The sequence below is a fragment of the Rhodococcus sp. FG69 genome (assembly GCF_057808915.1).
The window spans coordinates 1-55,602 of the sequence record NZ_JBMDIX010000023.1; the positions used below are offsets into that span (position 1 = coordinate 1).

59 protein-coding genes (1 of these 59 only partly in view) are annotated in these 55,602 nt (G+C 63.6%); 32 read left to right on the plus strand and 27 right to left on the minus strand.

Annotated elements, in window-relative coordinates:
• Window positions 1–163 precede the first annotated feature (163 nt).
• Both ACODSO_RS18040 and ACODSO_RS18045 read right to left on the minus strand, forming a co-directional pair.
• On the minus strand, window positions 164–1,195 hold the full coding sequence (locus ACODSO_RS18040; protein ID WP_489038154.1) for a DICT sensory domain-containing protein: 1,032 nt from the start codon (window positions 1,193–1,195) through the stop codon (window positions 164–166).
• Between the two features lie 50 nt (window positions 1,196–1,245).
• Window positions 1,246–1,449 (minus strand): hypothetical protein, encoded by a 204-nt coding sequence (locus ACODSO_RS18045; RefSeq protein ID WP_489038155.1) that lies wholly within the window; start codon window positions 1,447–1,449, stop codon window positions 1,246–1,248.
• A gap of 216 nt (window positions 1,450–1,665) precedes the next feature.
• On the opposite strand from ACODSO_RS18045, the gene ACODSO_RS18050 reads away from it, so the two are divergent.
• Together ACODSO_RS18050 and ACODSO_RS18055 are read left to right on the plus strand one after the other, a co-directional pair.
• Window positions 1,666–2,250, plus strand: a complete 585-nt coding sequence (locus tag ACODSO_RS18050; protein ID WP_489038156.1) for a DinB family protein — start codon at window positions 1,666–1,668, stop codon at window positions 2,248–2,250.
• A gap of 39 nt (window positions 2,251–2,289) precedes the next feature.
• The gene (locus ACODSO_RS18055; RefSeq protein ID WP_489038157.1) at window positions 2,290–3,045 is read left to right on the plus strand and encodes an SIR2 family NAD-dependent protein deacylase; all 756 of its coding nucleotides are present in this window, start codon (window positions 2,290–2,292) and stop codon (window positions 3,043–3,045) included.
• Window positions 3,046–3,058: 13 nt separating this feature from the next.
• Here ACODSO_RS18055 and ACODSO_RS18060 read toward each other — a convergent pair whose 3' ends face one another.
• The 4 genes from ACODSO_RS18060 to ACODSO_RS18075 form a co-directional block, all read right to left on the minus strand.
• Window positions 3,059–4,195 carry an NAD(P)/FAD-dependent oxidoreductase gene (locus ACODSO_RS18060; protein ID WP_489038158.1) on the minus strand — a complete coding sequence of 379 codons (1,137 nt, stop codon included), beginning with the start codon at window positions 4,193–4,195 and terminating at the stop codon, window positions 3,059–3,061.
• Window positions 4,192–4,776: a giguanylate cyclase gene (locus ACODSO_RS18065; RefSeq protein WP_068373204.1), complete on the minus strand. Its 585-nt coding sequence runs from the start codon at window positions 4,774–4,776 to the stop codon at window positions 4,192–4,194. The genes ACODSO_RS18060 and ACODSO_RS18065 overlap by 4 nt, the downstream gene beginning before the upstream one ends.
• Before the next feature lie 192 nt (window positions 4,777–4,968).
• On the minus strand, window positions 4,969–5,868 hold the full coding sequence (locus tag ACODSO_RS18070) for an alpha/beta hydrolase fold domain-containing protein (protein WP_489038159.1): 900 nt from the start codon (window positions 5,866–5,868) through the stop codon (window positions 4,969–4,971).
• Between the two features lie 86 nt (window positions 5,869–5,954).
• Window positions 5,955–6,110: a DUF6131 family protein gene (locus tag ACODSO_RS18075; RefSeq protein WP_338885946.1), complete on the minus strand. Its 156-nt coding sequence runs from the start codon at window positions 6,108–6,110 to the stop codon at window positions 5,955–5,957.
• Between the two features lie 333 nt (window positions 6,111–6,443).
• On the opposite strand from ACODSO_RS18075, the gene ACODSO_RS18080 reads away from it, so the two are divergent.
• Window positions 6,444–7,085 (plus strand): PAS and ANTAR domain-containing protein, encoded by a 642-nt coding sequence (locus ACODSO_RS18080; RefSeq protein ID WP_489038160.1) that lies wholly within the window; start codon window positions 6,444–6,446, stop codon window positions 7,083–7,085.
• An 11-nt stretch (window positions 7,086–7,096) separates the two neighbouring features.
• On the opposite strand, the gene ACODSO_RS18085 is transcribed toward ACODSO_RS18080, so the two are convergent.
• From ACODSO_RS18085 to speB, 5 genes are all read right to left on the minus strand, one after another.
• A complete protein-coding gene (locus tag ACODSO_RS18085; protein WP_068373211.1) occupies window positions 7,097–7,645 on the minus strand; it encodes a Dps family protein in 549 nt (182 codons plus the stop codon).
• Window positions 7,646–7,703: 58 nt separating this feature from the next.
• Window positions 7,704–8,753 carry a TerC family protein gene (locus ACODSO_RS18090; RefSeq protein WP_489038161.1) on the minus strand — a complete coding sequence of 350 codons (1,050 nt, stop codon included), beginning with the start codon at window positions 8,751–8,753 and terminating at the stop codon, window positions 7,704–7,706.
• On the minus strand, window positions 8,750–8,905 hold the full coding sequence (locus ACODSO_RS18095) for a hypothetical protein (RefSeq protein WP_489038162.1): 156 nt from the start codon (window positions 8,903–8,905) through the stop codon (window positions 8,750–8,752). The genes ACODSO_RS18090 and ACODSO_RS18095 overlap by 4 nt, the downstream gene beginning before the upstream one ends.
• Window positions 8,906–9,059: 154 nt before the next feature.
• Window positions 9,060–10,244 (minus strand): PucR family transcriptional regulator, encoded by a 1,185-nt coding sequence (locus ACODSO_RS18100; protein ID WP_489038163.1) that lies wholly within the window; start codon window positions 10,242–10,244, stop codon window positions 9,060–9,062.
• Between the two features lie 19 nt (window positions 10,245–10,263).
• Entirely contained in the window at window positions 10,264–11,268 is a 1,005-nt protein-coding gene (speB, locus tag ACODSO_RS18105) for an agmatinase (RefSeq protein ID WP_489038164.1), read from the minus strand.
• Window positions 11,269–11,389: 121 nt separating this feature from the next.
• On the opposite strand from speB, the gene ACODSO_RS18110 reads away from it, so the two are divergent.
• Genes ACODSO_RS18110 through ACODSO_RS18120 form a run of 3 tightly spaced genes read left to right on the plus strand, consistent with a single transcriptional unit; the run spans window position 11,390 to window position 14,509 of the window.
• On the plus strand, window positions 11,390–11,998 hold the full coding sequence (locus tag ACODSO_RS18110) for a helix-turn-helix domain-containing protein (RefSeq protein ID WP_489038165.1): 609 nt from the start codon (window positions 11,390–11,392) through the stop codon (window positions 11,996–11,998).
• 1 nt (window position 11,999) lies between these two features.
• Window positions 12,000–12,827, plus strand: coding sequence for a carbon-nitrogen hydrolase family protein (locus ACODSO_RS18115; RefSeq protein ID WP_489038166.1), 828 nt, complete (start codon window positions 12,000–12,002; stop codon window positions 12,825–12,827).
• Window positions 12,824–14,509 (plus strand): flavin monoamine oxidase family protein, encoded by a 1,686-nt coding sequence (locus tag ACODSO_RS18120; protein ID WP_489038167.1) that lies wholly within the window; start codon window positions 12,824–12,826, stop codon window positions 14,507–14,509. The genes ACODSO_RS18115 and ACODSO_RS18120 overlap by 4 nt, the downstream gene beginning before the upstream one ends.
• A gap of 87 nt (window positions 14,510–14,596) precedes the next feature.
• On the opposite strand, the gene ACODSO_RS18125 is transcribed toward ACODSO_RS18120, so the two are convergent.
• Window positions 14,597–15,076, minus strand: a complete 480-nt coding sequence (locus tag ACODSO_RS18125; protein ID WP_489038168.1) for an Lrp/AsnC family transcriptional regulator — start codon at window positions 15,074–15,076, stop codon at window positions 14,597–14,599.
• Window positions 15,077–15,080: 4 nt separating this feature from the next.
• Window positions 15,081–16,241 carry an NAD(P)/FAD-dependent oxidoreductase gene (locus ACODSO_RS18130; RefSeq protein WP_489038169.1) on the minus strand — a complete coding sequence of 387 codons (1,161 nt, stop codon included), beginning with the start codon at window positions 16,239–16,241 and terminating at the stop codon, window positions 15,081–15,083.
• A gap of 45 nt (window positions 16,242–16,286) precedes the next feature.
• On the opposite strand from ACODSO_RS18130, the gene ACODSO_RS18135 reads away from it, so the two are divergent.
• Window positions 16,287–17,069, plus strand: a complete 783-nt coding sequence (locus ACODSO_RS18135; protein WP_489038170.1) for a tyrosine-protein phosphatase — start codon at window positions 16,287–16,289, stop codon at window positions 17,067–17,069.
• Window positions 17,070–17,091: 22 nt separating this feature from the next.
• Window positions 17,092–17,616 (plus strand): peroxiredoxin, encoded by a 525-nt coding sequence (locus ACODSO_RS18140; protein ID WP_489038171.1) that lies wholly within the window; start codon window positions 17,092–17,094, stop codon window positions 17,614–17,616.
• Here the strand turns inward: ACODSO_RS18140 and ACODSO_RS18145 are convergent.
• On the minus strand, window positions 17,599–17,736 hold the full coding sequence (locus ACODSO_RS18145) for a hypothetical protein (protein ID WP_489038173.1): 138 nt from the start codon (window positions 17,734–17,736) through the stop codon (window positions 17,599–17,601). The two genes, ACODSO_RS18140 and ACODSO_RS18145, sit on opposite strands and share 18 nt — an antisense overlap.
• Before the next feature lie 115 nt (window positions 17,737–17,851).
• Between ACODSO_RS18145 and ACODSO_RS18150 the strand changes: the two genes are divergently transcribed.
• On the plus strand, window positions 17,852–18,973 hold the full coding sequence (locus ACODSO_RS18150; RefSeq protein ID WP_489038174.1) for a class I SAM-dependent methyltransferase: 1,122 nt from the start codon (window positions 17,852–17,854) through the stop codon (window positions 18,971–18,973).
• 15 nt (window positions 18,974–18,988) lie between these two features.
• Here the strand turns inward: ACODSO_RS18150 and ACODSO_RS18155 are convergent, their stop codons facing one another.
• A complete protein-coding gene (locus ACODSO_RS18155; protein ID WP_068373255.1) occupies window positions 18,989–19,411 on the minus strand; it encodes a hypothetical protein in 423 nt (140 codons plus the stop codon).
• A gap of 221 nt (window positions 19,412–19,632) precedes the next feature.
• On the opposite strand from ACODSO_RS18155, the gene ACODSO_RS18160 reads away from it, so the two are divergent.
• Window positions 19,633–20,478, plus strand: coding sequence for a Bax inhibitor-1/YccA family protein (locus tag ACODSO_RS18160; protein WP_068373244.1), 846 nt, complete (start codon window positions 19,633–19,635; stop codon window positions 20,476–20,478).
• A 77-nt stretch (window positions 20,479–20,555) separates the two neighbouring features.
• On the opposite strand, the gene ACODSO_RS18165 is transcribed toward ACODSO_RS18160, so the two are convergent.
• Window positions 20,556–21,776 (minus strand): acetyl-CoA C-acetyltransferase, encoded by a 1,221-nt coding sequence (locus ACODSO_RS18165; protein ID WP_489038175.1) that lies wholly within the window; start codon window positions 21,774–21,776, stop codon window positions 20,556–20,558.
• A 56-nt stretch (window positions 21,777–21,832) separates the two neighbouring features.
• Entirely contained in the window at window positions 21,833–22,795 is a 963-nt protein-coding gene (locus ACODSO_RS18170; RefSeq protein ID WP_489038176.1) for an SGNH/GDSL hydrolase family protein, read from the minus strand.
• A gap of 107 nt (window positions 22,796–22,902) precedes the next feature.
• Between ACODSO_RS18170 and ACODSO_RS18175 the strand changes: the two genes are divergently transcribed.
• Entirely contained in the window at window positions 22,903–24,288 is a 1,386-nt protein-coding gene (locus tag ACODSO_RS18175; protein ID WP_068373289.1) for a cystathionine beta-synthase, read from the plus strand.
• A gap of 130 nt (window positions 24,289–24,418) precedes the next feature.
• Here the strand turns inward: ACODSO_RS18175 and ACODSO_RS18180 are convergent, their stop codons facing one another.
• A complete protein-coding gene (locus tag ACODSO_RS18180; RefSeq protein ID WP_489038177.1) occupies window positions 24,419–25,600 on the minus strand; it encodes an acyl-CoA dehydrogenase family protein in 1,182 nt (393 codons plus the stop codon).
• A gap of 73 nt (window positions 25,601–25,673) precedes the next feature.
• On the opposite strand from ACODSO_RS18180, the gene ACODSO_RS18185 reads away from it, so the two are divergent.
• The 9 genes from ACODSO_RS18185 to ACODSO_RS18225 all read left to right on the plus strand — a co-directional run bounded on the left by ACODSO_RS18185 (window position 25,674) and on the right by ACODSO_RS18225 (window position 34,562).
• Complete coding sequence (locus ACODSO_RS18185; protein WP_489038178.1) at window positions 25,674–26,882, plus strand: cystathionine gamma-synthase; 1,209 nt, start codon at window positions 25,674–25,676, stop codon at window positions 26,880–26,882.
• A gap of 4 nt (window positions 26,883–26,886) precedes the next feature.
• Window positions 26,887–27,660 carry a glutamate racemase gene (locus ACODSO_RS18190; RefSeq protein ID WP_489038179.1) on the plus strand — a complete coding sequence of 258 codons (774 nt, stop codon included), beginning with the start codon at window positions 26,887–26,889 and terminating at the stop codon, window positions 27,658–27,660.
• A gap of 108 nt (window positions 27,661–27,768) precedes the next feature.
• Window positions 27,769–29,037, plus strand: coding sequence for an MFS transporter (locus ACODSO_RS18195; protein ID WP_489038180.1), 1,269 nt, complete (start codon window positions 27,769–27,771; stop codon window positions 29,035–29,037).
• A 95-nt stretch (window positions 29,038–29,132) separates the two neighbouring features.
• Window positions 29,133–30,767, plus strand: a complete 1,635-nt coding sequence (locus ACODSO_RS18200; protein ID WP_489038181.1) for an ABC transporter substrate-binding protein — start codon at window positions 29,133–29,135, stop codon at window positions 30,765–30,767.
• Window positions 30,722–31,798, plus strand: coding sequence for an ABC transporter permease (locus ACODSO_RS18205; RefSeq protein WP_489038182.1), 1,077 nt, complete (start codon window positions 30,722–30,724; stop codon window positions 31,796–31,798). The genes ACODSO_RS18200 and ACODSO_RS18205 overlap by 46 nt, the downstream gene beginning before the upstream one ends.
• Entirely contained in the window at window positions 31,791–32,612 is an 822-nt protein-coding gene (locus ACODSO_RS18210) for an ABC transporter permease (RefSeq protein ID WP_489038183.1), read from the plus strand. The genes ACODSO_RS18205 and ACODSO_RS18210 overlap by 8 nt, the downstream gene beginning before the upstream one ends.
• Window positions 32,609–33,520 (plus strand): ATP-binding cassette domain-containing protein, encoded by a 912-nt coding sequence (locus ACODSO_RS18215; protein WP_489038184.1) that lies wholly within the window; start codon window positions 32,609–32,611, stop codon window positions 33,518–33,520. Before ACODSO_RS18210 ends, ACODSO_RS18215 begins: the two co-directional genes overlap by 4 nt.
• Window positions 33,517–34,176, plus strand: a complete 660-nt coding sequence (locus ACODSO_RS18220) for an ABC transporter ATP-binding protein (RefSeq protein WP_489038185.1) — start codon at window positions 33,517–33,519, stop codon at window positions 34,174–34,176. The genes ACODSO_RS18215 and ACODSO_RS18220 overlap by 4 nt, the downstream gene beginning before the upstream one ends.
• Before the next feature lie 92 nt (window positions 34,177–34,268).
• Window positions 34,269–34,562: a PASTA domain-containing protein gene (locus ACODSO_RS18225; protein ID WP_489038186.1), complete on the plus strand. Its 294-nt coding sequence runs from the start codon at window positions 34,269–34,271 to the stop codon at window positions 34,560–34,562.
• A gap of 5 nt (window positions 34,563–34,567) precedes the next feature.
• Here ACODSO_RS18225 and ACODSO_RS18230 read toward each other — a convergent pair whose 3' ends face one another.
• Complete coding sequence (locus ACODSO_RS18230) at window positions 34,568–35,611, minus strand: 2Fe-2S iron-sulfur cluster-binding protein (protein ID WP_489038187.1); 1,044 nt, start codon at window positions 35,609–35,611, stop codon at window positions 34,568–34,570.
• Window positions 35,612–35,900: 289 nt separating this feature from the next.
• Here ACODSO_RS18230 and ACODSO_RS18235 point away from each other — a divergent pair, with 289 nt between their 5' ends.
• From ACODSO_RS18235 to ACODSO_RS18245, 3 genes are read left to right on the plus strand one after another with little or no spacing between them, the layout of a single operon-like run.
• Complete coding sequence (locus ACODSO_RS18235; RefSeq protein WP_068373314.1) at window positions 35,901–37,088, plus strand: iron-containing alcohol dehydrogenase; 1,188 nt, start codon at window positions 35,901–35,903, stop codon at window positions 37,086–37,088.
• On the plus strand, window positions 37,085–38,431 hold the full coding sequence (locus ACODSO_RS18240; RefSeq protein ID WP_489038188.1) for a MadS family sensor histidine kinase: 1,347 nt from the start codon (window positions 37,085–37,087) through the stop codon (window positions 38,429–38,431). Before ACODSO_RS18235 ends, ACODSO_RS18240 begins: the two co-directional genes overlap by 4 nt.
• A complete protein-coding gene (locus ACODSO_RS18245) occupies window positions 38,428–39,078 on the plus strand; it encodes a MadR family response regulator transcription factor (protein ID WP_489038189.1) in 651 nt (216 codons plus the stop codon). The genes ACODSO_RS18240 and ACODSO_RS18245 overlap by 4 nt, the downstream gene beginning before the upstream one ends.
• Here ACODSO_RS18245 and mftM read toward each other — a convergent pair.
• Window positions 39,071–39,922: a mycofactocin oligosaccharide methyltransferase MftM gene (mftM, locus tag ACODSO_RS18250; protein ID WP_489038190.1), complete on the minus strand. Its 852-nt coding sequence runs from the start codon at window positions 39,920–39,922 to the stop codon at window positions 39,071–39,073. The two genes, ACODSO_RS18245 and mftM, sit on opposite strands and share 8 nt — an antisense overlap.
• Complete coding sequence (gene mftR / locus ACODSO_RS18255; RefSeq protein ID WP_489038218.1) at window positions 39,919–40,539, minus strand: mycofactocin system transcriptional regulator MftR; 621 nt, start codon at window positions 40,537–40,539, stop codon at window positions 39,919–39,921. The genes mftM and mftR overlap by 4 nt, the downstream gene beginning before the upstream one ends.
• Window positions 40,540–40,653: 114 nt before the next feature.
• Here mftR and mftA point away from each other — a divergent pair, with 114 nt between their 5' ends.
• From mftA to mftD (ACODSO_RS18280), 5 genes are read left to right on the plus strand one after another with little or no spacing between them, the layout of a single operon-like run.
• Window positions 40,654–40,767 carry a mycofactocin precursor MftA gene (mftA, locus tag ACODSO_RS18260; protein ID WP_068373330.1) on the plus strand — a complete coding sequence of 38 codons (114 nt, stop codon included), beginning with the start codon at window positions 40,654–40,656 and terminating at the stop codon, window positions 40,765–40,767.
• A gap of 1 nt (window position 40,768) precedes the next feature.
• Complete coding sequence (gene mftB / locus ACODSO_RS18265; RefSeq protein ID WP_068373334.1) at window positions 40,769–41,056, plus strand: mycofactocin biosynthesis chaperone MftB; 288 nt, start codon at window positions 40,769–40,771, stop codon at window positions 41,054–41,056.
• 52 nt (window positions 41,057–41,108) lie between these two features.
• Entirely contained in the window at window positions 41,109–42,359 is a 1,251-nt protein-coding gene (gene mftC, locus ACODSO_RS18270; protein WP_489038191.1) for a mycofactocin radical SAM maturase, read from the plus strand.
• An 11-nt stretch (window positions 42,360–42,370) separates the two neighbouring features.
• Window positions 42,371–43,549 (plus strand): pre-mycofactocin synthase MftD, encoded by a 1,179-nt coding sequence (gene mftD, locus ACODSO_RS18275; protein ID WP_489038192.1) that lies wholly within the window; start codon window positions 42,371–42,373, stop codon window positions 43,547–43,549.
• Entirely contained in the window at window positions 43,546–44,730 is a 1,185-nt protein-coding gene (gene mftD / locus ACODSO_RS18280; RefSeq protein WP_489038194.1) for a pre-mycofactocin synthase MftD, read from the plus strand. The genes mftD (ACODSO_RS18275) and mftD (ACODSO_RS18280) overlap by 4 nt, the downstream gene beginning before the upstream one ends.
• On the opposite strand, the gene ACODSO_RS18285 is transcribed toward mftD (ACODSO_RS18280), so the two are convergent.
• Entirely contained in the window at window positions 44,684–45,448 is a 765-nt protein-coding gene (locus tag ACODSO_RS18285) for an IclR family transcriptional regulator (protein ID WP_489038196.1), read from the minus strand. The genes mftD (ACODSO_RS18280) and ACODSO_RS18285 overlap by 47 nt on opposite strands.
• Entirely contained in the window at window positions 45,448–46,953 is a 1,506-nt protein-coding gene (locus tag ACODSO_RS18290; RefSeq protein ID WP_489038197.1) for an APC family permease, read from the minus strand. Before ACODSO_RS18290 ends, ACODSO_RS18285 begins: the two co-directional genes overlap by 1 nt.
• A gap of 261 nt (window positions 46,954–47,214) precedes the next feature.
• Between ACODSO_RS18290 and ACODSO_RS18295 the strand changes: the two genes are divergently transcribed.
• Together ACODSO_RS18295 and ACODSO_RS18300 are read left to right on the plus strand one after the other, a co-directional pair.
• Window positions 47,215–48,792 (plus strand): flavin monoamine oxidase family protein, encoded by a 1,578-nt coding sequence (locus tag ACODSO_RS18295; RefSeq protein WP_489038219.1) that lies wholly within the window; start codon window positions 47,215–47,217, stop codon window positions 48,790–48,792.
• Between the two features lie 30 nt (window positions 48,793–48,822).
• A complete protein-coding gene (locus ACODSO_RS18300) occupies window positions 48,823–49,473 on the plus strand; it encodes a Rid family hydrolase (RefSeq protein ID WP_489038198.1) in 651 nt (216 codons plus the stop codon).
• 113 nt (window positions 49,474–49,586) lie between these two features.
• Here ACODSO_RS18300 and ACODSO_RS18305 read toward each other — a convergent pair whose 3' ends face one another.
• From ACODSO_RS18305 to ACODSO_RS18320, 4 genes are all read right to left on the minus strand, one after another.
• Complete coding sequence (locus ACODSO_RS18305) at window positions 49,587–50,249, minus strand: nucleoside/nucleotide kinase family protein (RefSeq protein ID WP_489038220.1); 663 nt, start codon at window positions 50,247–50,249, stop codon at window positions 49,587–49,589.
• Window positions 50,250–50,288: 39 nt separating this feature from the next.
• Window positions 50,289–51,020: an aspartate/glutamate racemase family protein gene (locus ACODSO_RS18310; RefSeq protein WP_489038199.1), complete on the minus strand. Its 732-nt coding sequence runs from the start codon at window positions 51,018–51,020 to the stop codon at window positions 50,289–50,291.
• Window positions 51,021–51,030: 10 nt separating this feature from the next.
• Complete coding sequence (locus ACODSO_RS18315; protein WP_489038200.1) at window positions 51,031–52,602, minus strand: NCS1 family nucleobase:cation symporter-1; 1,572 nt, start codon at window positions 52,600–52,602, stop codon at window positions 51,031–51,033.
• 195 nt (window positions 52,603–52,797) lie between these two features.
• Window positions 52,798–53,514 (minus strand): GntR family transcriptional regulator, encoded by a 717-nt coding sequence (locus tag ACODSO_RS18320; protein WP_489038201.1) that lies wholly within the window; start codon window positions 53,512–53,514, stop codon window positions 52,798–52,800.
• Between the two features lie 94 nt (window positions 53,515–53,608).
• Here ACODSO_RS18320 and mftE point away from each other — a divergent pair, with 94 nt between their 5' ends.
• Both mftE and mftF read left to right on the plus strand, forming a co-directional pair.
• Window positions 53,609–54,319 (plus strand): mycofactocin biosynthesis peptidyl-dipeptidase MftE, encoded by a 711-nt coding sequence (gene mftE / locus ACODSO_RS18325; RefSeq protein WP_489038203.1) that lies wholly within the window; start codon window positions 53,609–53,611, stop codon window positions 54,317–54,319.
• A gap of 103 nt (window positions 54,320–54,422) precedes the next feature.
• On the plus strand, window positions 54,423–55,602 hold the 5' portion of the coding sequence (gene mftF, locus ACODSO_RS18330) for a mycofactocin biosynthesis glycosyltransferase MftF (protein ID WP_489038221.1). It continues 218 nt past the right edge of the window; only the first 1,180 of its 1,398 coding nucleotides appear in the window; its start codon is at window positions 54,423–54,425; its stop codon lies beyond the right edge, outside the window.

Sequence of the window (55,602 nt, forward strand, 5' to 3'; positions counted from 1 at the left end):
TTCACTGCTGGAACTGTAACCCACCCCACCGACAAAGTCACCAATCCTGCACAGAGGCACCCCTATTCGCGGAAATCAATTCACATCCGAACCTCTTCTGTTGATGAGATGCCCGAGGCGAATGATGTAGCCGCATGAACAGTGGCTCGTCAGGGAATCGTGGCTAGGGCGCCGCGGTCGAGGGCTGTGTCGCGTTGTCGAATCGCGACAGCACTGCTCGTGCACAACGGACAACGGCTCCTCTGTCGTGGGAGACCACGTATTCGAATGTCCGGCCGAGTTCGCTTTCTCCCCAGCGCAAATCACGCGCGGACAATACGCAGCAGAAGAACTGACCCAGAACGACGACGTTCCATTCCTCGACCAACTCGTCGGAGGGATCTATGGACGAGCTGACGATGCCCGGAACCGTCACGCCGGCCATGTCGATGCCGTAAATGCCGGTGTATGCAACGTTTCCGGCCATGCGCTGCCAGCGACGTTGCGTCGGAGATGCGAATTGGCGGGCGTGTTGAAAAGTGCCGAGAACCATCGTGTCGGGCCCTGCGTCCGACGCCTGCGACTCGATCTGGCAACTCATCTCGACGAGCAGCCTCTTCGTGCTGACCGCGCTCGGCTGACCGGTCGACGCGATATCGAACGGCGATCGAGAATTGCCCGACGGCGTACTCCATGTCGGGGAAATCAGCGCATCTCGTGGACCTGCCCCGTCGACGGTGGCGGGTGGAAACAGCGCTCCGATGCCGAAGGATGCGCCCAGGGCCAGTGCCCTGGTCCGGTGCCGCTCCGAGTCGACTCCGCTGGCAACGATGACGGCGCCCGTCCTCTCCGCTTGCGCGGCGAGAACGTGCAGGGTTCGGGCGGCAGCAGTGTCCGGAGCTGCACATGTCAGCTCGGGCGCAAGAACGATGATGTCAGGTTCGATGAGGGGAAGCAGCGTCAGTGACTCGGGCCGAGTTCCTACGTCGTCGACAGCGATTCGACGGTATTGGTCCCTGGCTGTCTCCACCTGGCTGAGGATGGTCGCCGGATTGTCCACGAGAGACCGGTCGTGGACCACGTACGTTTCGGACAGTAGGTCGATTCGGCGGGGACTCGGGCACGAGGTGGTGAGTTCGGCGGCCGGAGAATGGATCGGCGCGGGTATGTCCACGGGTGCGATGCATCGGAAGGGGGACTCAGGTGTGGAGGCCATGCTGCATTTCGAATCTCGCAGTCATTTGTCCGCCTCTCTCGCGGTCGGAGCTACAGTGCAGCGGCGGCGAGACCGGCGATGCCTAGAAGCAGAGCGCCGAACATGAGGACGAGGACGTTTCCGCCTGCATCGAGAGCGACTATCGCGGCAAGAACAGTGCCGGAGACAGCTCCTACGGCCACCCGGTGATCGAGTTGGTCGACAAGGGAACGACTTCGGCCTGCATTGACGGGTGCTAGTGTCGCGTCTTCCATTGTCCTCTTCCTGCAGGCGTTGATCTATCGTGACGGATCCAGATTTCTGTCCAGCCATCCTAAGTGTCACGACTTCATAACAAGAGTAACGAATCGATAACGCCGCATGATTGCAGATGTCTTGAATGTGTTGTGATTCAACAGTAATACGCGTGTGGTCACCGTGGGCTTTCGACCCAACGGAATCGAATCGGCACCCTCTGCCAAGGTATGTGCATGACCGACTCCATGAAGACGGATCTGCACAGGTACCTGCAGCTCGGGCGGGACGCGATTCTGTGGAAGCTGGAGGGGCTCTCGGAATACGACATGCGTAGACCGATGACGCCGACCGCCACCAACCTCCTCGGCATCGTCAAACATCTCACGGCAGTCGAACTCGGCTATTTCGCGTGGACCTTCGACAGACCGTTTCCCGGCGTCGTGCCGTGGGCCGAGGACGGCGCCGAACTCAACTCGGACATGTGGGCGACGGCGGACGAGTCGTCCGACTACGTCATCGACCTGTACCGGCAAATATGCGCGCACTCCGACGCGACGATTGCCGAGCTCCCTCTCGACGCGCAAGGCCACGTCCCGCACTGGCCCGAAGATCGTGCCACCGTCACGCTTCATCGGATCATCGTTCACGTGATCGCGGACATGGACCGCCATGCGGGGCACGCAGACATCGTTCGTGAGCTGATCGACGGTTCGGTAGGACTGACCGTCGGGAACGAGAACATGGCACCCGGTGGCGAGAAGGAGTGGCTCGACTTTCGGCGAAGGGTGGAGGACGCAGCTCGTCGCTGTGCGAAGTGATTACGTGAGAAGTCCGGGGGCCGTGGCACACTGGCGTCCATGAGCGGAATCGAGGTACCAAGCGCCGTAGTCGAACTGGCACGTTCGGCACAGAGGGTTGCCGTTCTCACCGGTGCGGGTGTGTCTGCGGAGTCCGGAATTCCCACATTTCGTGACGCTCAGACCGGTCTGTGGTCCAATTTCGATCCGGCCGATCTGGCGAGTCCCGAGGGCTGGGCGCGCGACAGCGATCTGGTGTGGGGCTGGTACCAATGGCGAGCCCAGTTGGTTCGACGGGCGGATCCCAACGCAGGTCATCTCGCGCTCACTGCGTGGCAGCAGCGCGTCCACCTCGACATTGCCACGCAGAACGTCGACGACTTGCACGAACGGGCCGGGTCGACGGTAATCGCGCACGTGCACGGCAGCCTGTTCGATCCGAGGTGTTCGGAGTGCGGACTCCATTCTCGACTGGAGCTGGAGCCGCTCGACGAGCTCACTGACCGGGTGCCACCGCCGCCGTGTCCCGACTGCGGTGGACCGATGCGTCCCGGTGCAGTCTGGTTCGGTGAGCCGCTTCCGGAAACCGAATGGACTGCGGCGGTCGATGCTGTCGAATCCGCCGACCTCGTGTTGGTGGTCGGCACGTCTGGCGTCGTCTTTCCGTTTGCTGGACTTCCCGCGATGGCTCGGAGTACCGGCGCCACAGTGGTCGAGATCAACCCGGTGGAAACAGAGATCTCCGACATGGCCGACTACCGCTGGCGCACCACTGCGGCGATCGGACTTCCAGCGCTCGTCGATTCAATCAGGTAGACAGTGTTCGCAGTCATGCGCTGAGGTACCCGGGCACCGGAGCGCCGTCGAGAAGATGCTCGACGGCTGCGCGTGCGGCCACTGGGCCGACCAGGTTTCCTGTTCCGTTGTATCCGCCGAGGGCGATGACGCCGTCGTCCACGGTGGTGCAGAGTGGGCGGCCGTCCTCGGTGAAGCCGACCGACGCCGCCCACCTCGTGGTCACCTTCACCGGGTGCCCTGCCATCGACTGCGCCACCGATTCGATGTGCCGTTGCACTGCAGCTGTCGGTTCGTCCGAGTCGGTCCATTCGTCGTCGGCGAACAGGTCGCGACCGCCGCCGACGTAGAGCCGCCCCTCGCTGTCCTGTTGCGCGTAGTCGTATCCCCAGCGGCCGTACACCGGGCACGGAAGGCGGCGCGAACGAACGGGCTCGGTCGCGAGCATCTGCAGTCTCGCCGTTCGTATTCGACCTTGTAGCTGAGGGAAAATTCTGTCGAGCTTTCCATCCACTGCGACTATCACGAACGCCGCACTCACAGAGCCGTTTCGGGTCTCGACGCAACCGGATCGAATGGACGTGACAGGGGAATGTTCGAACAGTTGGGCGCGTAGGCGGAGCTGCGAAGCAAGTCCGAGTGCGCGGCGGGCAGGGTTCATGACCGCATCGTCGGGAAGGAATATGCCCTGACCCAGTTCGTCGGCGTAGTTCTCTGCCGCGATGCCGTGCTCGCCCAGAACCCGAGCCAAGGTGCGGCAGTCGGACAACTCCGCATCGTCGGTGTTTCCGGGGAGTCCGGCGAGTCTGATGGACCCGGTCCGCCGGATGACGCTCGAACCGAGCTTGGCTTCCAGTGAATCGATCTCCTCGAGCGTCTTGCGGTACAGCTCGACAGCAACCCCGCCCCAGGACTCGAGTGCGGAATGGAGAAAGGTCGCAGGGCCACCGAGCAAGAAACCGCCGTTTCGGCCGGCGGCCCCCGCTGCGGTGCGTCCGGCGTCTATCGCGACCACGTCGAGACCACGGCAGACGAGTGCATCCACCGCTGCAAGCCCGGAACCGCCTAGTCCGACGACGCACGCGTCGGCCGTCACTGCGTCGTCCAGTACAGGTAGCCCGGCCCACGAGGACACGATCGGGTCGTCATCCCACGCCGGTCTGTTGCTCACTCGAACTCGAGCCTCATCGACCTGGCGGCGAAGTGCAGCAGGAGCACGAATCCACCGATCGACACCACTACCGGCAACCAGACCACGAAGGACATCAGCACGGCCACATCCTCGTACGCCACAACGTATATCGCGATGAAGCTCGTGGCGAGAATGCAGAACAGGACGTGAAACGCCAGCATCCACCGCTCGAAGAAGAAACCGACGAACATTCCGATCTCGATGAAGAATGCAGTCTTACCCAGGGTGATCTCGGGTGGGAAGTCGGCCACGATCGTCGCCGCGAAGATGGCGATGTTCGCGATCACCACGAACGCGAATGCCTGGTTGAGCGTCGGCCATGGTCCGACCAGCCAGAACAGTCCCATGATGTACGCCGCGATCATCGACGTCCACTGGACAGCCGTGGGGATGGGGGTCGTGGCTCCATAGCCAAATCCAATTTCCAGGGTGACGACCAGTGCCATGCTGAGAGTTGCAAGCGCGACGACCTTCTTGACGATCCCCTGCACAGCCAGGGAGGACATCAAGTCCACTCCCCATTGGTAGTGCTCTTCGGAGGACGCGACTGCACTGCTCATGTTTCACCCCTTGTCGATGTCCTGACCGATTCAAGCACAGTGATCCCGGCGCTGACCGGGTATTGCTTGGATGCGACCAGCCTCGAACTGCTCGCCCCAGCTGGAAGTGGATACTCGTAACACGTTGTGCGGGTCCAGAATTCATGGACAGAAGGCTGGTTCTCGACCCCGAGAGCAGGCCAGCTCCGACGATCAGTCGCGGGTCAGGGCGTCGGCGATCACTGCCAGTGCCCGACGGCCTTCTGGAATCGGCAGCAACGGATAGACGTGCAACATCTCCGATGCTTCGTGATAGTGCAACGGGGCACCGATCGACCGGCAGGCGTTCACAAGCGATCGGGCATCCGCGTTGGCAATATCCCGGGTACCGCTGAAGAGCAACATCGGCGCGAGACCGTGCAGATCGCCGCGAAGCGGACTGACCCGAGGGTCGTCGACCGGGAGGTCACCTCGATAGAGTTCACCGGCAAGCTTGGTTCCCGGCACCGCGAGCCATGGATCACGGGGTGCGATCTTCTCGATCTCGGGGTCGGTCATCGCGACGTCCAACCACGGCGAGATCAACACGATGTGTCCAACCGACGCGACACCAGCGTCGCGAAGTTGCTGCGCCACAGCGAGCGCCATGCCGCCGCCGGCCGAATCGCCCATGAGTACGACGTGCTCGGATCCGTACTCGATTGTCACGGACTCGGCGATCTCCGCGGCGCGTGCGACGGTCGTCGCCGCTGTCTTTGTCGGGGCCAAGGGATAGATCGGTACCACGAACGTCGTGTCCGTGGAAGCTGCGAGTTTCGCGATCGTTCGCCAATGGGTTGCGGTTATCTCGGCGATGTACGCGCCGCCGTGGAAGTACACACTCGCGCGAGTAGGCGTCGAATCACGAGGGGAGACGCGGTACACCGGCCATCCAGAGGTGTCGTCACGTGTCACCGCGACCTTGCTCGTGACCGAACGCGGCGGGTCGTACGACGCAGGCGCTGCGAGGGTCTTGTCGATCCGTGCCGATGTGCGGTCGACCGAACCGAATCGGCGTTTGGATCCTCGCAACAGTATGGCGAGGGGCATCAGACGGGCGGCAAGACTGGTCACGCCGTCACTCTTTCACGAGTTGGACGACACGAACGAGGCCCCGCACTCGAAGTGCGGGGCCTCGCCGAATGTCCACTACCTGTGGATCAATAGAAAGTCTTACGTCCGCCCACCGCGCGACCGGTTGCGCCGAGGATGGTCAGGACTGCGCCGACGACGACGAGAATGATGCCGATCGTGGTCAAGATGCTGATCGATGCAAAATAGCCGATCAGGGCGAGGATGATTCCCAGGACGATCACTGTCTTACCTTCTTTCGATTTTGGGTGTCGCTGTCGCGACATCCGCCGACCTACGTTCGTTGATCGCCGAACTCTCACTGCGTACCCGGGGCGTTCCTCGAATGGACGAAAACGCCACGACACTCCGAGTGTGGAGCGCCGGGCAATTGGAACTACCCCGACAATCCGGGTTCGAAACGTTCGCCACTACCGACATTCATGGATCGAGTAGGTATAAGTGATGCGAGCTGGTATTCCTTACTCATGCAGCGAGGGGCGCCAGGGTTGACCACGCGGCTGGACCTCCCGCCGGAGAGCCCTTTTCCGTGCACCGTGGGAACTTTCGGATTCGACATGGTGAACGGCGTGCTGTCCTGGTCGGACGCGCTGTTCGGCATCTACGGCTACGAGGTGGACGAGGTCACGCCGACGAAGGACCTGATGTTGAATGCGTGCCACTCCGACGATCGCGCCCAGGCAGCGGCCGTGATCGCGGCGACGCTCGAGTCCGGCATCGGGTGCGTCAATGCTCTCCGCATCATCACTCCGTCGAACGACGTCAGGCATATCGTCGTCGTGGGCAGTGGAACCAAGGACTCTAGCGGGGTAACGGTCGAGATATCCGGCTATGTCGTCGATGTCAGTCGAAACACGAAGACCGTCGTGGCGGAGAGCGTGAACGGCGCGGTGGAGTCGGTCGTCGCCTCGCGCGCGGTGATCGAGCAGGCGAAGGGCGCGTTGATGTTGGCATTCTGCGTCGACGCCGACACTGCGTTCGGTGTTCTGTCGTGGCAATCTCAGATGCACAACGTCAAACTGCGGTCGCTCGCGGAACAAGTGATGCTCGACCTGCACGCGTCCGATCCACTCGACGGCGACCTCCGCGCCAATGTCAGTCATCTCGTTCTCACTGCGCACGAGCGGTTACCCGGCGCCTGTACGCAGCGACAAGCGCCCCCGCCCGAGGGTGGAGGCGCTTGTCGCGATGTGTACTGAGGCTGAGTGTTTCAGCCCGCGTTGTTCGCAGCTTCGTTCTCGCTTTTCGCTCCCGACGTGGAGAGTTGACCGCCCGAGTTCTCCAGGTGCGCGCGGACGAACCAATGGAATAGCTCCAGTTGACCGCTCTGACCGATCAACAGATCCTCGGTGACCGGGTCGATGTCGCCGATCTCTTCGATCGCCTTGCGGGTATCACCGATTACGCCGACGTAGACGAGGTCCAGCGCGCCGAGGTGCTCGATGGCGGTCGCACGGCCGATCGAGTAATCGTCCCAGGTGCGTCCGTCGACGATGGTTCCTGGGGTTCCGTGGGCGGAGGAACCGAGGGTGGCGATCCGCTCTGCAATCTCGTCGGCGAATCCGCGCACTGCCTCGACCTGTGGGTCCAGCATCTCGTGGACCGAGATGAAGTTTGGCCCCACGACGTTCCAGTGAATGTGCTTGAGAGTCAGGTGCAGGTCGTTGTACGCGTTCAACCGATCTTGCAGGCGCGCGGCGATGCGTGCGCCCTCGTCGGTGCTCAATCCGGGCACGGTGTAGGAATTCGAATTGCTCATGACACACGGCTACCCGGGGTGGCTTCGTGTGAAACACCCCGGGTAGCGGACGTACGTCTTACTTCTGTTCCGAGTCCTTCGTCAGGCTCGGAGTCGCTGCGTCGACGGCACCGGCATCTGCATCTGCATCGGTACCTGTGTGCTCGGCGACAGTGGCGTCGCCTGCGTCGGATTCTTCCTTCTGCGGCTTCTTCAGGCTCAGGATGATCGAGCCTGCAAGAACTCCGATGATCACCACCAAGCTGACCACCGACGGGATTTCCGGGATGGACGTGCTGATCACCTTGTGGCTGGCCTGCAGAATCAGCTTGACGCCGATGAATCCCAGGATGATCGCAAGACCCTTGGACAGGTAGTGGAACTTGTCGAGCAGCCCGGAGAGCAGGAAGTACAGGGCGCGCAGTCCGAGGATCGCGAATGCGTTCGAGGAGTACACGATGAACGGGTCATCACTGACCGCGAGAACGGCGGGAACGCTGTCCACGGCGAAGACGAGGTCGGCTGCTTCGATGGCAACGACGACGGCGAGCAACGGAGTCGCGACACGCTTGCCGGCCTCCTTGACGAAGAACTTGGTGCCGTCGTACTCGTCGCGAACCGGGATGACCTTGCGGAGCAGTCGCACGGCGATCGACTGGCTCGGATCGTACGAGTCCTCCTCGTCCTTCATCAGCTTCCACGCGCTGTAGAGAAGAATCGCGGCGAAGACGAACAGAACGACGGTGAACTTGCTGACGATCGCCACGCCGGCCGCGAGGAAGATGCCGCGGAAGACGAGAGCGCCGATGACGCCGAAGAACAGCACTCGGTGCTGGTATTCGCGGGGGACCTTGAAGTACCCGAAGATCAGCGCGAACACGAAAAGGTTGTCGACGGACAAACTCTTCTCGAGCAGCCAGGCGGTGGTGTATTCGACGCCCGCCGTGGTGCCGAGGGTGGCGAAGACGACTCCGCCGAAGATCAGTGCGACGCCGACCCACAGTGCGCTCCACCAAGCGGCTTCCTTGAAACCGATGATGTGAGCGCCGCGGTGGGCGAGAAGGTCGATGGCCAGGAGGATGATGACGACAGCGGCAAAAGCCGCCCATGCCCATACCGGGACGTTCATCGGCGAGTGTCCTTACTCGTCAGGCGAGACCCGAGGCTCTTCAACTTGGCCTGGTTCTCGGGTTTGGTGGCGTACGCACGTGCTTGCGTAATCAGCTTCTTACCCTGTGGGCTGCGGGAGAACACCTGCAGCTTCTGTATCAATGACGCCATGAAACGGTGCTCCTTTCGAACGGCGATGTGGAGCGGCGGTCGAGCGGCCGCGATTACTCCAGTGTGCCTGTCATGAATGCGGCAGTCATCGTCGGATGTCGGACATGTATGCCCGTTTTCGATTGCCCGATCCCGGCAACCAACGGGCCGATCTTCAGTCGGCGGTCGGCCAGCCCAGAAGTCGAGCACCGTAGACAGCCGTTTGCAGCGCGAACCGCTCGCTCGGTTCGTTCACATCGTGGCCGGTCAGCTCCGCTACTCGCGCGAGGCGGTAGGTGACGGCCCGAACCGACAGGTGCATCGACCGCGCGGTCATCGCTGAGTTACCGCCGCTGCCGAAGTACGTGAACAAGGTGTCCAGTAGGGGTTCGGCTCCCCCTCTCGCCGACAGCAGCGGTGTCAACACCGTCTGCACGAGATCCGTGATCGCCGGTCGATCGTCCAACAACACTCGGTAGACAAGTAGCTCACGTGCGTCGACCACCGGCGTATCGAGCCCGAGCTTGGCTGCGAGATCGAGCGCATCGAGGGCTTCCCGATACGACGACGCAACGCCGGTCACACTGGGGCCGGTCCGTCCGACGCCGATTCTTCGGACCCACCCGGTCGAATCGTTCCGCCTTTCGGTCGCGCTGCGAACTCGATCGACAACGTATTCGACGGCGGTGCGATCAGGCGCCGCGAACACGACGACCAACCGACCTTCCTTGCTGGCGACCAGGGTTTCCGAATCGGCCTTCCGGCCTTCGACCGCCCGCTCGACGTCGGTGATCACGGCACCGCCGTCGGTGAACGGTGTCGATGCGGCCACCACGACCACGGCATGTGGGCCGCTCAGATCCAGCCCGAAGTTCTCGGCACGCCCCATCACCCCTGCGATGTCGGCACTGCCGGAGAGCAAATCGTCGACGAACTCCCGCCGCGCAGACACCTCCGCTCGAACGAGGGTCCGGCGCGCGAGCTGAAAACCCTCGGTGAGTTCGGCTACCGCATCGTCGACGGCATGCAACATGACCTCGCCCGCGGTGACGACGGCGTTCGGGTTTCGTTCCGCATCGACGACCGCCGGGAGCGTCCTCCACAACCGCCACGCCGAGGAAAGATACAGATCGAGAAGTGCGCGAAGAGCGACGCCCTGGAGCGCGGCTGCGTCGCCATGCGTACGCAGAGTGCGAAGTTGCCGCCTCGACAGTGGCCGGCCGTCGGCTACCGCAGACGTCAACACGTCGAGGAAGTCGCCCAGGAGATCGGTGGACAGTCCGCCCGCGTCCTCGGCGGCGAGATCGGCCACGCGACCTCGAGTTTCGTCGCCCGCAGTCGCAGCGGAATCAGGTGTCATCGAGCACCATGATAGGTGTTCAGCGGTTCAAGGCCAGGACCGACAGAAGTTCGTACGCGACGTGCGCCGCAGCGATACCGGTGATTTCGGCGTGGTCGTAGGCAGGAGCAACTTCGACGATGTCGGCGCCCACCACATTCAGCCCGACGAGTCCGCGCAGCGTGTTCAGCAGTTCTCGAGATGTCATGCCGCCGGCCTCTGGGGTTCCGGTACCGGGTGCATGGGCAGGGTCGAGCACGTCGATGTCGACCGAGACGTAGACGGGTCCTGTGTCCAGACGGGCCCGCATTCGATCGACGATGCTCGCAACGCCGTCGTATTCGTAGTCGTCGGACCTGATCACCTGGAAGCCGAGCACTCGGTCGTCCTCGAGGTCCTTCTCGCTGTAGAGCGGCCCGCGAATGCCGATGTGCTGTGAGCGTTCCATGTCGATCAGGCCTTCTTCGCTCGCGCGCCGGAACGGGGTCCCGTGCGTGTACGGGGCGCCGAAGTAGGTGTCCCAGGTGTCGAGATGCGCGTCGAAATGCAGCACGGCCACGGGGCCGTGATCGCGAGCCAGCGATCGGAGGATGGGGAGCGCGATCGTATGGTCACCACCGAGAGTGAGGACGGACGAGCCATCGGCGCGGAGGCCGGTGATCGCGGATTCGACGGTCGCGAGGGTTTCGGTGATGTCGAAGGGGTTGACGCCGATGTCGCCGAAATCTGCCACCTGTTGGTTGGCGAACGGTGACACCTTCAGCGCGGGGTTGTACGGACGTAGCAATTTCGACGACGCGCGAATGTGGCTCGGACCGAACCGAGCTCCCGGTCGGTAGCTGACACCGGAATCGAAAGGTACACCGAGAATGGTGACGTCGGCCCGCGACACCTCGTCGAGACGCGGAAGGCGCCCGAACGTGGTTGGCTCGGCGTAGCGCGGCACCTTGGTGGCGTCAACAGGACCAACAGGGCTGACAGGACCAACAGGGCTGGCAGAACCAACAGGGCCGGCAGGACCGGCGGGTGAATCCGGGGTGCTCATCTTCCGCTTCTTTCGTCGAAGGTGACTCGCATTCGATTGTGAGCGTCGTCGCGGTCGACCGACTTGTCAACTACTGTTTCCTCACGCGATACTCGTGGTGCACGGCGGAAGGAGGACGACGATGTCGACACCCACGGCAGCGACACCCAGAATTGGAATGCGACTCAAAGATGCGCGACGAGCGCGTTGCCTCACGCTCGACGATGTCGCAGACACGTGCGGTGTCACCAAGGGGTATCTCTCGAAACTCGAACGTGACCACGTCAACCCGTCGGTGGCGACGCTGGTACGGGTGTGCGCTGCCCTCGATCTCGAGGTCGGATCCTTGTTCGACACTGCACCTGCCGGTGAACTGGTGCGGGCAGGAGCGCTTCCTCGGGTCGCGTTCGGCGGCGAGAAGATGACCGAGTATCTGCTCACGCCGGTGGGGGAGCGCAGAATTCAGGTTCTTCTCGGAGAACTGGAGGCGGGCGGAGGTAGCGGTGCGGAAAGCTATTCCTTGCCGGTGGACGTCAATTTCGTGCATGTGCTCAGCGGTGGGTTGACCGTACGTTTCGACGGCGATGTGCCCGGCGACGTCGTAGCCGAGGAGGTAGTACTCGAATGCGGCGACGCCTTCACCTTCTCCCCGCGTCGACACCACAGCTTCGAAGCCGGTGACGCCGGTGCGCGCGTGCTCTGGGTGCTGAATCCCGCTCTACCCGAAAAGTCTTGGTCGGTCAGGGGATGACATGGCTGCCCACCTGAGAGCATCGCTGTTCCAAGGTCCGGAGTTCTCCGGCGAGACGTCAGACAACCTCGATGTGATCGCCGGCGCTGCCGAAGTTGCGTCTTCGGCCGGCGCGGACATTCTGGTCACCCCTGAGATGTCGGCCACCGGTTACGACATCGGTGAGCGCGTCCGGGTCCGTGCGGAACCTGCCGACGGTCCTATCTTCGACGCAGTGGCAGCGCTCGCGCGGCGAACGGGGGTCGCAATCGTCTACGGCTATCCGGAACTGGCCGATCGGACGAACGACAAGCCGGGCGTCTACAACTCTGTTCAGGTCGTCGGCGCCGACGGCTCCGTGTTGGCCAGGTATCGCAAGACCCACCTGTTCGGCGATCTGGACCGCACGCACTTTCTGCCCGGAGCCGAACTCGTCGTTCAGTTCCAGATGAACGGAGTAACCTGCGGCCTCCTCACGTGCTACGACGTCGAGTTTCCTGAAGCTGTTCGCGCGCACTCGGATTCCGGAACCGACTGGCTCATCGTCCCTACCGGACTCATGGTTCCCTTCGACATCGTGGCAACACACGTCGTACCGGCACGGGCGTACGAAAGCCAGCTGTTCATCGCCTACGTCAACAGGTGCGGTAGCGAGACCGATCTGCAGTATTGCGGACTCACCTGTGCCATCGGGCCCGACGGGGCCGAACTCGGTCGCGCTGGACGCAGCCAGGAGTCCATCACCGTCGACATCGACACCGCTGTGTTGGCACGGTCGAGAGCGGTCAACACCCATTTGGCCGACCGGCGGTCGGACTTGTACTCAGCAGACGGAAGAGGAAGTTCATGACCACACCGGTAACTCCGGACAGCACGTCCGCCGACGAGGACGAGCGCCCGCTGACGATGTTCGGGCCCGACTTCCCGTTCGCATACGACGACTACTTGGCTCACCCCGGCGGACTCGGCCACGTGCCGGATTCCGCGGTCGGATCGGAAGTGGCGATCATCGGCGGCGGATTGGCGGGCATGGTCACCGCCTTCGAGCTCATGAAGCTCGGCCTGAAACCGGTTGTCTACGAATCGGATCAGATCGGCGGACGCATGCGGTCGATTCCGTTCCCGGGGCACCCCGGCGTTGTCGCCGAGATGGGTGCGATGCGTTTTCCTCCGTCGTCGACGGCGCTGTTTCGCTACCTCGACATGCTCGGGCTGAGCACCGAGCCGTTCCCGAACCCACTTGCGGAGGCAACCCCCAGTACGGTCATCGACTTGAAGGGCGAAAGCCACTACGCACACGTTCTCGACGATCTCCCCGAGGTTTTCGCAGAGGTTGCCCGCGCATGGCAACGCACCTTGGAAGACCATGCCGATCTCGTTCCGCTGCAGCGGGCCATCCGTGCGCGGGACGCCGCGGCGATCAAGCGACTGTGGAACGAACTCGTCGTCCGCTTCGACGACCAGACGTTCTACGGCTTCCTTGCTGCGTCCGAGCACTTTCGGTCGTTCCGACTGCGGGAAGTCTTCGGTCAGGTCGGTTTCGGAACCGGTGGGTGGGACACCGACTATCCCAACTCGATACTGGAGATACTCCGCGTCGTGGTCACCGCGGCCGACGATCACCACCGTGGCATCGTGGGCGGGGCGCAGCAGTTGCCCGTCGGACTGTGGAACGCGGAAGTGGAATCGAAGCACTGGCCCGCCGGCACGTCGGTGGCGTCGCTGAACGGCGGGACTCCGTCGCCTCGGGTCGTGGGACTGCGGCGGACCGCCGCGGGAATCGTCGTGCGCGACAGCAGCGGCGATGAACGAACGTTCCCTTCGGCAGTGGTCACAGCTCAGAGTTGGATGCTGCTCAGCACCATCGCGTGCGACGACGACCTACTCCCGATCGATCATTGGACTGCAATCGAACGTACCCACTACATGGGGTCGACCAAGGTCTTCGTCCTCGTGGACCGACCGTTCTGGAAGGACAAGGATCCCGCGACCGGACGCGATATCGTCAGCATGACGCTGACCGATCGTATGAGCCGGGGGACGTACCTTCTCGACCAGGGTGAAGGGCAACCAGGATTGATCTGCCTGTCCTACACATGGTCCGACGATTCCTTGAAATTGCTGGCACTCGACGCGGCGGAGCGGACCGACATCGTCTTGCGTTCGCTCGAAGGAATCTACCCAGGAGTCGACTTTCGATCCCACATCGTCGGTGAACCGGTCAGCCTGTCCTGGGAGACCGAACGGGACTTCATGGGCGCCTTCAAGGCCAATCTGCCCGGCCACTACCGGTACCAGGAGCGGCTGTTCGGCCACTTCGTGCAGGACTCTTTCGAAGATCGCCACCGCGGAATCTTCCTTGCAGGTGACGACATCTCCTGGACTGCCGGATGGGCCGAGGGCGCCATCCAGACCGCGCTGAATGCGGTCTGGGGCGTCATACACCACTTCGGTGGTGCATCTGTCCCCGGCAACCCCGGGCCCGGAGACGTTTTCGGCGAGATCGCGCCTCTACGGCTCGGCGACCTCTAGCGAGTCTCGATCGACGAAACCCGTCGGTGGGTTACCGTCGAAGTAGATCGGCGCCGCGTCGGGGGCGGCGCCGGTTCGCGAGTCGAATCAGCTGGATTGCCGTCCCGAGGCCCGGTCGAGCAGGGGTTTTGTCCGATACGGGATGAGTTCGCTCATCGCTATGGACATGTTGGTCCGTTCCACTCCGGGAATCTTCAGTATCAACCCGGCGACCCTGTACAGGTCGTCTGCATCGACTGCTGCGATTCGAATGTGCATGTCCGAGGCGCCGGAGAGGCCGAAGACCTCGAGCACCTCCGGAATGGTCTCGAGGTGGTCGGTGACCTCCGAGAGCTTGTGCTGATCGACCCGAGTCGTCACGAATGCTTGCAGTGCATAGCCGAGACTTCGCGGTCGGACACGATGATCGATCGGCGTGAGAGCTTCCTTGTCCTCCCACCGGGTGAGCCGCGCCTGAACGGTGTTGCGGGACAGGCCGAGGCTGGTCGCCAGCTCTACACCGGTCGCGCGTGGCTTGTCGCACAGAGCGAGCAGCAGGCGGGCGTCGGTTCGGTCGAAATCGGTCATCGGTTCACGGTAGTGGGCCTGCGCTCGCGGCACCCGATCGGCCTGGGGCCAGGTCAGCTACTCGTAGACCACGAGCCAGCACGTCGTCGGGCACACTGTCACCGCGCACGAGGGCAGCACCGACGCGAGCGAGCGCGGCGCACGTCTGGATCCCATATCCACCCTGGCCCGCGCACCAGAAGAAGCCGTCGAGTGTGGGATCGAACCCCACCACGGGAGTTCGGTCTCCGACGAAGCTGCGCAGACCTGCCCACGAGGATTTGACGTGACGAGCCGTCAGAGTCGTTGCCTCGGCGATTGCGTCGAGCGCACGCGCGATTTCCACGTCGTCGGGTCGCGCATCGCTCGGCTCGCTCGGTGTTTCGTCGGCGGGTGAGCACAGCATCTGGTGCCCTTCCGGTTTCAGGTAGAAAGATTCGTCGAAGTCGCTCAGCGTCGGCAACGTCGTGGTGTCGAGGTGCTCGGGTGCGGCGACCATGAAGATCGTTCGACGCAAGGGGCGGAGCCCGACGCGGCAGGCACCGGCTGACTCTGCGAGCGAATCTGCCCAGGCGCCTGCGGCATCGACCACGACAGGTGCTCGACGGACGGTCCCGTCTGCGGACTCCACATGCCATAGGCCGTTCCGACGCTGGAGACTCGCGACGTTGCTCGAGGTGGCGATCACACCACCGCGGGCGCGGATGCCGCGCACGAAACCCTGGTGTAGCGCATGAACGTCGACTTCCATCGAACCTGGTTCGTACAGAGCCACATCGACATGCTCGGGACGAAGGAGAGGGAAGAGGTCTTCGGCTTCCTTCGGGGTGAGAAGCTGTGCGTCTGGCGTGAAATCGCGTACCCGAGCGAACATCGACTTCAGCGCGTCACCGCGGCCTCGTGCCGCGAATTGGAGCAGTGACCGAGGCGAGAGTAGTGCGGAGTCCCAGTGATTCGGTGGGTCGGTGAGAAAGTTCCGGCTTGCTGTGGTGAGGGCGCGAATGGCGTCGTTGCCGTACGTCTCGAGGAACAGAGCGGCCGAACGTCCGGTCGTATGGAATGCCAACGTGGATTCGCGTTCGAGCAGACACACCGACCGATCGGCGGCGAGCTCGTATCCGATCGACACGCCGGCAATTCCACCGCCGACAACGATCACGTCGAACGTAATATCTCGGTCGTCCATGTGCCTGAACACTACCGGCACCATGAGTCTGGATAGTGTGCTCACATGCGAGGAATCGAATCGACCGACCAGTTTCGGCTGTCGGGCGCGTGGAACTTTCGGGACGTCGGAGGCGCGCGTACCGCAGACGGGCAGGTCGTGCGCAGCGGGTTGCTGTTCCGGTCGTCCGAACTCAGCCGGCTCGACCCGAGAGGTGTCACGGAATTGGAGACACTCGGCGTCCGACACGTATTCGATCTGCGTGGGGAGTCGGAGATCCGACGCAGCGGCACCGACCGGGTACCTGCGAGTGTGACGGTGCACAACGTGCCCTACGAGAACCGCAAGGGTAAGAAAGCCCCGCACGAGGTCGGGGCTGCGATGGACCCGAATGCCCAACGGGAGTACATGATCCGCGCGTACACGTCCTACCCGTCGCTCGACGGTGCCCGGGCAGCCATCTATACGGTGGCGGGCGCACTGATACAGGGCGACGGTGGAGTTCTGGTCCACTGCGCTGCGGGCAAAGACCGCGCCGGATGGACTATTGCAACCGTCCTGCGGGCTGTGGGCGTCCACGAGCAAGACGTCCTCGCCGACTACATGACCAGCAACACTGCCATCGAGCCGCTCAGAGCTCATCTGCGATCGGTGTGGCCGGCCGGGCTCGACGGTTCGCCGGTCGAACTGTCCGATGCGGTCGTCGGAGTCACCGAGGCGTACTACCTGCGCGGGCTCGAGACCGTTCGGGAACTGTACGGGTCGTTCGACGGGTATCTCGAGGCGCTCGCGCTCGACCGCGTATACGTCGACAAGTTGAAGTCTGCACTGCTCGACTCGACCGATTGAATCGACACGTACCCTGACCACCATGCGCACTGGCCAAACGGCGCCGGACTTTCGGCTACCGGATCACGAAGGGACCACGCGGTCCCTCAGTGAACTGTTGGCCAAGGGTCCGGTGGTCCTGTTCTTCTATCCAGCTGCCAACAGCCCGATCTGCACTGCGGAAGCATGCCATTTTCGTGACCTGGGCCGTTCGTTCGAGATGCTCGGCGCTCAACGGGTCGGCATCAGCACCGACGCGACCGACAAGCAGTCGCATTTCGCGTTGCAGCGATCCTTCGATTTTCCCCTGCTGGCCGACTCGGATGCTTCGGTCGCGGAGCAGTTCGGGGTGCGTCGCGGCAGCTGGTTTGCCAGGCGCAGACGCAAGAAGGAAATCAAAAGCCGTTCGTCTCACGCAGCACAGCGAGGGATTATCCGGCAGCTGCTGTCAGTGAAAAGGACGACGTTCGTGATCGATCGAAATAGGGTGGTGCGACTGGTTGTGACCAGTGAGCGTGCCCATGTGCACGCTGATCGAGCGTTGGACTACTTACGCTACCTGTCCTGAATTGTTGTCCCCGCTGAAGAGCGTCGTGTAGACGGCAGGCTTCGTGTTCTCGGCAGGGGCGTCGACTGAAGAGTTGTCGACGTGGCTGAACAAAGCCTCGGTCTTCTTCGATGGTTCCATTCCACGAGCATGCTCTCGATTCCCGTAAAACGCCACTCGGACTCGCGGGGACGTACAGCATTGGAATTCGACACGTGTTTGGAATGCGGTCGAACGGAGTGGGAGACTCACTCGCGTGCCTGACCTCGAATCGGTCCTTGCTGGACTGCGCCGCCGCCCCGACGCCGAGGCCGCGAATCTCTTTGCCGTCGACGCTGCAGATCGACTGATCCTCGATGCGGTGAGCGAGGCTGTTCCGGACCTCGACAAACGGACGATCGCGGTGATCGGGGACCGGTACGGCGCGCTGACGCTCGGGCTCGCGGCTCGACACGGGGTGACCGGCGTACGCGTCCACCAGGATTCGTATACGGGAGAGATCGCCCTCTCGCGCAACGCAGTCGACGCCGAGCTGTCGGGTGTCTTCGAGCATCACGGTCTGGACGAGACGCTGCTGGACGGGGTGAACGTCGTTCTGATGCAGTTGCCTCGAAGCCTCGCCGAGCTCACCGACATCGCCGAGACCATCGCACGGTTCGCAGATCCCGACGTCCAGGTGTTCGCCGGAGGACGTGACAAGCACATGACGCCCGCGATGAATTCGGTCCTGCGTGCGTCTTTCGAATCGGTCTCCGCAGGCAGAGGTCGCCAGAAAGCCCGCGTTCTCACTGCCGCGACACCGATTCGTCCGCAGTCCCCGACGTATCCGGTCACCGCCGTTCTCGGTGACATAGGTCTCACTGTGGTTGCGTACGGGGCAGTGTTCGCCGGGGCGAAACTGGACATCGGCACTCGGTACCTCGTCGGCTTCGAAAAGAAGATGAAGCCCGACGCCGGGCAGATCGTCGATCTCGGCTGCGGGACCGGCATCCTCGCCTGTTTGTTGGCGCGTGCCCGTCCCGACGCCACAGTGCACGCCACGGATCGTTCTGCGGCTGCAGTGGCGTCGGTTCGCGCAACGGCGGCGGCCAACGGACTCGACGTCGACGTGTCCCGAGACGACGCCATGTCGACCTACCCGCAATCCTCGGTGGACCTGATCGTCTGCAATCCGCCCTTCCACGAGGGCGCTTCACTGCATACGGGCAGTGCCGAGAAACTGTTCGAGGCAGCGCGCAGGGTGCTGAAACCCGGCGGCGAGATGTGGACGGTCTACAACTCGCACCTGAACTATCGGCGGGCGCTGGCAGATGCCGTCGGACCGACCACGGTGGCGGGGAAGAACACGAAGTTCACCGTCACCCGGTCGGTCGTCTGACACCACCCTGCGGAACTATTCGACCGGCCCGCCGTCCTCGGGGGTGCCGCTGATCTGTCCGCGATCGCGCCCGCGGTCCTCCACGAGTGTTCCTTCGACGATTTCCGCTTTGCGCTGCCCGTCGGCGTAGTCGATGTCGGGGTCCTCGTCGGAGGCGAGGATTTCGTGATCGACGAGTTCCTCGGTCAACTCCTCGTCGGGAGTCTCGGCGACCGAAGGTCCGTCGTCTTCGAGTGCGGTGTCGGGCTCTTCCTCGCTCAGCTTCTCGTCCAGGCTTTCGCCTTCGAGAGCCTCGTTCGCGGTGGTGCCGAACCTGTCCGATTCGCTGTAGTGATCGGGGGGATCGACCACAGTGTCGCCGTCGTCGTTGCGAAGCTCGTCCGAGTCGAGGCTTTCGCTCTGGTCCAATGTGTCGCCGGGTCCGTCTTCGATGCTCATCACGCCATTGTCCATGCCCGCAACCGAACAGGAGGAAACTCGGTCGTCGAACGCTCTTTGGGCGCGCCGACACGGTAAAGTCCGAATTGTCGGATGTTGGGGCCAGTCCGACTGGGAACTTTTGTCCGTATGTGGCACGTTCTACGTACAACAGCTGGGGAACGCCCCGGCGAAGGCCTGAAACATAGAAGGGCTCGCGCTCTTAGAAGGGAAGTGACACGGTGCGCACCTCCAGTAATCCGGTCTTCCGCAACCTGCCGAAACAGCAGGGCGGCGGATACGCCACGTTCGGCACTGCCACAGCAGGCGCCTCACAAGCCGCCCAGTTCGGCCAGCCACAGACGCAGGCCGATCCGTACCAGACCGGACCTACCTCGCGGGCCATGACGATCGACGACGTCGTCACCAAGACCGGCATCACGCTCGGTGTTCTCTCGATCACCGCGATCGTGGCGTACCTCCTCGTCGACAACAACACCAACCTCGCCGCGCCCTTCGTCATCGGCGGCGGTCTCGTCGGACTCGGTCTCGTGTTGTTCGCGACGTTCGGTCGCAAGATGGACAACAAGGCCGTCGTGCTGGCCTACGCGGTCGCCGAGGGATTCTTCCTCGGTGCGCTGTCGTTCATGTTCACCGACGTCGAGTTCGGCGGCGTCGGCGGTAGCGCACTCATCGCACAAGCAATCCTCGGTACGTTCGGTGTGTTCTTCGGCATGCTCGTCGTCTACAAGACCGGTGCAATCCGTGTCACACCACGCTTGACGCGCATGATCATCGGCGCCCTCATCGGCGTCGTGGTTCTGGCTCTCGGCAACCTCGTCGCCAGTTTCTTCATGGACGGCGGCTTCGGCCTCCGCGACGGCGGCCCGATCGCGATCATCTTCAGCCTCGTCTGCATCGGTATCGCAGCGTTCAGCTTCCTGCTGGACTTCGACCAGGCAGATCAGCTGATCCGCGGCCAGGCTCCGGAGAAGGCAGCGTGGGGCGTCGCACTCGGACTGACCATCACCCTGGTGTGGTTGTACGTCGAGATCCTGCGCCTGCTCAGCTACTTCAACAACGACTAGCATCAGCGCGAAAGGCCCCGCACTCACGATGAGTGCGGGGCCTTTCGCGTATCAGGGCAGGGATGCCACGCTACCGATCAGCTGAGGCGTTCGAGCACCATTGCCATGCCCATGCCGCCGCCGACGCACATGGTCTCGACGCCGAACGTCTTGTCCTGCGTCTTCAGGTTGTTCAGCAAGGTTGTGGTGATGCGTGCACCGGTCATACCGAAGGGGTGACCGACGGCGATGGCGCCGCCGGAGATGTTGAGCTTGTCGTGGTCGATACCCAGGTCGCGGGCAGAGCCGAGTACCTGGATCGCGAAGGCCTCGTTGATCTCGAAAAGATCGATGTCGGAGATCGACATGCCCGCGATGCCGAGGGCGCGACGGGTCGCCTCGATGGGGCCTAGCCCCATGATCTCGGGGGACGTTCCGGTGACGCCGGTGGACACGATCCGTGCGAGTGGCGTCAATCCGAGTGCCTTCGCCTTGGTGTCGCTCATGATGACGAGCGCTGCAGCGCCGTCGTTGAGTGGGCACGCATTGCCGGCGGTCACGGTGCCGTTCGGCCGGAACACCGGCTTGAGCCCGCTGATCTTCTCGTAGGTGGTTCCGGCACGAGGGCCGTCGTCGGTGGACACGACGGTGCCGTCGGGCAGCGTGACCGGGGTGATCTCGCGCTCGAAGAAGCCGGAGTTGATTGCCTCTTCCGCACGGTTCTGGCTTCGGACGGCCCAGTGGTCCTGTTCCTCACGGCTGATGCCCGTCAGGATCGAGACGTTCTCGGCGGTCTGGCCCATCGCGATGTAGGCGTCCGGGAGGTCGCCGTTCTCGCGTGGGTCGGTCCAGGTGTCGGCGCCCTCTTCCTGCGCCTTCTTGGTGCGGGCTTCCGCGTCGGCGAAGAGGGGATTGTGGCTCTGCGGGAGCGAATCGGAGCTGCCGTGGACGAAGTTCGAGACGCTCTCGACGCCTGCGGAGATGAACACGTCGCCTTCGCCTGCCTTGATGGCATGCATCGCCATGCGGGTGGTCTGCAGCGAGGACGAACAGTAGCGGGTGATGGTTGTTCCCGGCAGCGAGTCGTAACCGAGTAGAACGGCGACGATGCGTGCGAGGTTGTTTCCCTGCATGCCGCCGGGGAGACCACAACCGAGCAGCAGGTCGTCGATGTCCGTCGGGTCCAGCTCGGGCACCTTGGCGAGCGCGGCGGCGACCATCTGCACGGTCAGGTCGTCGGGACGAATGTCCTTGAGTGATCCCTTCATCGCGCGGCCGATCGGGGAACGGGCGGTACTGACGATGACTGCCTCTGGCATGAACTCTCCTTGGTTGGCTTACATAGAGAACAAACGACCTGTACTCGAACCTATCGCTACCCGTTCTGTGCCTCGATCTCGGCATCTCGGCGGCGAAGAAAACGATCGAGCGACGCAGCAGCACGGGGAACGAATTTTCGCGATTCCGCCGCAGCGGACACCTCGGGAAGGTCGGGGAGTGGACCGCCGTGCCATTCCCCGAGGGCAGTGGCGAGCACCGGCAGCAGTTGCCGCGCCGCGAGCTCGTATCCGGCCGCCGACGGATGGAAGCGGTCGGCAGAGAACATCGTGTCCGGGGCCGCCAGGAATTCGGGCGCCAACAGGTCGGCCAACGCCACCGGATGACCGCCGGCCTTCAGCGTCGCGTCGGTCTGAGCACGGGCGAGGCGTCGTCCCCAATTCCGCACCACGGTTCGCAGGGGTTGGGGGATCGCGGTGACGACACCGAGATCAGGGCAGGTTCCGACGACCACGACGGTCCCCTTTGCCGTGAGGCGTTCGACGGCATTACCCAACCTGGCGGCCGATGCGGCGATGGAGAACTTCTTGGTGACGTCGTTGGCGCCGACGAGAATCACGGCGGCGTCGGGTGGCGCGCCCGCGACGAACATAGCGTCGACCTGTCCTTCCAGACCCTTCGACGTGGCTCCGGCGATTGCTTTGGTGCTCAGCCGTATTCGCTTGTCGGTCTCTTCGGCGAGACCGCGAGCCACGAGTACTCCCGGCACCTCGGCTGCGACGACGCAGCCGACCCCGGCCGCGGTCGAGTCTCCGAAGACCATCAGATGAATATCGGCCGAACTTCCGAAACGCCACCGCTCCGGGGTGAGGTCACCTGGTCCGTACACGCCGTCCGCCTCGGGTGGCTTCGCCGTCGATCGCCCGATGACGCCACGCGCCGACGTCGCCTGTGACATCAGGTGCTTGTACGCGGCCCACGATGCAGTCCCTGCTGAGGAGCCTGCGATCACTGTTGCGGCGCCGGCTTTGGCGGCATTGCGCCACTTGTTCACCGGCACGGTTTCACTCCTACGATCTGCGCCACGCCTTACATCGTAGGCACCATTGCCGACCACTCCCGGCGGTACCGAGAAGCCGACTTCTCGGCATCTGGGAAGATGGGTGCATGCGCATTGCTCAGCACATCACCGAACTCATCGGCAACACCCCTTTGGTCCAGCTCTCCTCTGTTGTCGGTGACAACGCAGGGATGGTCGCTGCCAAGATCGAATACCTCAATCCGGGTGGTTCGTCGAAGGATCGGATCGCGATCAAGATGGTCGACGCCGCGGAGGCCTCCGGCGAATTGAAGCCGGGCGGAACGATCGTCGAGCCGACGTCGGGCAACACCGGCGTCGGATTGGCACTCGTAGCTCAGCAGCGCGGATACAAGTGCGTGTTCGTGTGCCCCGACAAGGTCGGCGAGGACAAGCGCAACGTCCTGCGTGCCTACGGCGCCGAGGTGGTCGTCTGCCCGACTGCCGTGGCACCTGAGGACCCCACCAGTTACTACAGCGTCTCGGATCGACTCGTCCGTGAGATCGACGGTGCATGGAAGCCGAACCAGTATTCCAATCCGGCAGGACCGCAGAGCCACTACGAGACCACCGGTCCCGAGATCTGGGCCGACACCGACGGAAAGATCACCCACTTCGTCGCGGGTGTCGGCACCGGCGGCACCATCTCCGGAACAGGCAAATACCTCAAGGAGATCTCGGGCGGAAAGGTCAAGGTCATCGGGGTCGATCCCGAAGGCTCGGTGTACTCCGGTGGAACCGGTCGTCCGTATCTGGTCGAGGGTGTCGGCGAGGATTTCTGGCCGTCCGCGTACGACGCGTCCATTCCCGACGAGATCATCGCTGTCTCGGACGCCGACTCGTTCGACATGACCCGTCGTCTTGCGCGAGAGGAGGGTCTGCTGGTCGGCGGATCTTGCGGCATGGCGGCCGTGGGCGCGATCAAGGTCGCCGAGCGTGAGGGGCCCGACGCCCTCGTGGTCGTGCTGCTGCCGGACGGCGGACGCGGCTACCTCGCGAAGATCTTCAACGACGACTGGATGTCGTCCTACGGCTTCCTTCGCTCACGTCTCGACGGCAAGGTCGGCGAGCCATCCGTCGGCGATGTGCTGCGTGGAAAGTCGGGTGCGTTGCCCGACCTCGTGCACACGCACCCGTCGGAGACTGTGCGCGACGCCATCGAGATCCTGCGGGAGTACGGCGTTTCGCAAATGCCGGTCGTCGGTGCGGAGCCACCCGTCATGGCAGGCGAGGTTGCGGGCAGCGTCACCGAGCGTGATTTGCTCAGCGCAGTGTTCGAGGGGCGCGCGGCGTTGGCGGACTCGGTCGCACAGCACATGAGCGCGCCGTTCCCGCTGATCGGTGCCGGAGAGCACGTTTCCGACGCCACCAAGGCGCTCGGTGAAACCGACGCGTTGATGGTCGTCGAAGAAGGCAAGCCCGTCGGCGTCATCACGCGGCACGATTTGCTGGGTTTCCTGAGCAAGGGGGCCTAGTTCCCTGGGCGACTCCGTCGCCAGTGGGACGAATAAGTGCATTGGGGTGCGCTTAACCATGCCACTGGCGCGGAGCGCCTTCGAAGCAGGCGCGGAGCGCCTGCGAAGCGCCTGACGCGCCGCGGAATGCCTAGCGGAACGCGCTGGACCCGGTGAGCGCCTGTCCGATGACGAGCTGGTGCACTTCGGACGTTCCCTCGTAGGTCAGGACCGATTCGAGGTTGTTGGCGTGCCGGAGCACCGGGTATTCGAGGGTGATTCCGTTGGCACCCAGGATGGTTCGGCACTCACGTGCAATCTTGATTGCCTCGCGGACGTTGTTCAGTTTGCCGACGGACACCTGCTCGCCGCGGAGTTCGCCCTTGTCCTTGAGGCGTCCCAGGTGCAGAGCGAGTAGTTGGCCCTTGCCGAGTTCGAGCGCCATGTTGGCGAGCTTCGCCTGCGTCAGTTGGTAGGCGCCGAGCGGCTTGTCGAACACCTCACGCGTCTTCGAGTACTCGACGGCGGACTCGATGCAGTCACGTGCTGCGCCCATGGCCCCGAAGATGATCCCGAAGCGCGCCTCGGTCAGACAGCCGAGCGGTCCACTGAGCCCACGAGCCTCGGGCAGCATCGCCTCGGCCGGTAGGCGCACGTCTTCCAGCACGAGCTCGCCGGTGATCGACGCGCGCAGGGACAACTTCTTCTTGACGGTGTTGGCGGAGAATCCGGGTGTCTCGGTCGGCACGACGAAGCCGCGGACCTTGTCGTCCGTCTGGGCCCACACGATTGCAACGTCGGCTATGGGTCCGTTGGTGATCCACATCTTGCTGCCGTTGAGCACCCAGTCGGTGCCGTCCTTCTTGGCGCGCGTCCGCATCCCGCCGGGATTGGAGCCGAAGTCGGCCTCGGTGAGCCCGAAGCAGCCGATGAGGTTTCCCTCGGCCATGCCGGGCAGCCATTGTTGCTTCTGCTCTTCCGAGCCGTACTTCCAGAGCGCGAACATCGCGAGCGAGCCCTGCACGGACACGAGACTGCGGATGCCCGAGTCCATGGCTTCGAGCTCGAGGCACGCGAGTCCGTAGGCGGTGGCCGACGTGCCTGCGCAGCCATAGCCCTCGAGGTGCATGCCGAGCAGTCCGAGCGCGCCGAGCTCCTTGGCCAGCTCGCGAGCAGGGACTGTCCCCTCCTCGAACCAGTCGGCCAAGTGCGGACGGATGCGTTCGTTGCCGAGCTTGCGCACGGTGTCACGAATTTCTTTCTCCTCGGTATCGAGGAGGGTGTCGAGGGAGAACAGCTCGTCGACGCTCTGCGAGCGGTGCGAATCGGCCACGGTGGAAAGCCTCTTTTCATCAGCGGTGTCTCCCGCAGGCTACCCACTTCGCTCGACCATTAGTCTGGAAGTCATGAGTGAGCAGCGCAGCAAGGCAGACAGCGAATCCGGGAGTGGAGCCCGCGGAACGACCAACGCGGGTGGGCAGGGATTTTCGACGAAGGCGGTTCACGCCGGTTACGAGCCGGACTCGCTGACCGGCGCGGTCAACGTCCCGATCTACGCGAGCTCGACGTTCGCCCAGGATGGCGTCGGCGGGATGCGCAGTGGCTTCGAGTACGCCCGCACCGGCAATCCGACGCGCCGGCCGCTCGAGGCCAATCTCGCGGCCATCGAATCGGGTACGTACGGACGGGCATTCTCCTCGGGCATGGCGGCCACGGACGCTCTGCTGCGGGCGTCCCTGCGCCCCGGTGATCACCTCGTCATTCCCAACGACGCGTACGGCGGCACCTTCCGGCTCATCGACAAGGTCTTCACTCAGTGGGGCATCGAGTACTCGGTCGCCGCGGTGTCCGACATCGACGCCGTCCGCGACGCGATCCGTCCCAACACCAAGCTGGTGTGGGTGGAGACGCCGACCAACCCCCTCCTCAATGTCGGTGACATCGCCGCGCTCGCCGAGGTCGCCCACGAGAAGAACACCAAACTCGTGGTCGACAACACCTTCGCGTCGCCGTATCTGCAGCAGCCTCTGCAACTCGGTGCCGACGTCGTGCTGCACTCGACGACGAAGTACATCGGCGGACACTCCGACGTCGTCGGTGGTGCGTTGATCACCGATGACGAGGAACTGGACGCGGCAATCGCGTTCCTGCAGAACGGTGCGGGTGGCGTACCGGGACCGTTCGACGCCTTCCTCACCCTGCGTGGCATCAAGACTCTCGCGCTGCGCATGGAACGGCACAGTGACAACGCAGAGGCACTCGTCGACCTGCTCGACGGTCATTCCTCGATCTCCCAGGTCATCTACCCGGGCTTGAAGTCGCACCCGTCGCACAGCGTCGCCGCCAAGCAGATGCGTCGCTTCGGCGGCATGATCTCGGTGCGTCTCGCGGGCGGCAAGCAGGCTGCGTTGGATTTCTGCTCGCGTACCGAAATCTTCACGCTCGCCGAGTCGCTCGGCGGCGTCGAGTCGCTCATCGAGCATCCGGGCGCGATGACGCACGCGTCGACGGCAGGCTCGTTGCTCGAGGTCCCCGACGATCTCGTGCGATTGTCGGTGGGCATCGAGGACGCCGCCGACCTGATCGGTGACATCGAGCAGGCGCTGGGCGCGTGATCGCATGATCGTCGGACTGATCGACTCGGGGCTGGGCATGCTGCCCACTTCCGCGTGGCTGAAGAAGCTGCGTCCCGAGCTCGATCTGATCCTGCTGATGGACCCCGATCAGGCGCCGTGGGGTCCCAAGCCCGACGACTGGGTTGTCGAGCGGGTGCTCGGCGCCGTCGATCGAGCGATGGCAGCCGGCGCCGGAGTGATCGTGCTCCCGTGCAACACCGCGAGTGTGACCGCGCTGACCCATGTGCGTGCGCATCTCGGACCTGCCGTACCTGTCGTCGGCACTGTTCCTGCGATCAAACCTGCCGCGGCGGCGAGCAACCGGATCGCGGTGTGGGCGACGGCTGCCACGACGGCCAGTGCGTATCAGGCTCGGCTCATCGAGGAATTCGCTTCGGACCGGGCAGTGACGCCGATCGCGTGCCACGGACTTGCGGACGCGATCGACCGCGGCGACGCCGAGGGCGTGTCGGCTGCCATTCGCGCCGCTGTTGCTGCCACTCCGGCCGACGTGGAATCGGTGGTGCTGGGGTGCACGCACTATCCGTTGGTGGCAACGGAGATCGTGGCGGCTCTCCCGTCCGGAGTGCAACTCTTCGACAGTGCGGATGCCGTTGCGCGGCAGACACTGCGGCGGATCGACGAACTCGGCGATGGGGACCAGGGCACAGGTGCGGTGTCGGTGTCGCTCAGTGGGCGCGACGGCTTTCTGCCGGCCAGCGCCCTTGCCTACGCGGAGGGGCGTCTGTTGGCCGGGGTGCAACCGGTTCACCAGTGACACGCGTACTCGACGTGTGTCCGAAGCACGCCGAACAGAACTCGATAGTGCGACGGCTTATTGTTTGTTGAAGTAATTAGCTGTGCTTCAACCGATCGGAAGACTGCGATGGCCAACACCGAACTGGGCGCGGAGACTTCCAGTGTCGCTCCTGCGGCGTCGAAAAAGCGGATGCCCTCGGCCGTGGCGTTCTGGGCTGTCGGACTGACGTACCTGGTGATCATGGCGTCCTCGGCCGCGCCGTCTCCGCTGTATCCCGTCTACCAGCAAGCCTGGGGCTTCTCCTCCACAATGCTGACCGTCGTGTTCGCGGTGTACGCCGTTGCTCTGCTCTCCGCGCTACTGACCGTCGGCAGTCTGTCCGACCACGTGGGTCGCAAACCGATTCTGATCGCCGCGCTGGTGTTGTTGGTGATCAGCTTGGCTCTGTTCATCGTCGCGGACGGCGTTCCCGGTTTGATCGCAGCCCGAGTGGTACAGGGCATGGCAGCAGGTACGGCCACCGGTGCCCTCAGTGCCGCAGTCATCGACCTTCAGCCGAACGAATCGGCAGGCCCGCTCGTCAACAGCGTTGCGCCGTCGATCGGCCTCGCCACCGGTGCGCTGGGTGCTGGACTGTTGGTGCAACTGGCCCCGGCGCCGACGACGCTCGTCTACGCGCTCCTCATCGGATCGGTCGTGCTTCTGGCCTCGGCGGTGCTGTTCGTGCCGGAAACCTCTGCGCTGCGGGAGGTCGAATCACGACGGCACCTTGCACAGCTGCTGTTGCCGAGGGCATCGTTCCCGACGGGTGCGCGCGTCCCGTTCCTGCTGATCGTGCCCGCACTGATCGCGACGTGGTCGCTCGGTGGCTTTCATCTCTCCCTCGGCCCGTCGATCATCGGTTCCGTCTTCGGTATCGACAACCACATCGTCGGCGGTCTCGACATATTCGCCTTGTTCTTCTCCGGAGCCGTTGCGGCCGCGTGTGTTCGAACTCGTCCACCGAGGGCTGTCATGGTCGTCGGTGCGGTCGTGCTCGCGCTCGGCGTCGGGTTGTCACTGGTGTCCGTGTCGATGGTGTCGGTCCCGCTCTACTTCCTCGGTTCGATCGTCGCGGGTGTGGGCTGGGGGAGCACGTTTCTCGGGGCCATGCGCACCCTCGGCGCACTGGTGCCCGCAGACGAACGCGGAAGTGTCTTCGCTACCACGTTCGTGCTCAGCTATCTGGCGTTCAGTGTCCCCGCCGTGATCGGCGGCGTTGCGGTGCACTCCTTCGGCCTCGAGCCGACTGCGCTGGCATACGGAGGTTTCGTCATTCTCTTGGCTCTCGTGTCTTCCGCCGGCTTCGGACTTGCTTCTCGGCAGGAACGGAGGGCTCCTCGGCCTACCCGATAGGCCAGTTCGTCGGTGATGAACGGGTGGTAGGCGATCGATCGTGGGCACGTGCGCACACCCTGTGACACCATTCGTCCATCTGAACAACTGCTCAGATGAACGAGGAGGGTCTAGTGATCCGGACTGGGTCTGTGGTCGGTGTCGCGGTCGGCGCGACGTGTGTTCTTGCGGTTGTGTCGTGCAGTGCCCCGACGAATTCTGCGAGCGGGTCGAGTGCAGGCGGATTGGTCCTCGCCGACGGCTACGAGCTGGGTGGCTACAACCCCGTGGCGGGCTACGGTGCCGCGGGCGAGGCCAAGATGTACGACGGTTTGCTTCGGCTCGACGGTGCCGATGGGCTACCGGGTTTCGAGCCGTCGCTGGCTACGGAGCTTCCGACGTCGAACGCCGACGCGACGGTCTGGACTGTCCCGTTGCGCGACGGCGTCACGTTCTCCGACGGTTCCTCCTTCGATGCGGCCGACGTCGTCGCAACGTATGGCGCGATCCAAGACCCCGCCTCGGCGTCGGAGGTGCGGTCCTCGTTCGACATGATCACCGACGTCGCCGCAGTCGACGACCGTACCGTCGAATTTCGGCTCGCCTACCCGTATTCGGCATTGCCGACCAAGCTCCTGATCGGCATCGTTCCGGCGGAATCGGTCGCGACACCGGGGCTCGCCGCCGAGTCGAGCCTGAACACGGTACCGATCGGTACCGGTCCGTACACCCTCGTCGACCTTTCGCCCGATCGTGCGGTCCTGGAGGCCAACGAGAACTACTTCGGCGGCGCGCCGACAGTGAAGAAGTTGACCCTGCTGTACGTACCCGACGACAACACCCGCGCTCAACGGATGGCCGCAGGCGAGATCGACGGCACCAACCTGCCGCCGCTGCTGGCGAAGACGCTCGACGGCAAAGACGGTATGTCGTTGTCGTCCAATACCTCTGCCGACTGGCGTGGAGTTTCGCTGCCGACCGATAATCCGGTCGCGGGTGACAAGGCCGTGCGCATGGCGCTGAACCTGGCCGCGAATCGGCAGTCCATGGTGGACAACGTCCTCGGCGGATACGGCGCGAGTGCGGCGACGCCGATTCCCGAGGTGTACGGCGACGCCTACGATCCGAGTGCGGTGTTCCGATACGACCCCGTCGGGGCCGAGCGTCTGCTCGACGAGGCAGGCTGGAGCCGTGCCGAAGACGGTATCCGCGTCAAGGACGGCACCCGGGCCGAATTCACCGTGATGTACAACTCGACGGACACGGTCCGACGAGATCTGGCTCAGGCCTTTGCATCCGACGCTCTGGCAGTCGGAGTGGAGGTGAACCTGGAAGCGTTGTCGTGGGATCGGATCGACCCTCGTATCTCGTTCGATTCGACGATGCTCGGTGGCGGATCCGAGCCGTACGACCCGGACACCCAGGCGTACAACACGCTGGACTCGGTGTTCGTGAACCCTGACGTGGGCAGCATCTACGACAACGCGAGCGACTACGTCAATCCTGCCGTCGACGCGGCGCTCGAAACGGGACGGCGAAGCCTCGACACCGCAGAACGCGATGCGGCGTACCGCGATATGCAGCGGGCGTATATCGAGGATCCCGGCTTCGTGTTCCTGGTGTTCCTCGATCACACCTACGTGTCCAAGGACTCGGACTGGACGATGTCGGGGCCGATCCTCGAACCGCATTCTCACGGCGTCACATGGGGACCGTGGTGGTCGCTGCAGACATGGACGCGGCAGTCGTGACCGCCACCATTGCGCGGCCGGTGACGACGTCGGCAGCGAGCCACGACAGGAGAACTCGACGCCGGGGAATTCTCCGCATGATCGGACGTCGGCTGCTGTTCGTCGTCCCGGTGTGCGGCGCGGTCTCGGCCGGTCTGTTCGCGGCTGCTGCGGTCTCACCGTTCGATCCTCTCGTCGCGTATCTCGGTGTGCGCTATACGACGACGACCGACGCGGACAAAGCGATGATCACCGAACAACTGGGTTTCGATCAAGCCTGGTACACGACGTACTGGCAGTGGTTGCACGGAGTTTTCACTGGCGACCTCGGTACTTCGCGGTCGTTCGGCCAGCCCGTTGCCGAGGTCCTTGCCGAGCGCGCACCGTGGACGCTGTTGTTGGCGGGTGTCGGTCTGGCGATCGCTGCGACGCTGGCGCTGGTCCTCGGTGTCACGGCGGGCATTCGCAGCGGTGGCATCCTCGATCGATGCGTCACCGGTTTCTGTATCGCCGTTGCCGGCCTGCCCCCGTTCGTCATGTCCCTCGGCGCGATTGCGGTGTTCGCGCTCGGGCTCGGATGGCTACCGGTCGCGGGGCTCAGCGACGGGGGAGCCGACCCGACTCCCGGTGGGGTCGCCGTACACATGATTCTTCCGGTCGCAGTCCTCGCGGTATCGCAACTTCCGTGGTTGTTGCTCGCAGTCAGAGAATCGGTCTCGACCGCGCGGGGCGAGGAGTACGTCGCAGGCGCGGTGGCCCGCGGGATCCCGACATCGATGGTGACGCGCAGGCACATCGTGCCGACGTCGATGGCACCGTTCGTCAATGTGCTCGGCGTACGTCTGCCGGAACTCGTCGTCGGGGCCGTACTGGTGGAAGAGGTGTTCTCCTGGCCCGGTGTCGCCGGTGCCATCGTGCAGTCCGCCCGTGATCTCGACATGGCGTTGCTGGCAGTGCTGACGGTAGGCACGACGCTGGCGGTGATGCTCGGATCGCTTCTCGCCGACGTCGTCGTCGCGCTGTTGGATCCGCGGGTGAAGACCGATGGATAGGCGCAGGCTGGTACTGGCAGGCTCGGTTCTCGCTCTGCTCACGCTGTACGCGGTCGCGGTGCCCTGGTTGTCCGGCATCGACGACAGGGTCACCGATTTCGCCGCAGCTCGGCAGGCGCCGTCGATCTCACACGTTTTCGGGACCGATTCCGCCGGTCGAGATCTGTTCGTGCGCAGCGCTGCCGCGATCCGCACGTCGTTGCTGATCGCGGCGGCCTGCGCGGTGCTGGCCACCGTGATCGGGAGCATGGTGGGCGTCGTGGCCGGAGTGTGGGGCGGCTGGGTCGATCGAGTTGTCATGCGCAGCACCGACGCGGTCAATGCACTACCGCACTTGCTGCTGGGGATCGTCATCGTTGCGATGTTCCGGGGCAGCATCGTTGCCATCGTGTTGTCGATCGCGTTGACCCACTGGACTCAGGTAGCCCGGATCGTGCGTTCGGAGATCCTCGGGCTGCGCGAGCAACCGTACATCGACGCCGCAGTCCTCGCCGGTGCGAGCCGTCGGCATCTCGTCGCGGCGCACGTGCTCCCCGCAGTCCTGCCTCAGGCTTTGATCGCGGTCGTTCTTCTGTTGCCGCATGCGATATGGCACGAGTCGACGCTGTCCTTTCTCGGCTTCGGTCTCGCGCCGCACGAACCGAGTCTGGGCACCCTGCTGTCCGAGGCACGTAGTTCCCTCCTCCTCGGGGGATGGTGGACATTGGTCTTCCCAGCGGGAATTCTGGTTCTGGCGACAGTTGCAGTGGCTGTGCTCGGATCGACGCTACGGCAGGCGGTCTCACCGCCGAAACCCTCGGAGTTGAGACTGTGACCGCATTGGCAATCGACAATCTGACGGTGCGCATACCGCTGGCCGACGGTCGGGTCGTGCATGCCGCGAGCGGGGTGCACCTGGCAGTCCCTGCCGGGACCGTCACCGCGTTGGTCGGAGAATCGGGTTGTGGCAAGTCGATCCTGGCGTCGGCGATCATGAACATGTTGCCGGTCGAGTCCTCGGTCTCGGGATCGGTCGTGGTGCAGACCCCCGAACGAATCGTCGACGTGTTCGCCGACTCGTCGTTCCGTGGGCGCGATGTGGCGTTGATCCCGCAGTCGGCATCGTCGTATCTGACGCCGGTGCGCACGGCGAGATCTCAACTGGAAGAGGCCATTCGAGTTCTCCGATCCCGACACAGATGCGACGAGTTGGCGCGGTTGGTCGGTCTGGATCCGCATGATCTGGACTGTTACCCGCACGAGTTGTCCGGCGGGATGGCGCAGCGCGTTGCGATCGCCGGTGCTCTGGTCGGGGATCCTGCGGTCATCGTCGCCGACGAGCCGACCGCCAACCTCGACGGGGACCTGACCGATCGCATCCTGGGACTGCTGAGACGCTCGGCCGACGATGGTGCTGCCGTCCTGCTGATCACTCACGATCTGTCCTCGTTGATGCGCACGGCCGTCGCAGACCGTGTCGCGGTGATGTACGCCTCGCGGATCATGGAGACCGGCCCTGCACGCTCGGTGCTCGACGAACCGCTGCACGACTACACCCGAGACCTGTTGAATGCGCTGCCATCTCGTGGGCTGAACCCGATGCCCGGTACTGCGCCGCAGCTGACGGACTTGCCCGAGGAGTGTGTCTATCATCTGCGTCGACCCGAGTCGACTCAGTCCGGCGGCGCGACCGAGCTGGTCACCGTCGGGAATCGGTCGTATCGAACGAGAGTGAGCGCATGAGTCTGGACGCCGTCGACATCACCGCGGGCTATTCCGGTACCTCGGATGTTCTTGTGCGCGAGTCGTTCTCGATTCCCGCCGGATCTCTTGTCGGGCTGGCCGGACCGTCCGGATCAGGGAAGTCGACGTTGGCTCGGGTTCTCGCGCTGCTCCTCGAGCCGCGAGCAGGCATCGTCACGATCGATGGCCGTGAGGTCAGGGGCGTCGGATTGGCTGTGCCGTCGGCGATTCGGCGGCAGGTAGCCATGTTGTTCCAATCGCCCAGGGCAGCAACGGATCCTCGAATGACGTTGCGCGCGATCATCGAACAGCCCGCCAAGATAGTGCGTCGCCGCATCGTGGTGGAGGAATTGGTCGAACGGGTCGGGTTGACGGCCGACTTGCTCGACCGTCGTCCGCACCAGGTCAGCGATGGGCAGCTTCAGCGGGCCTGCGTCGCAAGAGCGCTGGCGCAGGAGCCGCGGTACCTCATCTGCGACGAAGCGACCGCGATGCTCGATGCTGCTACGACGGCATCGATCATGCGGCTCGTGCAAAGCGAAGCGCGCGAGGCGGGTATGGGTGTCTTGATGATCAGCCATGACGCCGAACTGCTCGCGGCTGTCGGGGCGGTTGCAGGCCACCGGCAGGGAGTTTTCGATAGTCGCGGGGCCTGAAGCGAACTCACAGCGTTCTCTGCGTCGAACCTCAGACTTCGAGCGGATTGTGGATCGGGAAGGAACATCCACTCGGGCTTAGGAGTCTCGGAATGCGTACCTCGTTCAAAAAAGCAGTTGCTGTCATCGCAGCAGTCGGAGCGGTATCCGTCGGAGGCGCCTCGGTGGCCTCCGCCGCCACCGTCGACCAAATCACGGTCCCCGACGTGGTCGGCTACTCGGCCCCTGTCGCGGTCGACGTGCTCGAGGATGCAGGGTTCACCAGTGTGAGGGTCGCAGGCCCCTACGGCGACAATCCGAACACCAGCGTCACTCGCACGTCGGTCGCGGAGGACACGGTCGTATCGGAAAACACGCCCATCACGATATTCGTGGATCCGTGGTGACGTCGTCAGAATTCGATCCGCACGTCATTGCTGACGGGACGAGCCTGGCATCCCAGGATCATCCCGTCGGCAATGTCCTCCTCGTCCAGTATTTCCGAATTCTCCATGGCGACTTCACCGTCGAGAATCGTGCACGCGCACGAACCGCACTCACCCTCTCGACATGAATAGGGGACGGCCAGGCCCTGGGTCAGCATGACCTCGACGAGAGTCTGTGTTCTCGGCCATGGAAAGTTGTGCGTTTCGCCGTCGAGTTCGACTGTCGCGGTCGCTGCCGACGCGCTGTCCTCTTCGGTGACAGGCGTCGGGGGAGGATCGGTGAAGGGATCACCGGTGAGTGAGGAGAACACTTCGCTGTGGACACGCTCGCGCGGGAACCCGCCGCTGGCAAGGGCTTTGTGCACGGCATCCATGAACGGGCCTGGGCCGCACATGAACGCTGTGCGCTCGCGATACGGTGCTGCGACAGTGGCCAGTTGGTCGATGCTCGGGATTCCCTGCAGTGATTCGAGCCAGTGCGTCACGGCCAGTCGGCGCGGATACTCCGCTGCCAGTGCGCGTAGTTCGTCGGCGAAGATCACCGAGGACTCGTCGCGGTTGGCATAGAGGAGTGCGATCGAGCCAACTCCTTCGGCCAAGGCGGACTTCAGGATCGACATGACTGGGGTGATTCCCGATCCGGCAGCCAGTAGCAGGAAGTCCTCGTCGAGGTCGGGTGGGGTGAAACGGCCGGACGGCGGAAGCGACTCGATGACGTCGCCGACGGCGACGTTGTCGCAGACCCAGTTGGAGCCGTACCCGTCGACGGTGCGTTTGACGGTGACCTTCGGGGCCTCGTCGCCGTGCGGGGAGCTGGCCAGCGAGTAGCACCGAGCAACCGAGCCCGTCCGTTCGCTCGGTATCCGCAGCGTCAGGAATTGGCCCGGCCGGTAGTCGAAATCCGCCGGTGCGTCGAAGACGATGGACCTGGCATCCGCGGTCTCTTCGACGACCGCGGCTACGGTGAGCAGCACCGATCGTGAACCATGCTGCTGGTCGGCACTCGCCATCGGGTTGCATCCCTTCGTAGAACTGAAACGTGTTCTAGTTTAGCGGTCGATTCGGGTGTGTGTCGAGACCGCCTAGGTTGTGTGGGTACCGACACCGGGGCGCGCGCGGGGATCGACGCGCCGGTACCTACCCGATCGGATAGGTGGACACCTGCCTGACCGCTGGTGGGCAGGCAGGCGTCGGGACGGTTAACGTTGTAACCTGAATCACATGGTGGTGGGCTCCGCCGCCAACAGGGAAGTTCAGAGGCGATAACCGATGATCGAAGCGGCCTCGACCAGTCAGGCCATGCATGACCTGCATTCGCACCGAAGCGCGGTCGAGGCGCCGCGGGTGCTCAAGTTTCATGCGCCCGAAATCGTGTTCGGCCAGGACTCGCTCGTCGAAGTCGCGCATGCTGCACTTCGCCTCGGCGCACAGCGGCCGATGGTGGTCACCGACGAGGGCCTCATCGACACCGGTTGGGTCGCCCAGTTGACGCTTCTCCTCGACGAGCAAGGCCTCGCGCCGACGACGTGGAACGGGCTCACGCCCAATCCCAAGGACGTCGAGATCGAAGCCGGCCACCAGGTCTACCAGGAATCGGGTTGTGACGTCCTGATCGCGATCGGCGGCGGCTCGGTCATGGATGCTGCCAAAGGCATTGCAGTGTTGGCGGGCCACGGCGGATCGATTCTCGACTACGAGGGCGTCGATCGTGCGACGAGACCTATCCCGCCGCTCGTCATGGTTCCGACGACCTCCGGCACCGGCGCCGACGTATCCCAGTTCTGCATAGTCACCGACACTGCCCGATCCACCAAGATCACCATTCTCGGACGGGCACTGGTTCCCGATATCACCGTCATCGACCCGAGATTGTTGACGACCATGCCGGAATGGCTCAACGCGGCAACAGGTCTCGACGCCTTGACACACGGGATCGAGGCATTCGTCTCGCTCGGGCACAACCAACTCACCGATCACCATGCACTGCGTGCGGTCACGATGGTGACCTCGCATCTCGCCCGCACGATGGACGAACCGTCGGACATGACCGCTCGAACGTCGATGGCACAGGCGAGCCTCGAAGCAGGCCTCGCCTTCACCAACGCCATCCTGGGTGCCACGCATGCAATGAGCCACCAGGTCGGCGGACTGCTCGACCTCCCGCACGGCGTCATCAACGGTGTGCTGCTTCCGCACGTCATCAGGTTCAACGCGGCAGCAGATCCCTTGCCCTACGTGGCGATAGCGATGAGCCTCGCTCTCCCCGAAGGACGGGGGTCCGCCGAGGAAGCGGCTCAGGCCGTCGCCGCACGGGTGGAGGAGTTGGCACGCCAGGTGGGCGTGCCGAAGGGGCTGCGCGAAATCGGTGTCAGTGACGCCGACATCGACGTTCTCGCGACCAATGCGCTCCGCGACGCGTGCATGTCGACCAACCCACGCCAAGCCTCGCACGAGGAAATGGCTGCGTTGTTCAGGACTGCCCTATGACCACCCAGCCACCGGATCTGTCACTGCTGACGGGGCTGCGGTCGGGCAAGAGCACGTTCTATCCTCAGTATCGCGGCGCGGCCGAGCGGCTCGAACGCGTCGTACATGCCCTCGAGCTGATTTCTCGGGCTCTGGTACGCACGGTCGACGGTCCAGAAACGCTGATCTGCGCCGTCGCCGAAGCCGCGCGTGCCCATTTGAGCGCGCAGTGGGTCGTCTTCGCTCTCGCCGACGGGGCCCTGCCGGATGCTGGACCACGGCGACTCGTCCTCGGACCCGACGCGACGCCGTTTCTGGTCGACGATGTCGTAGGGCCACCGCTGCCCGACGACGTCGTCGAGTGCCTGGAAGCGATCCGGCTCGCCACCACAGGCGACGGACGCCAACCTCAGATCGCTGCGCACCACGCATTCGTACCCATCGCATTGGATGGAGGGGTGGTCGGAGCGTTCGCAGCGTGGACGCCGACGCGGCGAGTGCTCGATGCAACGGATTCGGCAGTGCTCAGTATTCTTGCGAGCCAAACTGCGGTAGCACTGCAGAATTCGGCGTTGTATCAGAGTAGACGAGTGCTCCTCGAACGCACCGAGAACGCGTATGGGCAGGCGCATCGGACAGCGGCGGATCTCGCAATTCGGAACGCGGAACTCGAAGCGACACAACGTCAACTCGGTGCCGCGCACCGACATCAGGTGCTCGACGACGAACGGCACCGCATCGCGCGAGAATTGCACGACAGCGTCACCCAGGCGGTGCTGTCGGCCGGGATGCAGATCGAAGTGTGTCGCAACGACATTCCCGCCGACGAAAGACGGGAGCGGTTGGACCTCGCGAAAGAGCTGACTCGACGTGCCGTCGAACAGTTGCGGTCGGCGATCTACGCGCTCAACAATTCGCAGGACGACGACCGCACGTCGCTGCCGGAAATGCTCGAGCAGCTCTCGGTCGTGCACATGCCCGACGAGCTCCAGGTCTCGTTGCGGGTCGAGGGAACTCCCGTCGAACTCGACAGCGCATGTGAACACGGTCTGCTGCGAATTGCGGGTGAAGCGTTGTTCAACACTGCGGTTCACGCAGGCGCACATCGTGCGGTCATCCGTCTCGCGTACCGAGCCGGGCATGTGTTCCTGTCGATCGCCGACGACGGGCAGGGCGATCCGGCGCACTTGAGAATGATGTTGCGTGTGGCAGAGAGCAACGACGTCGACGGACGGCATCGAGGCCTGGCGAACATGGCAGCGCGAGCACGTGAGCACGGAGGGGTGCTCGAGATCCGTAAGGCCCGAATCGGAGGTGTGCGGATTTCCGTGCGCATTCCTTCCCAGGAGAGTGAGCAGTCGTGACCGTTGAGACAACCGTGGTCCGGATCGTGCTGGTCGACGATCACGCCATACTTCGCGACGGGCTGAAGTCGGTGCTCGAGCGCGAGGCCGATTTGTCCGTCGTCGGTGAGGCGTCCTCGCGCGGGGAAGGACTCGCCGTCGTCGAGCGAGTCCAGCCGGACATCGTGCTGATGGACCTCAAGCTCTCGGCGAGTACCGATTACGAAGGACTGGCTCTGTGCGCGCAGCTCTCCAGCGCGCATCCTGGTCTCGGGCTGCTGGTGTTGACGACGTTTCTCGACGATCGGCTCGTAGTGGAGGCGGTGCACGCCGGTGCTCGGGGATACGTCGTCAAAGACGTCGACACTACCGAGTTGGTACGCGCGATCCGTGCCGTCTCACGCGGCGAGAGCGCATTCGACTCGCGCAGCGCTTCTGCGGTCATTCGGTCCCTCAACGGTCAGGGATCGGCAGTCGAGCGGCTGACCGACCGTGAACTCGAGGTGCTGCGGTTGTTGGCAACCGGCTTGTCCAACGCGGGTATCGGGACCAAGCTGTTCATTTCGGCGACCACGGTGAAATTCCACGTCAGCAACATCATGCGCAAGCTGGGAGTGAGTCGTCGTGCCGAGGCGGTCTACGCCGCGAGCAAGCAGGGACTCATCTGACCGCCACAGTGCGGGAGACATCGGGGCGTGAGGTGTCGAGGACGAGCCAACCGCCGTGATACTCGTCGATCTCGAAGGCCAAGCCGGTGCGTCGGCCGAGCTCGGCGAGTGAATCGTTGTCGAACGTCCTGACATGACCGTGGCACGCAGTCGCTTCCGATTCGTACGGGACAGCGATGACGACGCGCGCGCGGGCGATTCGGATCGCCTCGTCGACGATCCGAGCGCCTACTGCGTCGTCGACGTGTTCGAGGAGATGCAACGCCGTCACGGTGTCGGCCGAGTTGTCTGCGACCGGCACGCCCGCAGCATCCGAGGTGATGACGTCGAGAGTGGCGCCCAGGTGTGGAGCGACCGTGCCGAGCAATCGCATCGTTCCCTCGGACAGGTCGGTGGCGGTGACGTCGATCCCGCGGAGCGCGAGTCGGAGCGGAAAGAACCCGAAGCACGACCCGAGGTCGAGGACGCTTCCCAGCGCCAGGGATTCGGCGCGGCTGTGGACGGGAGCGAAATCCGCAGTGCCGCCGAGAAGATCATCGAGTGAGTTGCGATAGTAGGTGGTCCAGGCCTCGACAGGGTCGGCGACCGTCGATCGCACGAGTCCGACCATGACGACTTCGAATTCTCGTTGAGAGAGATTCAAGTCGGTGACTCTCGGTACGAGACTCTCACCGATGTGCGCGGAATTCAGGCCGTGTCGGACAGTGAGGGATCGAGTGCGGTCCAGCTCGAGTGCGCCGGGAGCGAGCTGGTCGCAGAACTCGACCGTGATGTCGTCGTATCCCCAGCGACCGTCACGAGCAGGAGCAGCGCAACTTGGAGCCAAGGCGTCGAGTTCGGTCATGTCGGTTCTTTCGCTGCGGGGAGATCGAGACCGGCGTAGAGAGTGCGAGTGCCGTCGGACAGCAACTGTGCGAGATCGAGCGTCTCGTCGGTGAGCCACTGCTCGTACGCAGACATTGCCACACCGAGGACCATCCAGCCAACAGTTCGCGGAAAATGATCTGTCGGCGTGGAATGCGTTCGCGCTGCCACGTATTCGGCGATGACGTCGCGCCAACCCTCGTACATGAGCATCGAATAGCCCTGTAGTGCAGGATTTCGCAGGATCAAGGCCATGCGCTGGCGGTGCACTGCCTTCTCGTCCTCGGGGAAAGTGTTGAACTCCAACAAGGCCGATCGAATTCCGTCGGCGAGCGAGATTTCGTCGGGCAGGTCGGCGAGTAGGGAACGAAGAGCGGCCAGTTGCTCGTCGAAGTCGCCCCAGGGGACGGCGTTCTTGGAGGGAAAGTAGCGAAAGAACGTACGTCGAGCTATGCCGGCGGCCTCGGCGATGTCGTCGACGCTCGTGGAGTCGAAGCCATTCGTGGCGAAGAGTTCGATGCCGAGATCACTGATCTGCCCCCTCGTCGTGGACGGGCGGCGACCTACCCGGCCGGATGGTTTCTTGCGGCTGACCACTTTTTTCTCTCCGTTTGCTGTCATTGTGCACTCGATGCCATTATTGTGGTGAACCAAGTCACTGTCACCCCCGACTGTGACCGACCGAATGATTCTCGCCGATGGAGGAACAAGATGTCTCAGAACCCCAAGACAGACGTCGTCGACGCTGCAGTAGCCCAGTCCGATCTGGTCGAAGAGTCTCTCGTGGAAGAGGTTTCCATCGACGGTATGTGCGGCGTGTACTGACATGTCCGCCGTGAAGGTTGTCGACGCGTTGGATCTCGATGCACGCTGGGCCCTTCACCCGCAGGTGGCGCTGCGCCCCGAGTCTTTCGGGGCGCTGCTCTACCACTTCGGGACGCGCAAGCTCTCTTTTCTCAAGAATCGCACCATCGTAGCGATCATCGAGTCTTTTCCCGATCATCCCGACATGCGCTCCGCGATCGCTGCGGCAGGCATCGACGAGGCCGGCATGGCGCCGTACGTGAAAGCTCTGGCCACTCTGGCTGATTCGCGCATGATCACCACTCTGTGATTGCCCGACCGAACCGATATTCCCGTTCCGCCCCGACGAAGAGGACAGCCCCATGACCTCCATGCTCGAAAGACCAGCACCACCGCCCGCGGTCGGTAAGTTGGTCGATCAGTTCGAACTCGGACTGGATGCCCCGATCTGTCTGACCTGGGAGCTGACCTACGCCTGCAACCTCTCGTGCGTGCACTGTCTGTCCTCCTCCGGTCGCCGTGACCCCCGAGAGCTCAGCACCGAGCAGTGCAAGTCCATCATCGACGAACTGCAGAAGATGCAGGTCTTCTACGTCAACATCGGCGGCGGTGAGCCGACGGTGCGGTCGGACTTCTGGGAGCTGGTCGACTACGCGACGGCACATCAGGTCGGCGTCAAGTTTTCCACCAACGGCGTCAAGATCGACAAGAAGGTTGCTGCACGCCTGGCAGCATCCGACTACGTCGACGTGCAGATTTCCATCGACGGCGCTACCGCCGAGGTCAACGATGCGGTGCGCGGCCCAGGCTCGTTCGACATGGCGTGCCGCGCGCTGGAGAACCTGAAGGAGGCCGGCTTCAAGGACGCCAAGATCTCGGTCGTCGTCACCCGACACAACGTGAGCCAGCTCGACGACTTCAAGGCACTCGCAGACAAATACGATGCCACACTGCGCATCACGCGGCTGCGTCCCTCGGGTCGCGGTGCCGACGTCTGGGACGATCTGCATCCCACGGCCGGACAGCAGCGTGAGCTCTACGACTGGCTGGTCGCCAACGGCGAAGGTGTTCTGACCGGCGATTCCTTCTTCCATCTGTCTGCGTTCGGCGATGCGCTTCCAGGCCTCAACCTCTGTGGCGCGGGACGTGTCGTCTGCTTGATCGACCCGATCGGCGACGTCTACGCGTGCCCGTTCGCCATCCACGAACAGTTCCTTGCGGGCAACATCGTCCGTGACGCGCGTCCCGCGACAGCGACATCTGCGGCTATGGGCGGGTTCCAATCCGTTTGGCAGACATCGGAATTGTTCCAGGAACTGCGGTCTCCGCAAACGTCGGGCGCATGCACCAAGTGTGCGCACTTCGACGCGTGCCGTGGCGGCTGCATGGCCGCCAAATTCTTCACCGGTCTCCCCATGGATGGTCCGGATCCCGAGTGCGTCATCGGCAACGGTGAACTGGCATTGGCCGGCGCGGGGGAGATCCCCAAGTCGAGCGTCGACCATTCCCGCACCGGGCAGCGCAAGACACCGAGAGCGTCGGTGCCGCTCACCTTGATGATGCGGCCACCGGCCAAGATCTGCGACGAGAATCCGCTCGCAGGAATGGAATAGGAAGAACAGCTATGGCCAAGAGTGCCTGGTTCGAGACCGTTGCCGAAGCGCAGCGCCGCGCCAAGAAACGTCTACCGAAGTCCGTGTACGCCGCGCTGGTAGCGGGGTCCGAGCGAGGAATCACCGTCGACGACAACACGGCGGCGTTCGGTGAACTGGGGTTCGCCCCACATGTTGCCGGATTGTCCGACAAACGTGATTTGTCGACGACCGTGATGGGGCAGCCATTGTCGTTCCCGGTCATGATCTCGCCGACGGGTGTGCAGGCCGTCCATCCGGACGGGGAGGTCGCCGTCGCCAGAGCAGCGGCGGCCCGCGGCATCCCCATCGGATTGTCGTCGTTCGCCAGCAAGTCGGTCGAGGAGGTCGCTGCAGCAAATCCGCAGACGTTCTTCCAGATGTACTGGGTCGGAACACGCGAGGTGCTGCTTCAGCGCATGGAGCGTGCACGGGCCGCGGGTGCCGTGGGTCTGATCATGACGCTGGACTGGTCGTTCTCCAACGGCCGCGACTGGGGAAGTCCGTCGATTCCGGAGAAGATGGACCTCAAAGCGATGTTCCAGTTCGCTCCTGAGGGCATCACACGGCCGAAGTGGTTGTGGGAGTTCGCCAAGACCGGCAAGATTCCCGACCTGACGACCCCGAACCTGACCGCGCCGGGCGGCGGCCCCGCACCGACGTTCTTCGGTGCCTATGGCGAGTGGATGGGCACCCCGCTTCCCACCTGGGACGACGTGGCGTGGCTGCGCGAGCAGTGGGGTGGGCCGTTCATGCTCAAGGGTGTCATGCGGGTCGACGATGCCAAGCGGGCGGTCGATGCTGGCGTCTCTGCGATCTCGGTGTCCAACCACGGCGGCAACAACCTCGACGGAACGCCGGCGCCGATCCGCGCGCTTCCTGCAATTGCCGAAGCGGTGGGGGATCAGATCGAGATCACTCTCGACGGCGGTATCCGTCGCGGCAGTGATGTCGTCAAGGCACTCGCGTTGGGTGCGCGGGCGGTGATGATCGGTCGCGCGTACCTGTGGGGTCTGTCCGCAGGCGGGCAGGCCGGTGTCGAAAATGTTCTCGACATCCTGCGCGGCGGAATAGACTCCGCGGTGCTCGGACTCGGTCATTCGTCGGTGCATGACCTCTCACCCTCGGATGTGGTGATGCCGGCCGGGTTCGACCGCAGGCTGGGTGTGTGACCGATTGGTTCGAGAGCGTCGCAGAGGCTCAGCGGCGCGCAAAGAAACGTCTACCCGAGTCCGTCTACGCCGCGTTGTTGGCGGGTTCGGAGCAGGGCATCACAGTCGACGACAACGTGGCGGCGTTCGGTGAACTCGGCTTCGCCCCGCACGTCGCGGGTTTGTCGAACACGCGTGATCTGGCGACAACGGTTATGGGACAGCCGCTGTCGTTTCCCGTGATGATCTCGCCGACGGGTGTGCAAGCTGTTCATCCGGACGGCGAGATTGCGGTCGCTCGGGCGGCAGCATCACGAGGAATCCCGCTGGGATTGTCGTTGTTTGCGAGCAAACCCGTCGAAGACGTCGTTGCAGCCAACCCGCAGACACTCTTTCAGTTGCACTGGGTGGGTTCACGCGAGTATCTGCTGCATCTGATGGATCGGGCGCGCGGCGCCGGGGCTGTCGGATTGATCCTGACAATGGATTGGTCGTTCTCCGAAGGGCGCGATTGGGGTAGCCCGTCGATTCCGGAGACAGTGAATCTCGCTGCGATGGCTCGCTTTGCGCCGGAGGCTCTTGCCCGCCCGAGATGGCTGTGGCAGTTCGCTCGGAGCGGCAAGATCCCCGATCTGTCCGCGCCGAACCTGACCCGCCCCGGCGGAACTGCACCGACATTCTTCGGCGCGTACCGCGATTGGATGGCCAGCCCGTTGCCGACGTGGGAGGACATCGCGTGGCTACGTGAGCAGTGGGAAGGGCCGTTCATGCTCAAGGGCATCACTCGTGTCGACGACGCACAGCGAGCTGTCGACGCCGGCGTTACTGCGATTTCGGTGTCCAACCACGGCGGCAACAATCTCGACGGCACACCCGCGACCATTCGCATTTTGCCCTCGATCGTCGAGGCGGTCGGCGATCGAGTGGAGATCACCCTCGACGGTGGAATCCGTCGAGGAAGTGATGTCGTCAAGGCACTTGCGCTCGGTGCGAGAGCGGTCATGATCGGTCGTGCGTACTTGTGGGGCTTGGCAGCGGGCGGTCAGTCCGGTGTGGAGAACGTGTTGGACATTCTCCGTGGTGGCGTCGATTCCGCGGTGCTGGGGCTCGGACATGCGTCCGTGCACGACCTGTCCCCGTCGGACGTCGTGATGACTACTTCGTCGCACACGCCAAGCGCATCTGACTCGCGGTCGACCTGAGCAGACCGATCAGATCGGGGTCGTCGTGCACCAACCTGCCCGTCCGCCCGATCACCGCGAGAGCGCCCGATACTCGTCCACCGTCGTCGCGGACGGGGACGGCCACCGACGATCGTCCTACCTTGATCTCGTCGGTCTCGACTGCGATATCGGTCGTGCGAATCCGGCTCATCTCGATCGCGAGCTCGGCGAGATCGACGATGGTGTGCGACGTGAATTTCCTGAGGTCGGACAGAGCAATGCCATCGGGTCTGTTGGCCAGCAATAGTTTTCCGATCGCCGACGCATGAGCATGAGTCACCAGTGCCGTCTCACCGGACAGTTCGTGGTCGGGGTCTCGGTCGATCAACTGAATTCGATCGTTCTCGTACGACGCCAGGTACACGCCGAACCTGATGCGGGCACGAAGCTCGTCCACGATGTGGTGATTGTCGACCTCGCTCACTGGGGCCGCTGTGGCGAGCTCTCTCGTTCTGCGACCGAGAGCGAAGCCCGACAGGTCTTCGATGCGTACCAGGAAGCCGTCGGCGACCAGCAGATTGAGCAGTCGGTACGCCGTAGCAGGTGGAATTCCGGTGGCGTGCGCGACTTCCTTGGCCGTCGCCCCCGAACCGAGATGTGCGACGGCTTCGAGCAACGCGAGCGCCTTCTGGACAGCCCGGGGTTCGTGTCCTCCGACTTCTGTTGCCCGTACCGTCCGCGCTGTCCTCACCGCCATCAGCGTGCGTCGGTCCAGGGGCTCTTCACCAGGGCAACTGTGCCGCGTGCATTTTCTCCGTAGGAGGCGGCACCCGGAAGAACGTCGCTGCTTTCGGCGCTGTCGAACACTCCGACCGCTGCGAGGGCTCGTGGACTACGCCTGTACAGGTATGCGCGCCAGCAGAATCCGGACAGCGCGAGTGCACCGAGCATGACCACCATGGTGACGTTCTGCTCGACACCCACCGTCACGAGGAGGTTGACCAGGACGGCGCATCCCGCGGTGCACGCGAGGACTCCGGCGAGCACGACCGTCGCGGTGAGTTCTCCGATACGCCTGAGGAAGACCACTGCGGCAATGGCCACGACGGCGTATCCGACGATGAGGGCCGCCCGAGCCAGAAGTCGGGCGTCCTCGAGCACGACCGAACCATTGAGCGCAACGAAGGCCGAACTGACCACGCCCAATCCACCGAGAACGACGCAGAGTGCGACATGCGGTGTGCGGAAGGTTCGATGGACGCGGGCGAACCGATGGGGCACGACGTTTTCGATCCCCATCGTGTAGACGAGTCTCGACGCCGCATTGGACGACGCCATCGCCGATGCGAGCCACGAGCAACTCAGCCCGAGGTTCAACGCGATGACCAGCCACGCATCGATACCCGTCGAAGTCCCGTGTTGGTAGGCGCCGAGCAGCACTCCGCCGCGACCGGACCACACGGCCCAGGCAGAGAAGGTGAAGAGCGCGCCGCAGATGATCGGCGTGAGTAGAACGGTTCTGGTGACAGTGACGAGCGGACGCTTGGCCTCGGGACCGAAAAAGGTAGCGCTCTCGAAGCCTGCGAGTGCGAACATCGCGCCGAGAGCGACGAGGAGCAGGCCGTTGGGGGCGCCGGACGGCTCGACGACGACAGGCTTGTCGGCCGGCAACAGCAAGAGCGCGGCGATGAACATCAGCGAGCACAGCTCGATCACCAGGATCGCGGTTGCCGCGAATCTGACTCCGCGGACGAGACATCCGAGTATTCCGAGCGCGAGCACGACATGAATCGCAAGTGCGCCGGCGACTCCACCGGTAGGTATCCCGACTTCACCCAGCACGGTGCGCACAGCCTGACCGCCGAAATACAGCGTCAGCGCGCCACTGGCGCAGTACTTGCACACCATCGCTGCCCCGACGGTCAACGCCCCACGTGACCCCGACCCCTTCATCACGAAGCTGTACAGCCCGCCGGACGACGAGAACCGCCTCGTAAACTGAGAGACGCAGAACGCGATCAACGACACGACGATCGTGGCGGCGAATACCGTGAGCAGACCACCGAGCATCGTCTCGTGGCTCAGCATGGTGATCGGCAGAATCACCATCGACGCGGCAGGAGCGGTCGTCGCCACCGACTGTGCGAACACCTCGATCCCCGAAAGTTGACGGCGGCCGAGTGCACGCAGCGGTGACAGTGCGGGCCGATCCGGCTCCCGTGCGGCGAAGGATGCGGCGATGGCCTGTTCGAGTGCGGACATGATGGCCAGAAAGTAGCCCCGCATTGTTGCGGACGCGTTGCGTCGATGCGTCGGCTGAATTCAAGTGAGTGGGAACTCGAGACGAGTCGATGCCGACGTTCTCACCCGAGAATTCGACGAACGTTTCGCGCGGTACGCATACCCGAATTCTCGGCATTCCACGATTGACCGAACTCGAAACCAGCCGATGTCGGCCGGCAGTACGAGCGAGAGCCGGATTGAGGAGTGGAAAAACACATGGCAGTTACACGGAGATCGTTCATGCGTGGCCTTGGTGTGACAGGCGGTGCAGGACTCGCCTACGGAGCGATGTCGACGATCGGTCTTGCGCCATCGGCCGCAGCGGCGCCCAAGCGGTTTCAGTCGCCCGCGATGGCCGACCTGATCGGACGAGTCGAAGGAAGCCCCAAGGTCGTCGTCCTCGGCGGCGGGCCCGCGGGGCTCTGCTCGGCGTACGAGCTGCAGAAGGCCGGTTACGCCGTGACGATCCTCGAGGCGCGTCAGCGGCCGGGCGGACGAGTGTGGTCCATCCGCGGAGGGGCCGAGGAGACCGACCTCAATGGGGAGACCCAGAAATGCACTTTCTCCGACGGGCACTTCTACAACATCGGCGCAACGCGAATCCCGCAGAGCCACATCACGATGGACTACTGCAAAGAACTCGGCGTCGAGTTGCAGACGTTCGGAAACCAGAACGCGAACACCCTCGTCAACTACAAGAGCAGCACGGCGTTGAATCAGCAGTCGGTGTCCTACCGCGCAGCGAAGGCCGATACCTACGGCTACATGTCGGAGTTGCTGCAGAAGGCAGCCAGCAGAGGTGCCCTGGACGATGTCCTGACGCCCGACGACAAGGACGCCCTGTCGGAGTTTCTGTCCAGCTTCGGCGACCTGTCCGACGACGGACGCTACATCGGATCCACCCGTCGTGGATACAGCTCGGAGCCGGGTGCAGGTCTGAACTTCGGCGAGGAGACGAAGCCGTACGGAATGTCCGACGTGATCCAGAGCGGCATCGGACGAAACTTCAGCTTCGAGTTCGGCTACGACCAGGCCATGCTCATGTTCAGCCCGGTGGGGGGCATGGATCGGATCTACTACGCGTTCTCCGACGCCATCGGCGAGGACAACATCGTCTACGGTGCCGAGGTCACGGCACTGAACAACACGTCCGACGGCGCGACCGTCGAGTACGTCAAAAGCGGCTCGGTGGAATCGATCTCTGCCGACTACGTCATCTGCACCATCCCGCCTGCCCTCGTCACGCGGCTGGACAACAATCTGCCCGCCGAAGTGCTGCTCGCGTTGAAAGCGGCCAAGGCGACACCGTCCGGGAAGCTCGGTATCGAGTACTCGCGACGGTGGTGGGAGACCGACGAGCGCATCTACGGTGGCGCCAGCAACACCGACATGGACATATCCCAGATCATGTTCCCGTACGACCACTACAACTCCGATCGCGGCGTCGTCGTCGCCTACTACAACACGGGTAAGCGGCATCAGGCTTTCGAATCACTCACGCACAAACAGCGCCTGGCCAAGGCGGTCGCCGAGGGATCGATGATCCACGGTGACAAGTACACCAAGGACATCAGCTCGTCGTTCTCCGGAAGTTGGCGCCGAACGAAGTACTCCGAGAGTGCGTGGGTGTCCTGGGCGGGGGCCGGAGATTCGCACGGCGGTGTCGCGACGGCCGAATACTCCACGCTCCTGAAGCCTGTCGAGCACATCTATTTCGCGGGCGATCACCTGTCCAACGCCATTGCCTGGCAGCACGGCGCGTTCACCTCCGCGCGCGACGTGGTCACCTCCATTCACGAACGCGTCACCGCGTCCTGATCCCTGTTCGTCCTCGAAAGGAAACCTCTCTTGTCCAAGAACACACGTTCGTTCGCCGCCGCGCTCGCCGCCGGGGCAATCCTGTTCACTGCGGCGTGCTCGTCGGATTCGGATGCGGCCCCTGCCGACACCGAATCCGCCTCGGGGGCCAGATCGGTCATCGAGCCGGGTGAAGCGAATCCGATGATCGCGCAGGGCGTCGAGATCTCCGGTGATGCAACGGTCTACAAGTCCAGTGGACTCGGACCGACCGCACTGAACGAGGAGGCGGCAGAGGGAAGTCCGGAATCGTACATCGACACCGAGCAATTCTCGGGTGGGTCCTTGCCGTCCGGTGTGACGGTCACGGAGGCCCAGGGAATCGGCGTGCTGAAGAAGATCCGCGACAACCTCGAGGATCAGGGCTATGCGCTCGAGGATGTCGTGTCGATGCGGGTGTTCCTCGACAATGCACCCGGAACCGATCGCGCCGACTATGCAGGTTGGAATCGCGCGTATCGGCAGTTCTTCGCGAACACCAATCTCGACACCGACGAGACCGAGCTCGTGCCGATGGGAACCGCCGAGCCCGCAGCACCGATCGAGCGCAATTCTGCACGACCGTCACGGTTCGCCCTCGAGGTCGCGTCGCTCCCCGTGCAGGGGTGGCTTGTGGAGGTCGAGGTGGATGCGGTGAAGTGACGGTTCTGGACGCGTGATGCTGGGGCTCCGCCCCAGTGGCGCGGTTGAGTGCACGCCAGGACACTTGACCATGCCACTGCGGCGGAGCCGCTAGATCCACTGCGGCGGAGCCGCTAGATCCACTGCGGCGGAGCCGTGATCGTCAGATCGGCGCGGTGAGCGGTGGACGCGATGAGGACGGCGTTGTCCTCGTCGCTGCCGTGGGCCCATGCCCGCGCCTCGACTTCCGTCTTGCCGAACAGACTGTGCCGCTTGACCAACCGCTCCCGACGGATGCCGTCGTCGATGTCGATGTACCAGACCTCGTCCATCGCGGTGCGGGCTTGCGGCCATGCACCGTCGTCGAGTAAGAGGTAGTTGCCCTCGGTGATCACCAGGGGTATGTCGGGGGTGACGGCGATGCTTGCGGCGATGGGTTCGTCGAGGGTTCGGTCGAACTGCGGGGCGTACACGGTGTCGCTGTCTCGACGACGAATGCGGGCGAGGAGATGTGCGTAGCCGGACGCGTCGAAGGTGTCCGGTGCTCCCTTGCGTATGCGGCGACCGAGCCTGGCCAGTTCTCGGTTCGCCAGGTGGAAGCCATCCATCGGTACGAGTACGGCACGGTCGGAGCCGAGCTCGCGGACGAGAAGCTCGGCGAGCGTCGACTTGCCTGCTCCCGGCGCCCCCGTGATGCCGAGGATGCTGCGGCCGGGCCGAGCGGCGATGATCGACGCCCGTGCAATCAACTCGTTCATGTTTCGACGATATGCGGCCGGATTCGGATCCTCGTGGATTTCCGGGGAACAGCTACTCGACGCGGCGGGGCGGGACAGTCAATCGGATCCGAAGCCGGCCAACAGACCTGAGTACTTCTTGGGCCGAGGAGCGGCGAACTCCTCACGCTTTCCGGTGCGCAGCCCCATCGTCACGAGAGACTGCACGAACAACGTCGCTGCTGCCACGCCGTCGACGACGGGTGCGCCGATCTCCGACGAGATGTGCTCACAGAGGTCGGCCATCCCGGCGCACCCGAGGACGATGGCGTCGCTGCCATCGCTTTCCATGGCGTCCCGGCACGCTTCGGTGATGATCTTTCGGGCATCCGGGTCGGTCTCCAGTTCGAGGACCGGGATTTCGCAGGCGTGGACCCCGCGACACTGGCGGGAGAGTCCGTAGTGACCGGCGAGGTCCCAGGCACGCCCGGTGGTTCTGCCCAACGTCGTCACGACGGAGAAGCCGCGACCGAGGAAGCTCGCGGCGTGCATCGCAGCTTCGGCGATTCCGACGACCGGGCCCGACGCTGCCTCCCGCGCAGCGTCCATGCCTGGGTCGCCGAAGCATGCGATGACGTAGCCGTCGGCACCCTGAGCTTCGCCGAGCGCGATCTGTTCCAATATTCCTGGGACACTGAGTGCTTCGTCCACATGGGATTCGATGGAGGCAGGCCCCATCGACGGGCTGACCGCGTCGACGAGTGTGCCCGGGCCTGCGACGGCCCGGGCACACTCTCCGATCGTTGCGGTCATCGACAGCGTGGTGTTCGGGTTGATGACCTTGATGAGCACGGGCAGGATCCTATGCCTTCACCGGGGCGTCGAGGTGATTGGTCACTGCGAGCTTGGTCTTGGTCGCAAGATAGTAGTACAGGGCGAATCCGACGCCGCAGCCGATGAACCAGCTGTATTTCGACGCGGTCGACATCCCGGCGATCTCCATGCCCTCGATGGCACCGTTGAACAGCACGGTGAACATCGCCAGCAATGCACCGGCGATCGTGGCGTACACCGCTGCCGGGTTGTATCCCTTGGAGTACCAGTATTTTCCGGTCGGCGACATCGTGAACAGTTCGTCCACCACTACCTTCTGCTTGCGAACCAGATAGTAGTCGGCGATCAGAACGCCGAACAACGGTCCGATGAATGCACCGAGGGTCTCGAGGGTCAGGTGGATCACATCAGGGTTGTTGTACAGGTTCCACGGCGTGATGAGCACCGAGCCGACGGCTGCGATCATGCCGCCCGCACGCCAACTGATCTTCTGCGGGCTGACATTGGAGAAGTCGAATGCGGGGGAGATGAAGTTGGCGACGATGTTGATACCGATCGTGGCGATCGTGAAGGTGAGTGCGCCCAGCACGATGGCGAACGTGCTGTCGATTCGAGCGACCGTCTCGACGGGGTCGGTGATGAGTTCGCCGAAGACCGGCAGCGTCAACGACGCAGTGACGACGACGAGGATGGAGAAGACGAGGAAGTTCACCGGCAGGCCCAGGAAGTTGCCCTTCTTGACCGCCGCGTAGGACTTGCCGTAGCGGGAGAAGTCACCGAAATTGAGCATCGGGCCGGAGAAGTAGGACACGACGAGCGCGATCGCACCGAGCATGACGGGCACTGCGCTGAATCCGGTGTACTCGACCTCGCCGAGGTTGAGATCGATTGCGCCCCAGCCTGCCTTCCAGATCAGGTAACCGCACAATGCGAACATGACCACGTACACCGCAGGTCCACAGAAGTCGATGAACTTGCGAATCGATTCCATACCCCGCCAGAACACGGCGGCCTGCAGCACCCAGAGGAACAGGAAGCTCGCCCAGCCGAGTGCAGAGAGACCGGCGAAGCCGTAGTCGGCGGTGACGGCATACGGCGCAAGGCTTGGGAAGAGCTTGATGAGGACGATGTCGAGTGCCGCAGATGCCAGGAATGTCTGAATCCCGTACCAGGCAACGGCGATCAGTCCACGAATGATGGCCGGGATATTGGCGCCCAGTACCCCGAACGATGCGCGACACATCACCGGATACGGCACGCCCGAGACCTGGCTGGGCTTGGCGACCAAGTTGCAGAAGAAGTAGACGATCGAGATACCGACGAGGAGTGAGATGAGAACCTGCCAGCTGGCGAGGCCGAGCGCGAACAGGCTTCCCGCCGTGACGTATCCACCGACGGAGTGGACGTCGGACATCCAGAACGCAAAGAGATTGTAGGAGGTCCACGTCTGCTTCTTCAGCGGCGCGAGGTCCTCGTTCGTAAGCCGTGGGTCGTAGCTGTCCTTGATCAATCCGCCGCCGACCGGATGGCCTGCGGCCTCGATCAAGTCGCCTGTCTGCTCAGCAGAGGGCGATAAGGGTCCGTTCGCTGTATCTGTCATCGATGCTCCTGATGAGTAGCGCAGAGCACTCCGGTCGTTCCGCAGGCTCCACTCCTGAAAGCCCTCCGGTCGTTCCGTAGGCTCCACTCCTGGCGAGTGAATCGGTCCACTCCGCGATGGCGAGGACCGGCGAAACAAAAGGTAGCGACGAAGTGTTGCACCTGCGTGACGACAGGGATATATCTTTGGCCTGCCTCAGTCGACCGACGGATCTGCCAACAGTCCCGACTCACTCGTGATGGACGAGATCACCGTATTGAGTCTTCCGGAATGCGATTGCGCGATCTCCAACAATGCGACCGAATCGCGGTCGAGAAACGCTTCGAGCATCGTTCGGTGATCCGAATGCAGCGACGCCCGATCGGACCCTGCGACGTGCACCATCGGTTGTACGGGTTCGGTTATGTTCCAGGCCGATTCAAGCATGTGGAGGAGTCGCTTCATTCGCGAAGGGTTGGTCAGCGACATGTGGAATTGACGACTCCTGCGATGGTACTCACGGGGGTCGTCAGCCGAAATAGCCTCCTCCAGTAAGCGATTGGCCTCTACTGCCTGTTCGAGGTCGCTGTCCGTCGCGAGTTCGACGGCAGTTGCCAGTGCAGCTGTTTCCAGTACCTCTCTGACGATGTACATCTCCCGGAGTTCCGCGGAGGTCAATTGCGCCACGGTGTATCCGAGATTGGGTCGGTGGTCCACCAATCCCTCGCCGATGAGAGTCTTCAACGATTCGCGTACCGGTATTCTGCTGACCCCGAATACCTCGGCGACCTCGTTCAGTGGAATAGGCGTGTTCGGTGGGGCATCACCGGAGAGTATTACTCTGCGGAGTTCGTCGAGAATGGTCGACTGCCTACCTCCGGGCTCATTGATACTCAACTTCGCCAGGAGTACCGATCGCCGACGTGGTGGCATTGTGGTTCCTTCCGTTACACATCGGGCACGCTAGTGGGACATTGTTTCCGCTGTGTGAAGATCGGTCTACCGGGCCGAGAGATACCATCGGCCGGTGCCGAAGAACGACGATGTCCGCCCCGGGTTCGACGAACTCGGACCGAGAGCGTGGCCGAGTGTGGACGGGTCCGTGACGGTCGTCGTACCGCTGGGGGCATTCGAGCAACACGGACCGCACCTTCCGCTCGATACCGACACTCGGATTGCCGAAGCCGTCGCGCGGCGTCTGAAGGGCGTGCAGCTCGCACCGTCTATCGCCTACGGTTCCAGCGGCGAGCACGCGGGATTCGCCGGGACGATATCCATCGGCGCCGACGCGCTTCGGTCCCTGCTCGTCGAATACGGCCGATCGGCGTCCGCATGGGCGACACGGGTGTTGTTCGTCAACGGCCACGGCGGGAACGTCGCCACGCTGATTGCCGCCGTGGAGTTGCTGCGCTACGAAGGCCGCGACGTCGCGTGGGTTCCGTGCGCTGCGCCAGGAGCCGATGCCCATGCTGGGCGGACCGAAACTTCGCTGCTGCTCTGGCTTTCACCGGACGTCGTGGACCTCTCGCGTGCCGAGGTGGGGAACACCGACACCCTCGGAGACCTTCTCCCGCGCCTACGGGACGGAGGAGTGCAGGCTGTGGCACCCAATGGAGTGCTCGGCGACCCGCGGGGGTCCAGCGCCTCCGAGGGCGAGGCGATTCTCGCCGATATGTGTGCCCGCACAGCCGCTGCCCTGCGGCGATGGGCGCCGTCCCCTCGGGGGATGTTGACCTGATCCACCGGTCCGGAAACAAGCGTCGAAACGGGGTTTCGGTATGTTCCCTGTTTTCTCCGGCGGTCGATAACACTTCGCCGCGATGTCCGCTTACGATCACCTGATGGGTCAAGGACGATTACCTGATGGCTTCGGGGTGCGCGTCGATCCTCGGGTACGAACATACTCGGACGGTCGCGTTCTGATCGGGGGATCTCCGACCCGGATGCTCAAGCTTGCGCCGACGGCTGCGGCGATGATCGGCGACGGTTTTCTCGAGGTGACCGATTCACAGTCCGCGCTCGTCGCGCGGAAGTTGCTCGATTCGGGTGTCGCCAACCCACGACCGATGTCGATTCCCTCACCCCGTGACGTGACGGTCGTCGTGCCCTTGAAGAACAACGCGGCAGGGCTCAGCAGGCTGCTGCCTGCACTGCACGGGCTGAATGTGATCGTCGTGGACGACGGTTCCGACGATCCGGTCAAGGCCCCGCCGATGGCCTGGAGTATCGGCGGGGTGACCGTGCTGCGTCACGAGACCTCGCGCGGGCCCGCAGCGGCGAGAAACACCGGCCTACGCAGCGCAACAACTGATTTCGTCGCATTTTTAGACTCCGACGTCGTGCCACGCAAAGGGTGGCTGGAAGTCATGCTCGGACACTTCTCCGACCCGGCCGTCGCTCTTGTCGCACCGAGAATCGTGGCGCTCGAACCCGAGGGTAATACACTCGCGAGGTACGAGCACGCCCGGTCGTCCCTGGATCTGGGGCGCAAAGAGGCTGCTGTGCGTGCGGGAAGCTCGGTGTCCTACGTGCCGAGTGCTGCGATGTTGATTCGTAGACAGGTTGCGCAGGAGTGCGGCGGGTTCGACGAGTCGATGCACGTGGCCGAGGACGTCGACCTCTGCTGGAGGTTGCAGGAAGCGGGTTGGCGGCTGCGATACGAACCGGTGGCCCACGTGGCACACGACCACCGGGTGACCTTCGGCCGCTGGTTCGGACGCAAGCTGTTCTACGGCACCGGCGCGAGCCCGCTCGCCGAACGGCACCCGGGCATGGTTCCGCCGATCTCGATGTCCCCGTGGACGCTGGTTGCATGTTTGCTCGCGGTGAGCTTCACCAAATTCGGTCTGCTCGGGGCGCTGTTGACGCTTGGCGTCACCATCGGCCGCCTTCGCAAGATGTTCGTCGGTCTCGATCAACCCACTCGGATTGCCGCGATTCTTGCGACCGAGGGTTTCATCGGAGGTATGTGGCAACTCGCATCCGCCCTGTGTCGCCATTATTGGCCGGTCACGCTCCTTG

Excerpts from the sequence above, each read along its gene's own strand:
- ACODSO_RS18175 (WP_068373289.1), top strand. The coding sequence starts at position 22,903 with ATGCGCATTGCTCAGCACATCACCGAACTCATCGGCAACACCCCTTTG.
- ACODSO_RS18200 (WP_489038181.1), top strand. The coding sequence starts at position 29,133 with ATGAACGAGGAGGGTCTAGTGATCCGGACTGGGTCTGTGGTCGGTGTC.
- ACODSO_RS18085 (WP_068373211.1), bottom strand. The coding sequence starts at position 7,645 with ATGAGCAATTCGAATTCCTACACCGTGCCCGGATTGAGCACCGACGAG.
- ACODSO_RS18230 (WP_489038187.1), bottom strand. The coding sequence starts at position 35,611 with ATGGCGAGTGCCGACCAGCAGCATGGTTCACGATCGGTGCTGCTCACC.
- ACODSO_RS18110 (WP_489038165.1), top strand. The coding sequence starts at position 11,390 with ATGTCGACACCCACGGCAGCGACACCCAGAATTGGAATGCGACTCAAA.
- ACODSO_RS18125 (WP_489038168.1), bottom strand. The coding sequence starts at position 15,076 with ATGACCGATTTCGACCGAACCGACGCCCGCCTGCTGCTCGCTCTGTGC.
- ACODSO_RS18130 (WP_489038169.1), bottom strand. The coding sequence starts at position 16,241 with ATGGACGACCGAGATATTACGTTCGACGTGATCGTTGTCGGCGGTGGA.
- ACODSO_RS18295 (WP_489038219.1), top strand. The coding sequence starts at position 47,215 with ATGCGTGGCCTTGGTGTGACAGGCGGTGCAGGACTCGCCTACGGAGCG.
- ACODSO_RS18050 (WP_489038156.1), top strand. The coding sequence starts at position 1,666 with ATGACCGACTCCATGAAGACGGATCTGCACAGGTACCTGCAGCTCGGG.
- ACODSO_RS18185 (WP_489038178.1), top strand. The coding sequence starts at position 25,674 with ATGAGTGAGCAGCGCAGCAAGGCAGACAGCGAATCCGGGAGTGGAGCC.
- ACODSO_RS18055 (WP_489038157.1), top strand. The coding sequence starts at position 2,290 with ATGAGCGGAATCGAGGTACCAAGCGCCGTAGTCGAACTGGCACGTTCG.
- ACODSO_RS18040 (WP_489038154.1), bottom strand. The coding sequence starts at position 1,195 with ATGGCCTCCACACCTGAGTCCCCCTTCCGATGCATCGCACCCGTGGAC.
- ACODSO_RS18140 (WP_489038171.1), top strand. The coding sequence starts at position 17,092 with ATGCGCACTGGCCAAACGGCGCCGGACTTTCGGCTACCGGATCACGAA.
- ACODSO_RS18045 (WP_489038155.1), bottom strand. The coding sequence starts at position 1,449 with ATGGAAGACGCGACACTAGCACCCGTCAATGCAGGCCGAAGTCGTTCC.
- ACODSO_RS18205 (WP_489038182.1), top strand. The coding sequence starts at position 30,722 with ATGGGGACCGTGGTGGTCGCTGCAGACATGGACGCGGCAGTCGTGACC.
- mftB (WP_068373334.1), top strand. The coding sequence starts at position 40,769 with ATGTCCGCCGTGAAGGTTGTCGACGCGTTGGATCTCGATGCACGCTGG.
- ACODSO_RS18165 (WP_489038175.1), bottom strand. The coding sequence starts at position 21,776 with ATGCCAGAGGCAGTCATCGTCAGTACCGCCCGTTCCCCGATCGGCCGC.
- ACODSO_RS18235 (WP_068373314.1), top strand. The coding sequence starts at position 35,901 with ATGCATGACCTGCATTCGCACCGAAGCGCGGTCGAGGCGCCGCGGGTG.
- ACODSO_RS18320 (WP_489038201.1), bottom strand. The coding sequence starts at position 53,514 with ATGCCACCACGTCGGCGATCGGTACTCCTGGCGAAGTTGAGTATCAAT.
- mftM (WP_489038190.1), bottom strand. The coding sequence starts at position 39,922 with ATGACCGAACTCGACGCCTTGGCTCCAAGTTGCGCTGCTCCTGCTCGT.
- mftC (WP_489038191.1), top strand. The coding sequence starts at position 41,109 with ATGACCTCCATGCTCGAAAGACCAGCACCACCGCCCGCGGTCGGTAAG.
- ACODSO_RS18210 (WP_489038183.1), top strand. The coding sequence starts at position 31,791 with ATGGATAGGCGCAGGCTGGTACTGGCAGGCTCGGTTCTCGCTCTGCTC.
- ACODSO_RS18145 (WP_489038173.1), bottom strand. The coding sequence starts at position 17,736 with ATGGAACCATCGAAGAAGACCGAGGCTTTGTTCAGCCACGTCGACAAC.
- ACODSO_RS18100 (WP_489038163.1), bottom strand. The coding sequence starts at position 10,244 with ATGACACCTGATTCCGCTGCGACTGCGGGCGACGAAACTCGAGGTCGC.
- ACODSO_RS18135 (WP_489038170.1), top strand. The coding sequence starts at position 16,287 with ATGCGAGGAATCGAATCGACCGACCAGTTTCGGCTGTCGGGCGCGTGG.
- ACODSO_RS18080 (WP_489038160.1), top strand. The coding sequence starts at position 6,444 with ATGGTGAACGGCGTGCTGTCCTGGTCGGACGCGCTGTTCGGCATCTAC.
- ACODSO_RS18090 (WP_489038161.1), bottom strand. The coding sequence starts at position 8,753 with ATGAACGTCCCGGTATGGGCATGGGCGGCTTTTGCCGCTGTCGTCATC.
- ACODSO_RS18285 (WP_489038196.1), bottom strand. The coding sequence starts at position 45,448 with ATGGCGGTGAGGACAGCGCGGACGGTACGGGCAACAGAAGTCGGAGGA.
- ACODSO_RS18065 (WP_068373204.1), bottom strand. The coding sequence starts at position 4,776 with ATGAGCAGTGCAGTCGCGTCCTCCGAAGAGCACTACCAATGGGGAGTG.
- ACODSO_RS18095 (WP_489038162.1), bottom strand. The coding sequence starts at position 8,905 with ATGGCGTCATTGATACAGAAGCTGCAGGTGTTCTCCCGCAGCCCACAG.
- ACODSO_RS18220 (WP_489038185.1), top strand. The coding sequence starts at position 33,517 with ATGAGTCTGGACGCCGTCGACATCACCGCGGGCTATTCCGGTACCTCG.
- mftA (WP_068373330.1), top strand. The coding sequence starts at position 40,654 with ATGTCTCAGAACCCCAAGACAGACGTCGTCGACGCTGCAGTAGCCCAG.
- ACODSO_RS18240 (WP_489038188.1), top strand. The coding sequence starts at position 37,085 with ATGACCACCCAGCCACCGGATCTGTCACTGCTGACGGGGCTGCGGTCG.
- ACODSO_RS18225 (WP_489038186.1), top strand. The coding sequence starts at position 34,269 with ATGCGTACCTCGTTCAAAAAAGCAGTTGCTGTCATCGCAGCAGTCGGA.
- ACODSO_RS18315 (WP_489038200.1), bottom strand. The coding sequence starts at position 52,602 with ATGACAGATACAGCGAACGGACCCTTATCGCCCTCTGCTGAGCAGACA.
- ACODSO_RS18190 (WP_489038179.1), top strand. The coding sequence starts at position 26,887 with ATGATCGTCGGACTGATCGACTCGGGGCTGGGCATGCTGCCCACTTCC.
- mftD (WP_489038192.1), top strand. The coding sequence starts at position 42,371 with ATGGCCAAGAGTGCCTGGTTCGAGACCGTTGCCGAAGCGCAGCGCCGC.
- ACODSO_RS18155 (WP_068373255.1), bottom strand. The coding sequence starts at position 19,411 with ATGAGCATCGAAGACGGACCCGGCGACACATTGGACCAGAGCGAAAGC.
- speB (WP_489038164.1), bottom strand. The coding sequence starts at position 11,268 with ATGAGCACCCCGGATTCACCCGCCGGTCCTGCCGGCCCTGTTGGTTCT.
- ACODSO_RS18290 (WP_489038197.1), bottom strand. The coding sequence starts at position 46,953 with ATGTCCGCACTCGAACAGGCCATCGCCGCATCCTTCGCCGCACGGGAG.
- ACODSO_RS18115 (WP_489038166.1), top strand. The coding sequence starts at position 12,000 with ATGGCTGCCCACCTGAGAGCATCGCTGTTCCAAGGTCCGGAGTTCTCC.
- ACODSO_RS18120 (WP_489038167.1), top strand. The coding sequence starts at position 12,824 with ATGACCACACCGGTAACTCCGGACAGCACGTCCGCCGACGAGGACGAG.
- ACODSO_RS18195 (WP_489038180.1), top strand. The coding sequence starts at position 27,769 with ATGGCCAACACCGAACTGGGCGCGGAGACTTCCAGTGTCGCTCCTGCG.